This window comes from Ferruginibacter sp. SUN106, assembly GCF_050611765.1.
Lineage (GTDB): Bacteria > Bacteroidota > Bacteroidia > Chitinophagales > Chitinophagaceae > Ferruginibacter.
Map to the genome: position 1 here is coordinate 980,417 of NZ_JBODJC010000003.1, position 57,671 is coordinate 1,038,087.

Here is a 57,671-nt window from a genome sequence, read left to right on the forward strand (position 1 = left end):
CTGGGCACAAAAATGGGCTTGCCGGCATCGGGCCATTTATCCATAAAATATTTGTTGGCCAATGTAATGGTTTTTAAAACATCTTTTTTAGCGGCAAGTTGTTGTGCGGTGGTGCTTTGTACAGCCAGCAAACAAGCGCTGATAACCAGGAAGGCTTTGATACATTTCATATATGCAAGTTAAGGTGCTAATTAATATGCAGTTTAAAGCATTGGGCGGGGAAGAGTGTTATGTGGTATCCTGTAGGGGGAAGTATTTTTTTGAGTTTAGTTATTAAAGATTATTTTTATTTGGAAAATTGTAACATGAAATGGCAATAGCAAAATTTTTGTTCATTTTTTAATTAAGTAACAATTGGTTAGTGAAGAAGAGTTGCGTAAATGCAGGAGTTAATGGCAATACGAAGACAGCCCCTAAAGTATCATAGCAAAAAAAATATGACTCAACCAGAAAGCTCACCAGCTAACAACAATGATAAAATTCTTTCGGCAGAAGAGCTGAGGGCTTTGTTACGCAATCCACCCAAAGAGTTTATTAAGGAAGAGTATGGGAAATCTAGCATTCTCATTTCTGGTTGCACTTTTGAAGATGAATATTTAATATTAGACGATACCGTCACAGTAAATTTGCCACTCAAATTTGAGGGTTGCACTTTTAAGTCCGACAAATTATTTTTCATTGATGGGATGACATGTAATGAATCTTTAACTTTTGAAGGCTGTACAATATCAGACTCTATTTATTTTAGTAGCGGAACTTTTAAAAAAGAAGTCTTGCTGAAGTATGTATATGTTAAATCTGTTCATTTATCCCACTGTACATTTGAAAAAGTTAGCATCTCCGGTTATGAAATCAACGAAGTATGGGTTTCGGGGACAAAATTTGAGAGTTTACATATAGGTGAGTATCTAATTGGTGATAACATAAAAAAACTTGTAATTTTTGCCAAAGAAGATGAAACAGGCGATATTATTGTTAGAGAGCAAAGTTTTGATGAAATATCGCTGCACGGCATAAATAAAGGAAAAAATTTCAGCTTCGCAAAAATTAAATGCAACAACATTTCCATAACAAATTTTAAAAATGAGGGTTCATTAAACTTTTATGGCATTGAACCAAAAGACTTGACCAATGACAAAAGGTATTTCCAGATTACCAATAGCAATTTGGACAAAGTCCAATTCTATAGAGCTTTTTTCTCTCAATATAAAGAGCTTATAATAATAGACAGTTTTATTACTGACGCTCTTTTTATAGGCTGCAAATGGAGTAACAATGTAAGAGCGATAAACGGACCTGGATATGGAATATTTGAAGATTCACTAAAGACTGGACGCAAGACCACCCCTAAGGAAATCGTTGCTATTAAGGAAGCATACAGACAACTTAAAATCTCAATGTCGAAGCATAGTGATAAAATACAAGAACACAAATTCTATTCAGAGGAACTTAACTTTCACAATAAAACACTATCATGGGGAAAGCCATGGAAAAATCAATTTTGGGACAAAATGATTTTACTTTGGAGTAAAACATTCAGTGATTATGGTCAGAGTTTTATAAAGCCGTTAATCTGGTTATTATTTGGTCATTATATTCTTTTTCTAATTGCACTTTTGTTTAACGGATTTAAACCATTGCACATTTCAATTTGCGAGCCAACGGCTGCAGGCTTTCAAGAAGCCTTTGAAAAATTCTTTATTTATATCAACCCATTAAGGAGGTTGGAGACGTCTTTTTCTGGATATTTGATTTTCTTAGACTTGTTAATGCGAATCTGGTCATCGTACATGATATACAATCTTATCAGAGCATCAAGAAGATTTATCTCATGACAAACAAAAGCACATTCCACTAACAAAAGGTTTGCAGCAAAGCTAGCGAACTTGCCGTCGTTGATAACCACTCTTCCCCAAGCAAGTGCCTTTGTTTCGCCGCCGCAGGTACTCCCATCCTCAGAACCCTCCCGCCTGGTCTTCAACCAAACGGATACCACCAGCACACTGCTGCAGGTACAAAAAAGTATTTTTCTACTGTTTGTTGCATTTGCAATTACAAGCTGTTATTGTTACAGTTTTATAATGAGTTATTTCTTAATTTTAAATATGCAAAAACAAACAGTCAAACCTGCTCTTTATTCTAAACAAATTGGCCACGAACTCATCATTCTTACTGACTTTATTACTGATGTTTATAATGAATTCGAAAAACTATCCTGGTCTAATAATTCACAATTTGAAATTGGTTTTTTCGAAAAAGATATGATTACTAAATCCAGCGTATTTTTCGGTATTTGGTATGAACTATGGAATCATTTCGAAATCCCTCTTTCTATTGTTATAAATTACAAAGGAAAAGCACCAGTAGAAAAACATCAAAGTATTAAGCGCTATATCGAAAGTAAAAAAATCAAAGGCATAATATTCAAAGATTATTCAAATTTTGCTGTAATATTATTCGACTATGATTTTTTTAATTATGAAAATGATGTTGAGCGTACAACAAGATTATTTGAAGAGATCACTCAGTTTCTTGGAATTAACAACAGTCTAACTAACACATAAATTTTCGCCCCCGCAAGTCTTCTCCTACTCGGCACGCCCTGCCTTGTCTTCGACCAGCAGGCACCACTTGCCATTGTTGGTAGCCACTCTTCCCTTAGCAAGTGCCTTTGTTGGTATCGAAGCAAGGCCGTAAAGCGCTGACGTACCAACAAAATTGCGCCTACAAATACTGCCGCTGTATTTCCTCCATGTATATCACTAACCATTTATGGAAACTCTTTTGAATTGAATCTTTACAAAGTATGAAATTTACCTTCTGCTTTTTTATAACATTAATTTTATTATCAGCTTGTAGCCCGGATAAAGATCCGATTGACACTATCACATTTGAGGCTGATGCTTGTTTTGGTACATGCCCCATCTTTACCATGACTATTTATGAAAATGGAAAAGCGGAGTATGACGCAGAAAAATACAATACACTTAATGGCGTTTACCATACGGTAATAAAAAATCAATCTTTAGATTCTTTGCATCAATTGATAAATAACGTTAACTGGCCTTCCATACAAGATAATTATACTTCTGACTGGTCAGACCAACCCACTTATACTACCACACTACAGTTTAAAAGTGGAAGAATAAAAACAATAGTTGACTATGGCAATAGTGCTCCGGGTACTGTATTAAACATTTATACGCTTCTTTTTTCTTTACGAAATTCCCAGGCATGGTCACAAAATGTCCGGTAAAAAATATTGATTTCGCCGTCGTTGTTACCCACTCTTCCCTATCCCTTGCCTTTGCAGTCCGGATCGGATGAATAAAGCTGAGCAACAGAATATACCATCAACTACATTAACTTTACTCATCACCAGTTAGGGCTGATGAATTGCAGAATGTCAATACAGCAGAAAGCCCTGGCCGTTGTGTACACAATTTTTATGAGGCCATTCACTTTTTTTGTTTTTGTAGTACTGCTGGCAATTGCTGCATGCAATTCACCATTGACTAACTCACAATATTTCATTTCTAAGGTGCACATGAAACTGGAAATCCCTAAAGAATTAATTATTCTTGATTCATTAACTACTGAAGATTCAACTGAAACCCTCTTACGTATTGAAGGTGGGAAAAACAATTTTCTTTTATTCAGGTATACTCCCTGCACCTCGAATGCAAATGCAAGTTCTTGTGAGTTTGCAGAGCCCCCGCCCATAGCTTTCAGTTACTTTTCTCCAGACGGAGGAAAACCCAAATTCGATACCAGCTCAACTATGGAGTCAATTGGTGCCGTTCCATTTAAAGCATTTAAAACACAGATTACATACGACCAAAATTTATCTGTTGAACATATTGTATATAGCAAATCATTCAGCAACTACTTACTAAGCATTAATCTTTCGTATAGTGAGAAAGAGATGGGGAACAAACTTATACAGGTAATACGCTCGGCAAAATTCATAGATTAAAACAGCATACAACAAAAACATTCTTCACTGTCGTTGGTACCCACTCTTCCCGGTCTGGTGCATTTATTGGTATCCGGGCAAGGCCATAAAGCGCTGGCGTACCAGCAAAATTGCGCCAACAAATACTGCCGCTGCATTTGCAATAAGTGCTGTTATCGTTACTGCCTTACAATCAATACGCCGTTGGCAAAAGCCCCCTCTTTAAAATAATTATTCCATAACATATAATATATTTTTAAAAGTAAATAAAATGTAATATTGCAAACTTTACTTTTTATTAACCCTTATCAACTTATCAAAAAAATGAAAAAACTATTACTTTCCGGAACACTAGCTATTATTTGCCTGGTATTTACTGTACAACTGAAAGCCCAGGTAGGGATTGGTGTTGCAGTTCCAGATGCATCCTCTAAACTGGACATCACCAGCACTGCAGGGGGATTATTGGTACCAAGAATGACGGCGGCACAAAAAAATGCTATTGCCAGCCCGGCAACAGGGCTGATTATCTTTCAGACAGACGCACCTGCAGGATTCTATTATAATGCAGGTACCCCGGCTGTTAAAAACTGGGTTATTCTTTTAAACGGCAGCAGCAGCCTTGCTGCCGGTAATATTACCGGTACAGTTGCAGTAGCTAACGGTGGCACAGGTGCATCTACGCTTGCAGCAAATAATGTTTTACTGGGTAATGGAACCAGTGCATTGCAAACAGTAGCACCAGGTACCAGTGGTAATGTGTTAACATCTAATGGTACTACCTGGGTTTCGCAAGCAACCGCAGGCGTAACTAAACTAACGGGAACCAGTAGTAGTTTTACTTACTCGTCTTTTCCCACAATTGTTACCATTACCGTTACAGGAGCTGCTGTTGGAGATGCGGTGCTTATTACCCCTACTACCCCAAGTAATTCTGCAAGCTCCTTTGTAAATATTGGTTCTGCGCAGGTGTCAGCTGCAAATACAGTAACAGTTTTGGTGTATGATGGAGCAGGAACGCACACCATTAAAGCAACTGTATTCAAATAGGCTATCACATTTTAAACAGACTTCAATGAAAAAAATAATTCTTATCATACTTGTTGCCATCACCACCTCACTTAAAGCCCAGCTTGTGGTAGATGCAGGCGGACTAACGGTGAAGGGTGGAGAGATACTGGTTGTTGATGGTTTATCATTAACTCCTTCATCAAATTATACATTAACTAACACCACGCTGGCAAAAACAGAAGCCTATACTATCACGCCTACACCCACCAACTATTACATCAAACGATATTTCAAGTTTAGTAATACTACCAGCCCTTTTACCGGAACCATTCTTTTTTCGTATGCAGGTGCAGATTTAAACGGATCAAACAGTGTAGCAATTCCGCAAGCAAATCTTAGAATGAATATCACTAACGGTACTACCTGGAGCGCTACTGCAGATGCCCCGGTTACGGCATCATCATATGTAAGCAGTGCAGTTGCAGCAATCTCATTAAACACGATCACTTTAGCTAACCAATCTGCTCCTTTACCTATTACCTGGATAAGTTTTACTGCAGAAAAAAAGAACAATGGCGCTATCCTTAAATGGGCAACTGCAACTGAAGCCAATAGCAAAGACTTTATGGTACAACACAGCTTAAATGGTAGTGATTGGAATACTATTGGCAGTGTAAAAGCTGCAGGAAACAGCAACTCAGTTTCCGCATATAATTTTACGCATACATTTCCTTTACCAGGCACTAACTATTACCGTTTAATACAAAGAGACCTTGACGAAAGATACAGCAATAGTAACGTGATCAGTTTAAATTTTGACAGATCACAGTTATCATTACAAGCATTTCCTAACCCAGTATTGGATGGTAAGTTATCGGTGGTATTACCAGCAAGTGCTGCTGTGCAGATTTTTAACGCTGCCGGCAAGCTGGTGTATCAGCGTCAATTATTGCCAGGATTACAACAACTGGATATCCGCAACCTGGCTTCAGGTACTTACTGGCTTAAAGCTGGTAAAGAGTCTATTCAAATATTTGTTAAGTAAAAAATTATTACACGTTTTTTCAATAATAATTTTTTCAGTAATTCATCATCAGGAAGCCACTTGTTATAAAACAAGTGGCTTCTTTTTCGCCGTCATTGGTAACCCCTCTTCCCCGGGCAAGTGCCTTTGCTGGTATCGAATCAAGGCCATAAAGCGTTGGCGTAACAGCAAAATTGCGCCAACAAATACTGCCGCTGTATTTGCAATAAATGCTTTTATAGTTACTATCTCACCATCACTACGGGATTGAACAAAGCCCAAACGACGCCGAAAGAGATAATTATTATGCAGTTTAAAGCACCGGGCAGAGAAAATGTTATGTGGTATGCTGAAGAGGGAATTATTTTTTTTGAGTTTAGTTATTAAAGATTATTTTTATTTAGAAAAAATAACATGAATCGTCAATTGCAAAATTTTGCCTCTTTTTTAACTAGCTAATAATTAGTTAGTGAAGAAGTGTTGAGTAAATACAGGAATTGACGATGATGTAAATAAAAGCTGCCTGTAAAAGCATGTTACATAAAAAATAAAATAAACCTTAAAACCCATTTAACCAATTTTATGAAATTTTATTTAGTATCCGTATTGTTAGTTATCAGCAATTTAATTTTTGGCCAAACATCTACTTTATTAGTTAGTGATGATAATTTGTACAGGATATCCCTGCCAAATGACTGGACAAAAAGAACAGAATTGGGAGCTGGTGTTCAATTTTCACTCACCGCACCGCAACAGGGCGATAAACAATTTGCACCTTCCTTTCAATTAGAAACCGGGACATTGCAAAATGGGTATCAGAATGCGTCTATTGACGAGATTTCGAGAAAAGAATTGGAAGTGACCAAACAACAGGGTGGAGAAAAACTTGTAATTGTAAGAGATAGCTTTAAAATCATTAATAACAAAAAATGGTGGAATGGTATTTTCCATATCCAGGTCACTAAAAAACTGGCGATGGATTATTTCATTTTAAAAACGATTCATAATAAGATTACCTATACGCTGAATTTTTCTGCACCCTCAGATTATTTTTCAAAAAACCTGGATCAGATGTATGCGTATATGGAAACCATGATGTTCTACAAAACTGATGCAACTGTTTATAATAACACCACTGATAATAAATCATTTGATACTGAACTGAAAAAATTTGAAGGTATTTATTTTCAGCAACATCCCGGGGCAAGCACAAAAATTATTGTTGGAGAAATTGGCAATGGAATATATGGGGCCAAAGAAGTAAGAGAGATTGTTAAAGATGGCAAAACTTTTGTTTTTGAAGCGTTACTTAAGCCGGAAAATATTGCAGGCAATACAATCACATTAAACAGTGATGAAGTTGTGAAAGCTGATTTACCCATTATTTGGAGCAAAGCAACCTATGAGTTAAAAAAATCCGGTAACACTTTACAAGGAACTTTTTTTTCAAATAGTAATAGTTTTAAAGGATATGAAGTTGTATTGGAAAATCAACAGCAGCCTGTAGCCAAAAACAAAACAGTAAGTATTGAAACAAAAACCTCCCCGGTTAATAAAAAACCGGCAGCTGTAAAAACTTTTAAAGAATTAAGCGATACCAACGGTGAGCAGGATAATCTTATCAATTTTGGTAATGGTATGGTGACACGTAATGGAGATAACCTGACATTTCAGTTGAAATCAGGCAATACCAAAGTATTAAAGAATAATAACAACAACAATACTGTTGATTATACATTTATTGGCTATTCAGACGAACTGAATAGTTTTATTGTAGAAAACAAAGGATTTGAATCATCCGATTTTAGTTTTATAAACAGAGACAATGGCGTAACCATAACCGTTCCGGGATTTGACTATGAGGTTTCTCCATCAAAAAATAATGTGGTATTTTATAATAACGGCGGGCTCATCGACCAAACCGATGAAAGTGGAATTTATATTTTTTCAATTTCCAAAGATGGAATGCAAGCCACTTTTAAAAAAATAACTTTTGATGTTTCAAAAAATACCGGCTGGGCTCCTGCTTCGGTTAAATGGGTGAATGATAATTTAATTGAAGTTGATAAGCAGGTTAAAGCCAGCTCAACTAAAGTAAAAGCCGGTGGCAAATGCTGGCTTGTTGCTCAAACTGGAGGTTGGACAATCAGCAATGTATTACCGAAGCAAAATCCAGGCGTTACCGTGGTGCCAACTGCCACAGACCTGGAATATGGCACACAAAATTCAACACCAGGTGCAACATTAGTACCTTCCGTAACAGACCGCAATTATACCGGCGGTAAAACCATGGATGAATTAGGCAGAAAACTCTTAAACGCATTGATAACAAATGATTTTAAAAGTTGGTATAGTTGTGTTTATGAAAGCCCTTCGGATGAGGTGAAAAAGGATTTCGATAAGCTGAGAGAGGGTTTACAACAGGATGGCGTATCAACCTGGAACCTGGCAAAGTTTAGCAGGGTTACTTATACAGATTTTACTTATGGCAAAAAACTACCGGAATTTGCGTATAACAATTTCCGCATAGAGTTTGATTATAAATCTTCCTTTACCGGCAGGTTCCAGTGTTCAAGTGGTGCAACAATATTGATTAAGGGAAAATATCTTCTGTATAGAACATCGAATTTCTGGCATGACCTTAAAAAAAATTAGTTTTTTTTATTTTACCAGCTACCTGCTATATTAATAACCGGTATGGTGCTGCGTAAAAAATTATCGGGCTTTGCAAAGTTTGCAGGCAGTTCAGGATATTTACATGCGCTGTTAATTACGGTAATAGCAATTTTGCCGGTAACACTATTGTGCAATTATTTTTTCATGAAGCTGATCAATCCTTTATTTCACCAGCAGCCATTGTATTTCCCCGGTTAAGCCCTGGCAAAGCCCGGGTTACTCCGTACATGAGCCTTACATGAGCCGTGGCTAAGCCGTAGCAAAGCCGGTAGCACTTGCTGCAACAGACTATGCTATCCTATACAAACATAGTGTTCTCCATCGCCGGTAACCACTCTTCCCATGTAAGTGCTTTTCTTCGTCGCAGGTACTTCCTTCCTCAACACATTCCATTTGCAATGATTGCTATAATGTTTATCGCCTTATCCCTGTTAACTGTTTTGCCATACTATCAATTCTTTGTACTTTCACCATCAGAGTCTGCTTATAATCCGGGCTTTATAAAACATGAAACGTCTGTTATCCTCAGTAGTTATTTTTGCCATTGTAATAATATTCTTTTCGGCCTGTAGTAAAAAACCTTCCACACCTGACCCTGTACCGGTACCACAGAGTTTTAGTACGCAGTTAGCAAAAATCTACCAGGTAGATTCTACATTACCAGCAGGGAAAGACACCATATTCAGCCAGTACTACACTTACGATAATACCAACAGGCTGATCAGCCAGGTTGAATATATTGCAAAACCTAATGGTGATAGTTTTAACGTGGCTACAATAAAATTTGACTACCTCGGTGCAGATACACTTGCATACCGTACCTTCAGAAAAACTACTACTACAGGAAGTTCACCAACTACAAAAACTGACACCAGCTATTATAATTTTTTAAATGGCCGCTATATCAGCGATTCTATTCGTTATGCAGGAGAAGCTTATTCTGTTGCCAGTTTCAGTTACGCTTCGGGTAAAGTTACACGTTACTTTCATAATTTTGTTTATGCCAGTTCGTTTTCTGATACTGAACGTTCAGTTATGTATCAAACTTTACTGAACAATAACATAACCCGCCAGATTGATACTTTGGTAAGTACTACCAATAATCCTACCCCTTTTGCCAATTATGATATGACTGAATTTCTGCAAACCTACCTACCCAACCCCAACCCTTTATTTAAAATCATCACCCCTGTTCATACAGATCATATCGGCAATGTAGGTATTGGAAATTATTCAAACAATAAATTTGCGCCCAAATATCTTATTGCACAACAAACCATTAATTCAAAACACTGGACAACAGCCGGTGGTTCAGGAAACCCCATTACCAGCAGCACCATAAATTATGATTATACTTTCAGGGCTGATGGCTATCCGTTAATGGCAAGAATAACTGAAAATTTCACAGGAACAGTAAAAAAGACAAAGCTGGTTTTTGTTTATCAATAATTTATACAGCAAGAAAAGATGTATAGTCGGGGTGCCGATCAGTGTCTTTATGTATTATTATACGATTAACTTATCAATAGTAAACCTTCGATTTAGTTAGCTGTACACATAAGGAAACTTGGTCTTCTTCGTTTTCGCCCTCAATTTCGGGTTGCTGTCTTTTACCGGGATATTAATGGATGCCATAATGCTTTGTATTTCCTTTAAACAGGCACTGCCCTGCAATCCGTACTCCGCAGAGCATTCAATGCATCTGTACTTTTTTTCGCACTTACAGTAAAAATTTACGCAGTTACTAAGTATGCTTACCCTGCTTTATCTTTTTTCGCTTTCTTGTGCTTGTATACGTTTTACAAATAAATTATTTGCAGGCATACACACGGTTATTTAATTGAACTCATTTTTAAACCAAATCAATTAACATGAAAAATTTTGTATTGCTTCTTATCCTTTGCGCTTGTTTAAACGCAGAAGGCCAGATCAACCTCAACCAGGGTTTAATTGCGTACTACCCTTTCAATGGAAATGCAAATGACGCAAGTGGTAATGGTATTAACGGAATAGTTAATAATGCGATTTTAACCACCGACCGTACCGGGCAACCAAATGCGGCCTATTATTTCAATGGAACATCTGCTTTTATCCAGTTACCTTACTCAACACTTTACAATTTTGCACCGGCAGATTCGTTTTCAATTTCTGTTAGAATTTTACAGGATCAAAATAATACGAACACACCTGCCCAGGCTTTAGTAGTAAAATCACCGTTCAATTCAAACTGGACTTTGTCGAACTGGAACTATGGTATTTATTCCCTGAATTATAAAGCCATGACCGGTTACGCAAACACTACTGTTTTAACTGGTACAACAACTTTTACGGGAATACCTTGCTGGTATAATATTGTAACTACTTATAAAGCTGGTGTATGGCGGCTATACGTAAACGGTGTACTAGAATCCCAGGACCTGTCGGCCACCAGGTTTATTATACAAGATGGGGCTTCGTCACAAATTAATTTTGGCAGAAAGGGTAATTCAAGTGGAGATTGGTTTAAAGGCTCGATGGATGACATCAGGATTTATAACAGGGTTTTAAATGTAAATGAAATAGATGCTTTAACAGATTGCCCTAGCAGTTGTGAAGATAGTTGTAACTGGAGTCTCACAGGAAATAGCAATGTGCAAAGCTGGAATTTTATAGGTCCCAAAAACAATGCTGATTTTAAAATCAAGACCAATAATGTACAACGCATGGTTGTATCAGCTGCTGGTAATGTTGGCATCAATTCAAGTGCACCAGGTAGTAAACTGGAAATTGATGCCACCGGTTTAGCCGGAGCAGTTAACGATTATACTTCGCCGGCACCTTCTACAAGTGGCTTGCGTTTTACTGCTTTAAAAGCAGGAATTACAGCGCCAATAAGAAACCGGTTTGGCGGCGTACTATCTTTAGATGAAGATGGAGATGTAATATGGGTACAAGCCTGTTGTAATATTGCGCAGGCAAAGAGTGAGGAAATGTCGGACATATTGAACAGGCTTGATAAACTGGAAAAGGAAGTTAATCAGGCAAAAACAGAATTAAAGCAGATGGATGTAATGCTGGAAAAAAGCAATATTGTTGTGTTAGGGCAAAATAATCCAAACCCCTTCACGGAAAGAACGCTGATAACTTATAATATACCCAAAGCTTTCAAGTCTGCGTATGTGGTCATCACATCAACAAATGGAGCAGTAGTAAAAAAGATTGAAATAACGAATCCGGGTAAAGGGCAATTAAATGTAATTGCAAACGGAATTAGTGCTGGTCTGTATTCTTATACTTTAATCATTGATGATAAAACTGTGGAGTCAAAAAAAATGATAAAGCAATAGTGTATCATATTATTCAAAACAATGAGCCGGGCAATAAGCACCCGGCTTATTGTTTTTTACACTGCTACTATTTTGCTGTTAATTTCAAGCCTGGTTTTTTTGGTGCTCCGGCGATGGCCTCCTTTACAACCAACACTATTGCAATACATCCCTGGTCAATATTCAGCGTTTTTACTACCTGTACACATAAGGAAACTTGGTCTTCTTCGTTTTCGCCCTCAATTTCGGGTTGCTGTCTTTTACAGGGATATTAATGGATGCCATGATGTTTTGTATTTCCTTTAAGCAGGAATTTCCTGGTGACTGAATAAGTATTATTGCGGTAATGCTGCTATCGCACAAAGTGTAAAAGCCTTCTGTGTCAGCAGAAGTGCCGTTGGGGATTGTTTTAGAAGCGGCAATGCATACCCAGCCATCGCCTTCTGTTCTCACAGGTATTGTAAATTTCTGCAGGTTATTATTGCCGCTCTTTGTTTTTGAAGCCCATAACAGGCCAAACCTTTTTTCTGCAGTAACAATAGTATTCATTTGTTTAAAGAAGGTTATGCTGCAGCCGCTGTTTTCTTCCCCGCTTTTTACCAGCTCCATATCACTGCCCACTGGCCGGGCAATCCAGCCTTCGGGTAAAGTATAACTGATAACGCCAAAACTGGATTGTGCATTTACCAAACCAACAGCAACCAGGCATATAACAGACAGGATTATCTTTTTCATTGTATTATGGGTTTAAAATTACCCTACAAAAATTGTTTTTTACTCTGTAGTACACCATCCCTTAAAACATGTATTTTTAACTGCCACAGCAGCTGCTTTTATTTCATTGACGCAGCTACGATTAGTCAGCAGGCTGACTGGTATAAAGAAGAAGTATTTTTTTTTATTGCCGTGGTTAAAGTTTATTTTTAACCGTACAATTAACCAGGTATTCTGCAAACCAGGATTATTAAAATACAAGAGTTGATGGCAGGTTTTGCAGCTCACCAAAAAATAAATACACTATGATAAAAAACAGGTTTTCCCTGCTGGCAGTTTTTCTGCTTACACAAACACTGGCTGCTTTTGCACAAGACGGCAAAATTGAGATACCCGATTTAAACGACAGCTATACCGGGTATGTAAAGCAACTTGAAAGTGGTACCACCAACATCGACTACGTTGCTTTTAGAAACAGTTTTTTAAACAGTAAACAGTACAGTAAAAAAAGCACCAATTACGATAGCTTAAAAAAACAGGTTTTTGTTGAGGTTAAAAATAAAAACTATAAAGAAATTGTAAGGCTCACCAAAGCCATGTTAAGTATAGATTACACCAGTATGTTTGCCCATAAATATTTACAACAGACTTATAAAATACTGGGCGACACTGTTAACAGGAATAAATACCACGATATTGAATTCGGGCTTTTAAATTCAATTACAAAAAACGGGGATGGCCAAACCTGTGCAACCGGCTGGCATGTAACACAAATTGAAGAAGAATATTTTATTCTCTACATCCTCGGGGCCCAATTGCAAACCCAGAGCATCAGCAGCGGAGGCAAAAACACCTGCGATAAAATGGTAGTGAAAACCGAAGAAGGAGAAACTAAAACCTATTACTTTGAAGCCAACAAAGTATTTGAGATGGAAAGAAAAATGTTTGAGAAATAAAGCGGTCCCTGCAAAAGGATTAGTAATTAAATTAACCAAGGATAGCACTGTTGAATGGAGAAAAATTCATGGAGAATAGTAAAATGCAATCCGCTTTTCTACCTGCCTTTTTTGCAACTCATTTATTAGAACCATGACTGATATGGCCACCCTTCAAAGCACAATCAGCAATCTGCTGAACCGTCAGTTTAAGATTGCTGATATAAAACAGCATTTGCTAAATAATGGCTATACGTTTGAAGAAATTGAAAGTGCCATCAATGCAGCGGTAGCTGCCCGTAATAACAGCAACAAAAAAACTATCAGTTCAAAACAAGCTTCCAGGTCAATTGCATATGTACTCATTGGTGTGGTTATTCTATCCTCCTTTTTGGGCTTCCGCAATAGTGGCACCAGCCCCGGCTTCAACATAGGAAGGGCACTCGTGGGAACATTGATGTTGCTCTATGGATTTTATTTAGCCAACCGGCCTTTAAAGGACTAGCAAAAGGCATATTATTTTTTACTGGCAGGTATTAAATAATATTGCTTAACTTCTGGCAAATAAAACGGCATTATGACAAAGAAAATTTTTACCTCCTGCATTTTCATACCATTGCTGCTGTTCGCCAATAGTATACTGGCGCAGCAAACAAATGCCAAAGAAGATTATTCGGCCTTCCTGCCGGAAGTAAGGGCTTTTAACAAAGAGCTTGCCCGCATGCCCCAGGAAGGCTCCGTTTTAACCAAAGAAGGTTTGGCCGCTGCACGCAATTCTATGGGGGCAGACCCTGCTATCAAAACTCAGTTACAACCTGCCGTAAAATATATTCCGGGGCCTGCAGGAAATATTGCACTCCGGATTTTTACACCCGATACCATACGTGCAGTAGTGCTTGAAATTCATGGCGGCGGATGGTCATTGGGAACAGCAGCAAGCGATGATATTCAAAACGACAACATGGCAAGAACATGTAAAGTAGCGGTGGTAAGTGTAGATTATCGTATAGCGCCAGAGCATGCTTTTCCGGCTTGTATCAACGATTGTAAAGCCGCTGCAAAATGGCTGGTGAATAATGCAATGGCAACATTTGGTACCGACAAATTATTTATTTCAGGTGCTTCAGCCGGCGGGCACCTAAGCGCAGTAACTGCCCTTTACATCAGGGATTCGCTGCACGCTATTGATAAAGTAAGAGGCGTAAATCTTATCTATGGCTGTTATGATCTTTCACGTACTCCATCTTGCAGGATGGCTACAGACAGTACCATTATACTTAATAAAAAATACCTTAATGAAACGTATGAATTGGTATTTCATGGCTGGAGCAAAGAAAAACTGCAGGATCCGCAATACTCACCATTATACGCTGACCTGAAAAATCTCCCTCCTGCATTATTTACCATCGGAACAGCAGACCCATTGATAGATGACACTTATTTCATGGAAGCAAGATGGAAACTGGCCGGCAATAAAACCTTTCTTGCAGTGTATCCCGAAAGTTCGCATGCTTTTAATTTCTTCCCTTCCAGAATGGCAAAAGCAGCCAACGAAAAAATGTTTCAATGGATAATTGCTTTGTGCGAAAAATAATGTTGTTGTTTTAATTTCATACAGCTGTAACATTGTAGGGTACACTTAAATTATGCAGTTATTTAAAAGAGACAAAAATAAATACCTGGCCACCAAATTAAAAAGTTGGTTGGCAACAATTGAATTAACACCAAGAATTTATTGCAATGAATATAGAAATAATTACGGAACCATTAAGTTTACATATTTATGGCTTTGCAGGTATTGCTATACATAAAGACTATGCCGCAACCGCCTTTAAGTTAATGGATAAGATGTGGCAAACAGTTAAGTCAAAAAACTTAGCGAACAAAGGCCTTAATATTTGGGTTTACGAACATGGCGAAAAGGTTTTTGCAGGGGTAGAACTTAACAACATTCCGGATGAAGATACAGGCCTGGAACAAAAAAATATTACCCTAACAAAGTATGCCAGGTACAAACATATTGGCCCCTATCATTTAATAAAGCAGGCAGGGCAAAACATGGTAGCTGAATTAAAGAACAGGGGCTACGAAACTATTTTACCCTATATCGAAATCTATGGGCATTGGACAAATGATGAAACGACACTGGAGACTGAACTGCTGATGTGCTTAAAATAATTTGTAATAAAACTACTTTTATTAAATTTGACTATTCGTTCTGATACATTTACTGATTGCTCTAAAAACTAAATTTATGTTAGCTCCTTACATCGCCTTTAATGGCAATACCGAAGCTGTTTTTGATTTTTACAAAACCGCACTTAATGGCTCCATTACAAACCTGCAAAGATTTGGTGATGGGCCGCAAGGCGCCCAATTACCCGAAGGGGAAAAGAAAAAAATAATGCACATTGCATTAGAAGCACCTGGTGGTATTACACTAATGGGCAACGATTTTATTGATTTTACAGGCCAGCCTTTTACCGCAGGAAATAATTTTTCTTTATCGCTTCACCCCGATAGTGAAGCACTGGCAGATACATTATTCAACAACCTTTCTGCAAATGGCATTATCATTGTGCCTATGGCAAAAGCCCCATGGGGTGATTATTTTGGTATGTTCATTGACCAGTTCGGTATTAAATGGATGATCAATCACCGGCCGGTTTAAAAGCTTAACCGGATTTACTACTGGTATTTTTTCATGATCTTCACCAGCATCTTTGCAATCATTGCATAACCTTTATCTGAAGGATGCAAACCATCATAAGTAATATCGATGGCATCTGCCGGGTAAGGATACTCATCCGTTTGTGGATTGAAGGGAACACCAATATAATCGGGGTACTTGTAATTTTTATACTCCCCTGTTTGAGGATCTTTTAATCTTTTAAATTTAACCAGCTTGTTTACTTCCATGCCTTTTTTATGGTAGAGATCCACCAGTTGTATATGCTCATAAGCGGCGATACTATCTATAGCGATGGCAAACTGCTCTAAACTTTGTCCGTCTTTCTTATTGTACGATCCGTAAGCATTATTTTTCGGATCGTTGATGTACACAAAGTCGGACCGCTGCATGGGTGTTATCAGGATAATTTTTGCCTCCGCATTCAGGCTGCGGAGTTTATTGATGATGATACGGAAAGAACCATACAATGTAGCACTACCCGTACTGTTCTGGTAATCTGTAAATTGCCCCAGCCTTCCTGCATGCCACCAATCGTTGGTGCCAAGAAAAACAGAATACACATCGGCTTTTATCAATCCCAGCTTTTCAATATTATCTGCAATGCGGCTTGCCGTCCAGCCATTATGCCCCTGGTTGGTATACTTAATATGGGGTAATTTTTCAGTTACCCTTGTCATATAACCGCTGCTGATACGGTTGCCGGTTTCATTGGTATGATCATTTAAATAAGTAATGGAATCGCCAATGGCCACCCAGGAAATTGGTCTTTTTTTAAAAGAAAATACCAGGCAGGCAAGGCATAATAACAAAAGTAATTTTTTCATATCGTCATTTTTTAAACCTGGCAGAAAGGTAATGTAATAATAAAAATTGAATGAATAAATTTGTAAACTACGGCCTTACAACGTGAAGAAAACATAGTATGTTCTTAAACAAGTTTTCTTACTTTTATCGCATGAAACTTTTTAACCTTACCTTTTTCTCCGCAATTATTTTTTGCAGCAGCGTTACTACTGTTAATGCCCAGGGCGATACCCTCCAGAAATTCCCCAATGGCAATTTACTACTAAAGAATAAACCGGGCTTTCGTTTACAAACTGCTGCCGGCACTGTGCTTTGCAGTTGGGATGGGGTTTACAATAGCATCTATGGCAGTAAAAATGTATTGCAGATTGTAAAGCAAAGACAGGGCAGTAAAGACAAATTTGGTATTGTCGATCTGAAAGAAGGTGTGGTAATATTACCTGTATTGTATGATGGTATTGGCAAAAACAACAGAAATATCAACAGCCATATAATGGTTGTAAGACAAGACAAATTAATAGGCCTTTTTTCAGTTGCTAACAATGCGGCCACACCATTGCAGTTTACCAACGTTGCCGATGCGCCTGCAGGCAACCTTGTTTTATTTAAAGACAGCTCTGCTTATTTATACGACAAGCTGCTGCAATTTAAAGACAGTATTAAAGGTATGTACTGGCATAAAGGTTTCACATCATATACCGGATCTGAATATTTAAACACCTACCTGATTGCCCGGCTGAAAAATGGCGAAGGGCTGCTTGATGAGCGGAATCATTTAATATTTAAAAAAGGCTGGTTGGAAATTATTCAGCTGAAGGGAGCGTATTTACTGGTAAAAACAAAAGACGGTATTGGAGTATACAATATTAAAACTGGCAAACAGGAAGAGCCTTATACCTACGATGCCTGTATTGCCGATGGCGGGGCTTTATTTTTTCTGCAAAAAAAGCAACAATGGAAAATGATGGACACACTGGGCAACAAATTAGCCCGTTTTGAAGCATCCTCATTTATACATTCCACAAGCTGGGAAGCCTTCTTTTTTAAACAGGGAGAACGATGGGGCATGATGAACCGGAATGGGAAAATAATACAAACCCCATTATGGGCCTCCATCGACCGTTTTGAAGATTATAATTTTTTCAGAGCCACTTTGCCCAACGGCAAGATTAAATATTATGATTACGAGTTTACTGGTAAAAGAGAAAGTCGAATGCTCACTGGTTTTGCAGAAGGTAATCATGAAGAAGATCAGGGTAAACCTCAAATAATGTTACAGGAAGGTTCTGTAAACGTAGCGCCGGTGGAAGAATTCCGTGCTGCTGTAGTGGAGATGCCTCATCCTGAGAATGATACCACGATCTTTATACGAATGGAGATTGATCCCACCTGCAGACAGGGAAGTAAAATGGATTCCACCGTAATACAAGAAAAGATACTTGCAGCAAAAAAAGAAAAACATATTACTGCCCATGGCACGGTGACCATTAGAGTAGTGATAGAAAAAGACGGAAAAATGTCACGTACAGAAATACTGGAAACAGACAATGAAAAATTAAACACTCCCTCAATTGAAATTGTACAGCAATTGAATAACTGGCAACCAGGCATCCAAAATGGCAGGAATATAAGGGGCTATAAAAAAATCGTGTTACGATGGTAGCAGCACAGATGATTATAATTTTAAAAAATGCCGCCATTGGCCCGCAGGCAATAGCGGCGATAGCCTCTTATTATTAATTTACGGATACACCGTACCGGTATTCATTACCTCCCATTCTCCAAAGGCATTTTTATATACCCAGGCCGTCATTATGCGGCGTGTATGTTGCGTTTCGCCGGTATAAAAAATGTTTTGTGTAAAATCAATTTTGGCCATTGTAACCAAAGCTCCTTTAGGTACTCCTTCCAGTTCCTGTGCGTAATTAGCTTTTGACGAAGTACCCATTTTAATCTCGTTAATGGTAACCGTTTTTTGAGGTTCTAAACTGCTGGCCGCTTTTTCCCAGGTAGACTTGATGGCTTTGGTGATATTTTCTTTGGTGGGTTTCTGTGCATCGGCCGAACAGGAAATTAGTAGTAAAAGAAAGGGAACAAAAAGTAAATGTTTCATATTATGTAGTTTTAGTGAAAATAAAATGCCTTAACAAAAAACAACGGCTGTTTTTTATTGCAGTATACCGAACTGACTTATTAATAAGAAAACTGAAAACAGATGTACAAATAGTAAAATGGATAATAAAGAAACCTGGCAGTAATTAAATACATTGTTACTGCCTCTTCGTCAAATGTAACGTGTTTGTATATTGAATCGTATACCCACTACAGGGTATATAATACGGGTAATTTATTCTGCCAATAGTTTTATTTATTACCGCCAGATAAATTCAACACCAACATATTTTTTTCAGGCAATATTCTAAACACGGTACTATCACCAGGTTTATTAAAACTACCGGTAGTGGTTGTTACCGAATACTGCATGTTTTCAAAACTGCAATCAATTTGTTTTGTTTGTATATTTTTAAACGGCAGGCTTGCTGCAGGTGCAGTAGTAAGATCGAGAAACCAGTTAATTGATGATGCACCTGTAATTTTCATTTTTATTTGTCGTTCATCAATATCCATGATCAGTGTTTGATTAAACGTTTTTAATGGCCAGGCTATATGCAATGTACCGGGCACAGGATTAGTTACCACAGGATCTTTACCTTCTAACAATATTTCTTTACCCTTAACAAGCGCTTTAAAACGCAGGCCTGCAAATACCCCTGGCGAACTCCATATAAAACCATCCACAAATGGCAATGTAAAAAACGTACACTCGTTGGAGGTAGCTTTACCTTCGGTATACACAGACGGAAATTTTTCATCGAATAGATGAATATCCCGGAAACGTAAATTACCATTTTCCCACAATAAATTAATGCGGTAGAACCTGCTGTTGAACCAAACTGTTTTACGGTCACTGCCTGCTATATCTTTATTGATGGTAACAGAGGTGGCCGGCGTTACCTTATATTGTTTACGAAACCAGGCACCTGATGCAGCCAGTGTTTCTACTTTTATTTTCTGAGCATCTCTTAATTTTGCTATCAATGGCAACTGAATTTCAAATCCTTTTTGCATAGCGTCCCAGGTAAAAGAGTTTTCCTGCCCGGCCTGTGTATAAGCATATTCCATTGCATTGCCTGCAACAAACTGGTTGAAGTACCAGTTTACCCATGCTGAATCACCGCCACCAAATTTATACACGGGCTCCAGTGTAATTACGCCCTGCCGGTTGGTGCCAAGCCCTTCATCATATTGCCGCACAGGATCGCTCCCCAGCATCCTGAAAATGGGAACCGGTAGCTGGTTCTCTTCATTTTGTGCCGGCATGTACGAATTTATTTTGCTGGGATAATAAGCCTGGTTCCAGTAACCACCCCATAAGGTATACCCATCGGTACCATACTGATCTTTACAATTACCGGATGCCACAATTTTATATTTCTGATACAGGTAGTTTAAGGTATGTGCATCAATAAACCAGGAGCACACCGACTTTGGATAATACCCGAATATCTTTTTAAAATCATTCATGTATACATCAGCCAGTTTTTCTCTTTCGTCGGGAGAATAACCGGTTGAAAACCCCACATTGGCATACCAGTCCCAGGGATAACGGCCCCGCCATACCAGGCCAGCCTTTTCCACCATGGGCTGGGGAATTTCCCACCAGGCACCGATCTCGAAAGCATTACGTGGCAGGGCTTTTAAAAGCTGCTGGTATTTGGGATCGATCAATGCATCGTACTGTAATAAAAAAGTGCCGCCTAGTTTGTACTTTTTCATCAATGCAACCTGTTTCACTACGGTTTCATACAATACTTCTTTGGTAATAGCAGCATCCCGGGGTTCCAGCAAGCGTATAAAATTTACAATATTTACGATTTTGGGTTGCTGTTTTACTTTATCACGTAATGATGTATTCGTTTGGCCGTTTGAAGAAAGCAGGCATATGCAAAACATAACAAGGCATATATTAAACGGCATTATTCTTTTGATCGTTTTTTTCATTGCATAAATATTTCTTTTGTACGCCCCTTACTAAATGTCTCAAGTTCGGATATTATGCAATGCTGCGTAAAAAATTACACTACTATTTTATCGCTGGTATTATAATGCATAATATCTTCGTAAATACAATTGTAAAATATGACGCAACATTTTGTAAAACAAATTCAATTTGAACTTTGGGCCAACCAGAAAACAGCAGAAGCTATTGAAGTTGCAGTTGAGCCCGATGAAAGAACATTTTTTCTTTTTACGCATATACTGAATGCCAATAGCATCTGGCTAAGCAGGTTACAGAATACGCCTGTAACCACTACCCTTTTCCAGGAAAGAAGTTTTGAAGATAGTAAAGCCCTGATGAAAGAGGTGGCTGAAAAATGGACTACTTACATTGCAACCCTTGGTGAAAAAGAACTTGGCAGATCAGTACATTTTATTTTTCCTTTTGATGGCTCTAAGAAAAAAATACTGATCGCTGATGCCATAACTCATGTATTTGGCCATTCTGCTTATCACCGGGGTCAAATCATAGCCAGGCTTAAAGGAAAGCTGGAACCTTTGCCTTTGCTGGCTTATGTAGTGTTTGCCAGCGAAGCTGATAACTGACCATTTAAATTTATAGCCTGAATATTTACTACGAGGCTCACTATAAATTGTACTGACCCAACATTGTAATCTGCAGTAAAACTGAAGAGATAAATGTGTGAATCTTACAACAAATTCGATTAATGATATAACAATTTATATTTTTTATAGCAGCATTTTTGTGTGGCAACAATTTTGTTACCCACTAAAACGATGCGACATGAAAAATATTGGTACGGATTACTTTACGCAGCTGAGAAGCGATTTTATTCCAAAGAAAAAAGACCAGTACGATCATTCCAGGCGCCCATTCAACCCTGCTGATCCTGCTGAAGCTGAAGGCATGCCTGCTACAATATTGTCCATCACAGATAAAAACAATACAATACCAGCACAGGATGAGATTTACCAAGGTGATAATTACGGTGCACCTTCGGAGAACAATTCCAATACATCAAATAGATAGATCAGTCCAGATACATCAGGCAAAATGAACAACCGATTCTTAATTTTCAAAAATATAATATGAAAATATCAAACCTTGTAAAATCATTTTTATTACTATTCGCTATCTTTCTGCTCAGTTCATGCCAGGCCATTGCCGACATATTTAAAGCAGGTATGGGATTTGGCATTTTTATCGCTGTTGTTGTGGTAGCAGTTATCGTATTTATCATTATAAAGATTACGGGTGGCAATAAAGGTTCATAGATTCTATACAATAAAACATCTTACTAAATAACAGCAATGAATAATATTTTCAGGGGATTAATAGCAGGCTACGGTGCAAAAAAATTAGGCGGTGGTTGTTTAAGTACCATTGTGATTTTTGTAGTGATATGGGTGCTACTAAAAAATTGCTAGCACTAATCTTTTAGTTTCTTCTTTATTGTTGATAGAAAAATTCTCAATGCTTAATGTTCAATGAAAACACACTTGTATTTTATATTGAGCATTGGAAATTGATCATTGAACATTTTTTTTAACCAGGTTACCCGGAATAACAATCTCCTCCTACTGCACTGTATATTTTTTCTCCGCTACAATAACATTTCCTTTATTGGTTACACCCTGCACATCAATACGCACCGTAGTTTTAGGATCGGCATTATAAAAACTAATGGTAGCTTTTCCATTTTCATTGGTGCTAATTAATGGTGCCCAATGGATGGTAGTACGTTCATCAGGCACGGCTTTATCAACGCTGTAGTTGGGTGCATAAAAAACTTTGGCTTCGTAATAGCCGGTAACTTCAGTAATTATTTTGGCAGGATCGTTATTATAAGCTCCGGGCTTTAATACCAGGGACACTATAAAAATATCTGTTGGAGAGGCACCAAGGTCACGTACCGTTCCATCCTCTCTTTCTGTTCTTTCAAAACTAGGCCTGCCCACCAGGTGGCGCACCGTAACACTACTTACCTGCTGCATCGGCAGCGAATAGTAATCTATTCTGTCAAACACATCTTCTCTCTTATCCACTACAAAGCGGGGACGTATCTTTTTTCCGTTGGCCATAAAATATATGGCATCGTTTTCCATATCGTAATAGGCCCCGGGAACTTTTTTTCCTAAAAAATTTCTCAGGTCATCATATTTATAATCTGCAGCAGTAATATCAAAATTATCTACAGGATAACCAAAGCTCATGTAGGCACCATCTCTCAAAAACTCTGTTTTCTTTTTGGAATCTACAGTTACACCAGGCAATATCGTAAACCACTTATTATTTTTTTCAGTGGCATATCTTTTACCTGCATCCTGCGCAAAACCCATAAAAGCTGTAGTATCATAACCAATAAATTTATTGGGGGATACGGGTAATTTATTACTGAATAAAGAATCCATAAACAACTCCCCTCCTTTTTCAGCTTTATCATTTTTGGAGCTGAGCTTGAGGGTTTGTACTCCGTATAAAGGAATGCCGTCTAAAAAATAATTACCCTGTGCATCACTACGGGTGGTAAACCATTTATCGCCTTTTGCATTAGGCGCCTGCAAAGTAATATTCATGCCAGGCAAAGGCTTTTGAGAAAATTTTTGTTTTACATTTCCCGAGATACTAATACCTTGTTCCGGCATAAAATGTATAGCGATAGTGGTGTCGGCCATCTTGCGCCACAAAAAATCCCGCCAGCCCTGTGTTCTTAATAACAGATCCAGCTGCTGCAAACGCAATGGATTATTAACATCAAAATAGGCAGCTGCATTTTCTATCTTTCCTTTTACTTCTGTTTGTAGTAATAAATAAGTAGCCATATTTTCCGGCACTGCTTTTTCAACATTATCATCAACAGCTGCCAACGATAAATTGGCTTTTACAGGTTGCAAATCTTTATTGGTTACCGAAATATTTACAGTAACTTTTTCTTTTTCTGCGTAAGTATTTTTATTAGTGGTAACATTTACTATTAAAGGATTTTTGTCCTGTACATAGATCAGCCTTTCGCAATTGGGATGCAGGCTATCATCATAAACCGTTATACTGCAAATGCCGGTTGGAAAATTTGTGGTAGCAATATTCAGTGCCGCCTGGTTGTCTTTCAGGGTTAGTTTTTCTTTGTACAATATTCTGCCACCATATTTTGCAGCAATAGTAATTTCGCCGGAAGGATGTAATAAAGTTGTAGCGGCATTGGCGAATACATGTACCTGTGCCATATCCGTTCCCATATCAGTAACCTGCATTGTATAACCATCTTTTGCAGCTACGGCAAAAGATGCAGGCAACAAACCTCCATGTTGATATGTAACGAGAGCTTTGTATTGCATACCTGGCACCGGGGCAAAATTAAAACTTCCCATACCAGCATATTCCGTTTTAAAATGCGCTACTGTATCTCCACCAGCTGATATAATGGCACCACTGGCATCCACACCATTACCACTGGCATCTGTTGCTTTAAACGATACTAATGAAGCAATGCCTTCTACCATCGATCCACCTTCGGGAAAAAATTGTATGCTGTAACCTGGTGTGGAAAATGTGCTTGCCGTGTGGTCCTTATTTTTTTGTGGCAGTTCATTTTTTTTATTTACACCCGGAATATTTTTTATCATTACCTGTTTTTCAAAAATAAAATGGTTGCCAAAATTTCTCATCCAATTGGTATAGGCCCTGATGCGGTAGCTGCCGCCTGCAATAGAATCATCCAGTTTAAAATCACCCACCCCATAGCCGCTATCCATACGTATTACCTGCCTGGCTATGATGATATCAGCAGGATTAATAAGCTCGGTATATAAAGTATTACTGGTGCTTACCGGGTAATTGCTCTGCCCGTTTACCAGGTAGGCCTTAAACCAGATATCATCTCCACCGGCATAAAAATTCCTGTCCGTATGCAGGTATACTTTTTCAAAAAATAGTTTTATACCAGCTCCGTTTTGTTGCGCAAAGCTGCCGGAAGCAATAAATAACAGCATGAAAAACACCGGAAACAATCGTACTTTTTTTAAACACATAGCATTCATTTTCTGAGAACCTAAATTTATCGGGTTACGCCTGGCTAACTGTTATGGGGTGGCAGGTAATTTTGGTAAACAAATGTTATTGCGCTTTCCGGTTATTGCCAGGTTCCGGAAAAATCATTTAACATTTACTTTAAACAATCGGTATTATTTTCATTGCCTTATCCAAAACATGGTTTATAACTGATGCGTATAAGAAATCTGCTTTTTTTACTGCCGCTGCTATTTTTGTTTTCCGCCTGCGAAAAAACGAAAGACTTTGATGTGAACCAGCTGTATGGCACCTGGAATATAAAAAAGATAGTACCCCTCAATGGCAATACCAATACCTCGGGATTAGACTTTGTGTATGGTAAATTTACTTTTAATACTGCTGATAATTTTCAATTTATAAATTACACAAGAGAAGTGTTTACCGGTACCTGGTTATTGCAACAGGAACAAGTGGAAGTAAATTGCACCACAGCTACTGACGGCACCCGATCATGTAATCATGACTGGAATGTGAGTATACGGTTGGATGCTACCGGACAGGTAGCCGGGCAACCCGGAAAGAATGCCTATTTTGAATATCTTTCTTTTACAGACGCCGATCATTTTACAGGCAAGCTAACCAGCAGTGGCAACATTGCAACACATGAGTATACCTTTGAGCGAATTAAATAACAACAATTTACTTCTGAATCACCTGTAGTTTTAAAGCCCCTGTACTAACACCAATGTTGTTGTATATTTACTCCGCAATAAATTATTCCACTTTTACATTTTACATATAATGGCAACTTTTACCCTACCGCATTTTGGACCTATAGATCCTGCTGAGCTGGATGAATATTACGATGTAACAATTCCCTTTAATAACGGCACCATTGAAGTGGACCTGAATTTTGAAAGCAAAACTATTGCTGTTGAAAAATTAGCCACTGTAAAACATTTTATTGAAAACATAAGGATCTACGATATCAATAACAAAGGTTACATCGCTAAAGATTATAATGATGAAGAGGGTGATACCGTACAATTTTATTTGCAACACCACCTGGAAGAATTAGGCACTGCAGAATTAGCTAGTTTGTTGCCCGCAGGAAGCAAATCTGCTGATCATGAAAAATTATTATTACAAAAATTGCACCTGGTAAGAGTTGGTATTTATCCTCACAATACTGATTACTTTGCTGTTTTTGATTATACGCTCGGGCAAGATATAACCGATCAGTTAATTGTGATTATTACAGATGAAAATGGCAACCTGGATTATATGACAATAGAGAGTTAAGCTAAAAAAGATGGCATTACTATCCATACAATCCAGGCAAATCAGTATCAGTAAATACCTTATCTACTTTATACTGATGGGCTTTCTTTTAAAACCAATGTGCACAAAATTGTGGTATGCTATTACCTATACCAAAACAAAAGGCGTAGTAAAATACTTTACGTTTAATAAGCCCTCCAGAACTACCTATTATTATCCTGTGGTAGCTTTTGTAGTTAACCAGGATACTTTAACCTGCACAGGCAGCTCCTTTCAACACGATGCAATCAATGTGCATGATTCTGTTGATATAATTTATGGGGCCGGAGATTCACCAAAAGCTTTTGTGTATACTTTTCTTGGCTTTTGGGCACCTCCATTAACATACATTGTTCCTGGTGCCTTACTACTCACTTTAATCTTTTTGGGCGTAACTACTATTCCTAAAAACTTTGTGATCAAAATATAATATTCAATAAATAAATACACATGAAAAATTCTGACGAAATTGCTATTCCTCCCTTATTTTTTTCCGCTGAGGGCGAAATAATTATTACCCCCTCTCCCACTTCTTCAAAAAGTGATTTTGATTTTTTTGAAGGCAAGTGGAAACTGCATAATAAAAAACTAAAAGCAAGATTATGCAGCTGCACCGAGTGGATAGAATTTGAATCCACACAGGAAATGTACCGTGTATTAAACGGCATTGGCAATATTGATAATTTTTTAGCCAGTTTTGACGGAGTGCCTTTTGAAGGCATGACGGTTCGCTTATTCAATCCTGAAACAAAACTCTGGAGTATTTATTGGGCCGATTCCAATACCGGTGTTTTAGACCCACCGGTACTAGGTTCTTTTGAAAATAATATAGGCCATTTTTTTACTAAAGATATTTTTAATGGCAAAAATGTGATCATGGTATTTCGCTGGGATGCCCGTGATAAAAACAACCCGATATGGAGCCAGGCCATGAGCGATGACAATGGTGCTACATGGGAATGGAACTGGTATATGTACATGAGCAGGTTGCAATAAAAAAATAATCAATGCTCAACATACAATATTCAATGACATTCAAAATCCGGCATACTATGCGTTTTCCTTAGAACCTGGGAATTGAATATTTTTTAACGCAATACAAAAATCACCCCTCTTACCTACTCAATAAAAATTAAAAGCCACTATACGCTGCTTCTCTATTACCCTCTTTTCAATTTACCGTTTAAACTTATCGCTGCAGCCTTCAATACAAATAGGATCAAGCGGAGATAAATACAATTCTCTTTCTGCAGTCTTTACATGATAATTCATTAAAGTATAACCTGAAGGCTTTGCGGAGGGTAAAAATTTAATGGTCGTACTATCCACTATTACAAAATGCGTGGCTTCTTTTAAAAAAGATGCTGTGCCGGTAAAACTACCATCAGCTTTAAATTCAATAGTTTGATTGGCAGGTGTTACGGCATACCATTGACCGGGAGCCCCGGTACTGTAAAAATATTCAGTGTGTGTCCATATGCCGGTAACTGTATTTTCAATGGGTTCTTTATCAGCAACTGTGGCTTTGCTGCATGCCGCAAACAATAGCACCACCAATAAGCCTGTCATGAATTTTCTTTTCATAAACTTTGTTTTCTTGCTGACAATGCAATTTGTAGCACCGTTGCGTTGACAGAAAAATTATTACGTAAAAAACATTGCAAAAATAATACCTCATTGATAGAAATACATTCAATTCACCAGGCTTGTTCATCATAATATGCTTTCACATTTTTTTCACAGTAACCAGCTTTACCTGCATGCTTTTTGCACGTATATATGTGTATTAGTTTAACTCATTAAAAACAATTAGTTATGACAATTCAATCAATAAAAAGCGGTGCATTTGCCGTTGTGGCAGGCATTTTTATGGCTGGTTGTGGCAGTACTGCCCATGTAGAAAAAGCAAAGAATGCAAACATGGGTGAATATAAAACCTATAGCTGGATAGCGCCGGAAAAAGCCAGGGGTGCTAAACCTAACCGGCGCAACGATATTGCGTTACAAAATATTCGTAGTGCAGTAAACGATGAGTTGCAGAAGAAAGGCTGGCAGGAAGTAAAGAATGATCCGGATGTGTTAGTAAGTTCCGAATTGCTGGTTGAAAAAAGCCAGAAGGAACAAAGCGATCCGGTATATTCTAACTCTTATGTTCGCTCTTACTACAACCCACGTACCGGACGGTATAATAATTTTTACTACCCTTCCAGGTTTATGGGTTACAACAGTTATTCCACCACTGTTAAAGAAGGTACTATTACCATTATGCTAATAGACACTAAAACAGACAGAACAGTATGGCAGGGATGGTCTACTGATGAGTTGAATACTGCACAGATCACCGACAGGGAGATCAATAAAAATGTGAGATCGATTTTTAAGAAATTTGATGTTGCTAAATAAAAAATATCCTGCAAAAGCCCGCTAGCACAGCGGGCTTTTTTATCCTCTGCTTTTTATCACAGAAATTATTCCCGCTCATTCATTTGAAATAAAACTGTAGCAGGGCTTTCGCTTTTAAACAATATGCAGTAACTTTAAAAGCATGAAAAAACTTATACTGCTTATTGTTATTGTATGCAGCGCCATTACTGCAACTGCACAAGCCCCCAAAACAGAATTGTATGATCTTGTAAAAAAATTACTTAGCGACAGTACCGGGTACGAGAACGTTGGAGACTGGTCTGTTGGTGCCCCTAAAAAATTTCCCATTAAATGGAAAGCCGACAGGCTGGAAATGAGTGATGATACCAGTATTAATTTTTTCAGAATGGGGACTGTAGATATTACACTTAAAGGCAAGTCTTTTACACAGGATAAGCTGCCGGTGAAATGGAATATTATGTTGAAAGGCCCACGTTCGGGCTATACTTCTTTTAGTATTGTAAGCGCTCCGCTATGCAGCGACATGCAACCGAAATACACATTGGATAGTGTATTTGGCAAAAAACCTTTTAAAGCAACCTTACTTAAAAGCTGCGATACAAAAACACTTGCCGGCTATTATTATTATGAATTAAAATTGCCTAAAAAAGATATAGCTTATTTAAAACTGAGCTGGGTATCTGTTAATGGCAATACTGCAGTAAGAGTGGACTGCTATGACGTTTATAGTAAATATGCTGCAAAACTTGATTGCGCCAAATAGAATAAAACCTAGTGCTGCTTTTTCGTAATTGGTTTTTCGTCTCCGGTATTTGTTTTAGGCTCCGGCAATTTTCCTCGCTTATAAATTATTAAGCCATTTAAAAAATTGCGCAGTATCTGGTCGCCTGCTTCTTCGTACCCGGGATGATCAGCATTCCTGAACAGGTCACCTAAAGCACCTTTAGATATTTTAAAATCCACCAATGCCAGTATTTCTATAATATCTTCATTGCGCAATGAAAGTGCTACTCTTAATTTTTTCAGTATATCATTATTACTTAACATGGTGTTTATTTACTTTTATATAGAAAGAAGTAAAAGTAATACAAATAACAGCATCCTGCTATTCTCCAGGATAGTTTACGGCAGGATTATAGTACATTTATCAGCCACTATTGCTAGATAATGATACGTAAAATAAAATGAAAAATTTTTTCTCTGCATGGTTATTATTTTGCCTGTGCAATGCCACTGCACAAAATAATACAGTAAAAGACATTTTACTATTTGAAGATAATTTTTCTTCTGCATTAAACGCCTCCAACTGGTTAGTAGAAAAACAACCGGCAGACAGTGAACTTGTAGCTGCAAAAAACGGCAAACTTTTAATTGATACCTATGGAGGAGCCACTATCTGGTACAAAAAGGAATTGAAAGGCAATATTAAAATAACCTACACCAGAAAAGTAATTGTAAACGGAGGAAAGAATGATCGCTTAAGTGACCTTAATCAATTCTGGATGGCAACAGACCCCAATGGAAAAATGTTTAGCCGCCATGGTGGATTTGCTGAATACGATTCCCTGAACATGTATTACGCAGGCATGGGCGGCAACTACAATAAAACCACCCGTTTCAGAAAATATAATAATGGCGATAAAAAGATTGTTGCTGAATATAGCGACAGCCTGCATTTACTACAAGCCAATAAAGAATATTTAATTGAAATAACGGTACTTAATGGCCTTGTAACATTCGCAGTTGATGGCATAGTTTATTTTACCTGGAAAGATGAACAACCATTTACCCATGGTTATTTCGGCATCCGTTCTACAAGAAGCCGCCAGGAAATAGATGACCTTAAGATCTACCAATTGAAATAGCTGACTGGCTTATCATTTTTCTATCTAAGGCCCTTTTTACATAATCAGCGCTTTATTGAAACCCTTTACTGCATTGAATTGTCCACAATATTAAACAAACTAAAGCTTTATTGCATTTGTAAGTAGCTGATTAGATTGACCCGGAAGCAGCTATTTAAATTTCTTAGTAAAATTACTGTCATATACGTAAAATCACCATTGCCATCCGGGTTTTCTACTATACTTTCGCACTGCTTAATACCTTTAACATGAGAAAAAAAATGCTTTTTGCAGGCCTTTGCGCATTACTCACATTTTGTACTTCCATTGCCGGCTATGCCCAGGTGAGTGTAACTTCCTCTAACGGTTATACCGTTCATATTACTGTACAACCCGTATCAATTGTACCTTCCTCTGCAAGTTGCCCGTTTGGATATAATTACAATGTAAATCTTCACTACATAGTTACTTTTACCGGCAGTAATATCCCTGCATCGTTATATACCTTGCAAGGCACGTTGGGTTGTGGTGCAAACAGTCATTTTTACGATCTACCTAATAATGGTGGCACCGGAAATGTTACCAGCGTATCTAATGTATGGAATCCAAATTCTGATTGTGCTACGGCTACGCCTGCTTCGTTACTTTGCAATACTGCATCTGTACAAATTGAAGGATTAGGCATTACAGCACAAACGCTGAATTTCTCTATTACCTCCGGCGGCCCGTTGGCCATTAGTTTAGCTGATTTTACTGCGGAAGCAATAAAAGAAAAAGTAAAATTAAACTGGTCTACTGTTTCAGAGATCAATAACGATTATTTTTCTGTAGAGAGATCAACAGATGGCTCATCATGGACGGTGTTAAAAACAATTAAAGGAACTGCTAATTCTTCCACCTTAGTTAACTACGAATGGATGGATGAAAAACCTGTTGTTGGAAATTTATACTATCGCTTAAAACAGACCGATCTTGATGGAAAATTCAGTTACAGTGTTACAAGGCTGATAAAATATACAGCCGGAGATAACATTTACGCATACCCTGTTCCAAATACAGGCAATACGGTAAATTTTAAAGGTATTGTACACCCTGAAAATATACAACTGTCATTGCTTAATGCTGCAGGGGCATTAACGTATCGCACTACTCTTACAACTAATGCTGCTGAATTACCGTTGATTAAACCCGGTATATACACCATTTCTCTTTTCAACAAGTTAAGCGGCGAAACAACCAACCTGCGGTATGTAAAATTATAAACTGCTGATAAAATATTACAAAAGCCGTCCCTTACTTGTTAGGGACGGCTTTTGTTTTGATCTTTCTTTATGAGCAAATTAACGGAATCATATCACAACATTTTTTTCAGGCCCTCCCATCTCACTTTCCATTTACCATCTTTTGGTATGCCGGGATTGGGAATGGTGCTTCCATCATAACCGGCGCACATCATAGCAATGGCAGTAAGTAATCCGCCATTACCGGGAAGATAGATCGTTAACCTTCCATCCTGGTAATTATGCCCGTTGTTTAAATACGTGTTAGTGGTTATGTTCATTAACAATGCGTCTATAGCTTTTTCCGGGTGGCCCAAACGTGTTGCTGTCATTGCCGTCATTGGAAAATCCCAGCCCCAGGTTTTATCCCAGTTCCAGTTATCCCATATCCAGTTAAAAGTATTTTGCATTATTTTTTTATCAATCATCGGTGTTTCAGGTGCCATGCCCAATGCTCCCAATACAGAAGGATGATCTGTTTTAAATTCAGGATTGGTATAAGAATCAGTAGCACTTTCTGTAAATAAATATTTATCACCTTGTATGGGCAATGGCGATAAATTACTAATTACATCATCCCATTTTTTATCTCTTGGTAAATGCAACCGCTCTCTCCATTGTTGTGCGGTACTTAATGCCCAATGCCAGTAAGCCAGCTCATACGTGGGATTAAAAGTTTGCTCGGCTTTAAATCTTTCCTGGGCTGCGATAACGCCTTTGCCTAAAACATATTTATGTGTTGCAGAATCGTAACGTGCAAAGGATGCCATAAAACTGGCTGTTGCAAAAACCAGGTCTTTATACTTATTTAATGTTTGCAAATTTGTTTTTTGCCTGTACACCAACTCTGTAAAATAAATATAATGGGGCTGCTGCCATATTAAAAATGCACCAATAGAAGAAGGTACTTCTCTCCCTTCATTATCAGTTACTTTTTGCCAACGCACCCCTTCATAACCCTGGCGCTCTGCAATTCCTTTCGCTATTTCTGCTGCTCTGTTATACCAGCTTAAACTTTTTTCCAGCAGATCTACTCTTCCCCATAATGCGAAATGTACGCCATGCCACCAATGCATTTCAATATGCGGTTTGCCATACCAACTGTTGTAGGTTAAACCGGTTTCCTGTGGCGGATTGCTGTTGGCACATTGTATTTTAGTAAGGTATTGAGAGAGAACAATTCTTCTTTCTAACTCATTTGCTCTTGTGTCAATGCTACCACTAAAATCTACTGCTGCACCACGCTGCCAGAATTGTTGCCATTGTAACCTGCTGTTGTTTTGTATTTGCGTATAGAAATATTCATTTAACCTGGTATCATCCTTCATTGAAAATTTGCAGGTAAATTCAAAGCTATTACCGCCGAGACCGGTTGGTGCCAATAAAAAATAATGCTTCTGCTTTTCGGTGATGTATGCTGTACTTCTCCAATTTAAACTGATTCTGTATGAAGTAGTATCCAATCGGTGCTTTATTAAGGCAGATCCAAAAGAGGGTTGTACAAGCGTGGACTCATGTTTATCATCATCCGTAAAATTATTCCCCATATCTGCCCAGCCTCCTGTTGGATAAGGCAATCTTATTCTGATTTTTATTTTTCCCTGTCTTAGTAATACTGAATTTATTTTTACGCCAATCGCATCATCCTGCTGATGGCAAAAAGTAATTACTTCCACAGGCACATCGTCTACAGTAAACTTAGAATGAATTTCACCCGTCCACATGTTTAATGTCTGGTTGATATTTTTTACATCTTCGATTTTAAAAATACTGCCGTCTTTCCTGGATATCTCCAATCCTATATTCGCCAGTTGCAAGCGGTGCAGGTTGGCACGATAATAATTGGAGGCTTCTTTATTTTGTTCGGGGCTATTCCATTGCACAGCGTACTTTACATCTCTTCCATTAAGATGATAGGTCTTTAGAAACTCTTCTTCTTTATAATTTTTTGTATTGGGAAAGCTATGCCACCCCCATTCGCTTTGTGTACCCAGCGGAACGCCTTTTGCATAAGCATCAGGAAAAGATTGCAAGCCTGTTGCATCAACAGTGAATGCAAATTTACCATTGCCTACGGATAGTGATGATAAGGTATCCATTGTTTTGTTTACAATGGTATGTCTTTCAACAAGGGCTTTGCGGTTGATGGGTTGTGCAGTTGTTTGCATGTTGCAAAACATGAAAACAAGAAAGAGATTTATTATAGTTGTTTTTTTCATTTGTTGAATATCTAAATTTTATGTCTTTTTAATTGCACCGTCCCTTTAGGGCGGTGATAAAAAGAACTCTATTAAGCGGGGCTTTAGCCCATTTTGTCAAAAATTGATTTTCCTTTTTTGTTATCTCTTTTAGTGCTGTTGCCTTCGCCTCCATCCCGAATGCTTTCGGGACGTACCTGCGCCGGCGCTACTTTTATGTTTTAACTATTATACACTGTAATAACAATATACTACACAAACTAAAAACATTATCCATTATCCATTATTAATTATTCATTGCTTAACGCATCAGCGTTACACTCATTAGCCCAACCACTACTTCATTTGCAAGCGTTACCAATTGCATACTCTTTAATTCTTTATCTTTTTGCAAATACATTTCCACTACCGTTGCAGCGCCGCCATCAATGGCACGGTTGGTAACACCTTTTATGGAAGTATATTTAGTTCCCGTTTTGGTAAACTCACCTGTCTTTAACAGCAGCCTGTAAGGTTTTCGTGCCCCTGTAGTAAATGCAAAACCATCATCATAATAATCCTGTTCTATTGGCCACCAGTTACTGGGATTTACCAATGGCAATTCATCTGTTGTACCATCTGTATAGGTTACAATAATTTTTGCATTGGTAAACTGGCTTTGCTGGTGATTGGTACTGCCCGCCATTAACAGGTAGGCCATTGCTGCTTTTCCATTTAATGGTATGGTTGCAGCTTTAGGATAATTATCCCACTGCGATGTATAGATGATATTCTTTGCCTCCAATGCTGATGGTGTGGCAAAAGGAACATTCACCAGGTGGAGGATATTGCCATTGCCCGCTTTAACCCTTGTACCACTGTCATTAATATTGGCATCCGCCAACGGATAGCACCAGTTACCAATACCCTGCCATGGAATTTGTAAAGTGGGTGACTGCGGACGCGGAGATAAATATTTGTTCTTAAATATTTGTGTCACTTTATCGTTGAAGTAAGGTTGCAGGCTTACTGTATCATAAATGCCGGGGCATTCAGGAGAACAATGCAGCCTGACTGTTTCAACAGGGGCTGTAATTTCATAGTGTACTGGCTCAAACCAGATTGCATCGCCCTGCTTCAATTGAATGAAAGCAGTATGTTTATCAACATTACCATTTACTTCAGCATAAACATAACTTTTCTTTATAGAGGATGCTTTAAAAATATGCTGCGGATCATCAATGGCAAGAACCGTTGCTTTTGCAAAATTAACAAACCATTTTTCATAGGACCGGCCATTCATGAAAGGCAGATCATCAAAATTATTTCCTGCCCAGCTAATTTTTATTATGGCCTGTTTTATTTTACCTGCTTCAATTGTAATCATTGGCTGACCAACCGCATTTTGCATCCAACTCCATTTTGCAGGTTTACCATTTACTGTTACAGCAACTACTTTATCTTTTACTGCTTTAAGCTGCAGGGTAAGATTCAATAATTTGTTATAAGATTGATTGATACTATAAGTAGAAATATTTTTATCCTGTTTAAAATCAAAACTGATATCAGGCACAGTAAGCTTTGCAAATTGCCATGCAGTTGGAAAGCCCGGTTTAATGATTAATTTATTATTCAGTGCATCTGGCGTAATACCAAACAATCCTTCTGTTAAACTTCTTGCCGTCATGCCAATACCATCTGCAAAATCACGGTACAATTCGCCACGTATAGCATCGTAAAAAGAAAGTTGCTGAAAGCCGCCCGGGCTGGCACTGGCATACATACTTTCTGCCAACGTACTTTTAAATAATTTGTACGCATTATCATTTTCGCCACTCTGCCAGTAAGCTAAGGCAGTATGCAGATTTTCGCCCAATGCAACGTTGTTGATACTCCAGGTGTAAGGCTGCCAATTAGTAGTGGACAACAAATAATATCCTTCGTCTTTCAATCCATTTATTTTTACCGGAATATGCGGAATATAAGTATCTACATAACGCATCATCTGGTATTGCTGTTTAGCATCCGCCACATTTTCATCAATAGCATGGTATACTGTCCAGAGCGCAGCTGAAGGATGCACCAGTTGCAATCCCATCAGGTCCTTATTTTCTGCAAACCAGCCTTTACCTGGTAACCATAAATCTTTATTCATGGCTGCGAAAATCTTTTTGGCTTCTGCTTCATATACACTGCCATCTTCACCAATCAATTTAGCCAGCATGGCGGCAGTTTTATTGGCATGGTAATTATAAGCAGAAGAATGGGTAACCCCTCCGCCGCTGTATTGCAAGGCATCACTGGCCCATATTGCAGCATAGGCATCGTACAAACCATCGCCATCTGCATCAAAATTTCTTTTCTCCCATTCTAAATGTAATTTAATGGTGGGCCACATTTTTTTTACATACTCAATATCGCCGGTATAATTAAAATGATTGAGCAATTCATCTATATACACCAGGTTCATATCGTAATGGTGTGGACGAATATCGCCACCGGGATTGCGGCTGATATAACCATTGCTAAACATTGCAGTACCCATTTTTTCCTGTTGCCTTGCTATGTGTAAAACAGTATCAAACACTACAGGCCCTGCAGGAATTTTTGTTACCTGTGATAAAGCATAACTGCTGAAGTGTGTTCGTGCCCTGTCGTGCCAGCCTAAAGGATCGGCCACATAAGGCCCACGCCATGCCGGCAAACGCATGCGCCATGCAACAGCGCCGTGCATATATGAGGGCTCTTCCCAAATAGCATCTGCAGCAATTGCTAATGCATTGCCCAAAGGATTGATATATGCATCAGGCGTTTGCAACACTACACGATCAGCTATTTTTTTTCTTGCCGTCTCAGCTTTTGAAAATATAGTTGCGGCTTCACTGTTAGCAAATGATGCTGGTGCTTTTTGTATTATAAAATAATTGACCCCTTTTTTATTCAGCATTACCTCTGCTGTAATCACGGGTAATTTTAAATTAGCCGGTGATGCCAGTAGTTCAGCCGGGGTATTTTGTTTTTCTGCATCTGCAATTTGTATAGTTGCACTATCCGGAAAAATACCAATTAATTGTTTTGGTTTTTCTTTTGCTGTTGTATCTGCTGCTTTATTATTGTATTGAATTTCGTAACGTTCTTCTTCGCTTAATGGTTTTGATAAACCATAAGAGAGTTGAAAAGTATTTTTAAAAATAGTATACCGGTTGTCTTTACAATATGCAGGTTGCAAATAAAAAGAGGATTCAGGATCGGCACCGATATCGCCATCACGGCTGAATTTTTTTCCTGTTGCGCCGCCATATACAATTGTTAGTGAAGTATTGGCGGGTGTATTTTCATTTTCAATTTTAATGATCATGCCTTCTTCATCTGCCAATGCCAGCACCGCAATTTTCAGCATGCCCCTGCCAAGTATACTATCTTTTATTTCATATAACATGGAGCCGGCACGATAAATTGTTTTTATATTATTGGCTGCAGTAATCCATTTACTTTTTCCATTTACGGCAATTCCGATCTTGCAATTGCCTCCCATGCCCGGCATGTATAATGCAAATTCAGGGAGATCACCTGCCTCTACCCTGAAAGCAGTGTTAGTGCCATACAATGCCCTGTTGAATTTTCTCGTGCCTTTGTACAAAACAAAATCATTGCCTTGTGGTTGATAATGCATGGTTCGTTCTATACCGTGCCATAGTTCAGTATTGTTTTGTGCAGAAGTTTTACAACTAATGAAAAGTAAAAAAATGAAAACACACTTATTGATGTAGCATGATCTACGCTTAGATAAAAGCTCAATAGAATTACTCCTGTACAAGAGTGCGACGCCACTGAAGCCTGGTAGCATTCCAACTGCCCGGTCTATAAGACTATTTTTCTTCATACTACTGTGCAATCGTTTTTGGTTTTAATTCATCAGGTGCAGCTTTGGTAAATGCGTCCCACACCAGTTTTGATGGCATGGAAGTTAATTCTCTTATCAAATTTATATCAATTGACTGAGTTGGTGCAAATGCATTACTGAGCATATAGCTTTGTAAGCTATAAAATAATTGTGTGGCTGCCGGCTTGCCTGGCATTGATGGTGATAAATTTGCACTGCTTACAATGATCTTTCCGTTGCCGCACCTGGCTTCAAACAGCATGGCCAGCCTGCGGTTCATAAACCAGGTATCAATGCTGCGAATCAATGGCTGAAATGTTTTTGGGAAATTTTCTAAATGCATTACCTGTGCCCTGTTCACTATTTCCCACCATTGCAGGTTGCTGTAATAGCTGGTGGGGAATGATGCAAATGCAGGACTTTTTTCATCCACCAAAATGCCTAATGTATGCGGTGGCCTCATTTTAAACCAGGAAGTATTCCAGAACACCGGTGTAAAATATTGCACCACTTCTTTTCCTTTTACAATTTTGCCAGCAAGATTTAAAAATACTTTGCCGCCTTTATCTAATACAGCAACTGCTTTTGCATCTAATGTATCGGTATAATAAATGGAAGCGTTATCCAATGCCGGCAATGTTTTTGGATACACCCAAAAATTCCAGTTGTTCTCAATATTTGTATTCTCAATGGTTACTTGCAATGACAATTGTTGTGCATTTATAATTTTCGCCAATGGAATTGTGATGGTGTTGATAGTTGTATTTTTTCCAGTTGGAATATTTTGCGCTGCAAATTTTCCCTTTGCAAACACTGCGCCGTTAGTGTTTACCAATTTCCAGTTTACTACCGCATTATTAATATCTGCTTTTCCGTAATGATAAATTTCTACTGCAGCCTGCAATGTTTCGTCATTAGTATACACAAATTTTGAAGTGCGTATCAACGGTACCGTGACATTGCAGAATTGTTTAAACTGCTGTGGTGTGGTATAACCTTTCTCCTTCCAAAAAGCATTTAGTGTACCTACAATAGCCGAACCCTGGCCGGGAAAATCCTGCAGGCCCAACAGCTGAAAACCTCCAAGGCCGGGAGTACGCAATGATTTCTCTGTTTCAAATTTGTAACATAATGATTGCAATTTGCCTGAAGCCATCAAAAATTTTTCTGCAAGGTCGCCCATGCCATTTTCTGCAAGGTCTTGTTGAAACATTTCAAAATTCTTGGCACGGTAATTACCGGTGTATTGTTTGATCTCTTTAAAATCGGGGAATACACACCACTGCCCCTGCTCGTGTGTTACATAAGGCATGGCGAATGGTGTAATAAAACGATGATAATCCGAATCGTTTTCAGGCATACGGTTATTCCAGTCCAGTCCCCTTGCTCCTGATTTTATCATGTATTCATTTTCGGGCACCAGCGGCCAGCTCATGGCCACAGATGCGCCAGTGTATAAATGTCGGTTATCAATACTTTTAAAATGCAGAATAAATTCTTTTAAATATTTAGCCTGGTTTCTTCCTGCAGGTTCATTGCCGGCGGCAAGCATGGCAAATGACGGATGATTGCCATAACGCTGCAGCATTTTTTCAGCTTCTTCATAAATGTATTTGTCGATAAATCTGCCATCGCCCAATGATGTCCCATGATTGGGCCATGAATCCACTTCAGGTTGCAGGTAAAAGCCTTCCCTGTCTGCTGCATCAAAAGCGGCTTCGGGTGGGCACCACGAATGAAAGCGCATATGGTTCAACCCATGTGCTTTTGCAATGGCAAATAATCTTTGCCATGCTGCAACATCTGTTGGTGGAAAACCCGTTAAGGGGAATTCACAATTATTTACAGTGCCGCGTAAAAAAGTTTTTTGCCCGTTGATGGTAAACTGTGTGCCTTCAATACCAAAAGATCGCATACCAAATTCTGTATAGGTTTTGCTTATGCCATTTGTTGAAGAAAAAACCGTAGCCATAAGATTATACAACGCCGGATCAAACTCACTCCACAATAACATTTTATTGGTCATTGGTAAAAGTAACTCCAGTATGGTATCCCCTTTTGCAATAGTAACAGTTTTTGTAAGCACTACATTGTGCTTTGCTTTGGTGTTAAATGAATTTGCTATAAGTGCAATATCAACAGGTGCGTTATCATTTGTTGTGTTGGCTATTGCAAGTAATACTTTTGCTGTTTTATTTTTTACATCAGGATATACCTGCACATTTTTAATATACACTTTCCGCTCCACCCTTAATTCCATTTTACCAATGATACCATTCCAGTTACCTTGTGTATGATCGGTCACACTGTGTGAATCGGGGCCCACATTCATGTCCTTAATACGGTTATCCAGTCTTATAGTGATGGTGTGTTTACCGGGTGTTATAAATGCAGTACAATCGTATTCATGTGCTGTGGCCAAACTATTTTGTGTGCCAATTTCTTTTCCATCAATCCATACGGTTGAAATGGTGTGCACCCTTTCTAAAAATAAATGCACATTTTGTTTATCCCAGTTTGTGGGAAAAACAAATTCTTTACTGTACCAGGCGGGGCCAATATAATATTTATTAGGAGTTAACCAAAATGGAAAATGTAAATTGCCGGGCTCACGATATTTGGCAAGCCGTGGCATAAAATACCAGCTGCTATCATAAATACTACCTGTAAATTTAGTATCGATAGTAAGATCATTGCCTTTGTTATTGCTTAACATAGACCCAGGCAATAAAACCGTTTCACTAAATTTTTGATTGAACCATTGTTCTTTAATACCTACATCATTACTATCAATCTTAAAACGCCACTGGCCTGCAAGCGAAATCGTTTGTGCATTGGCATTATAAATCTGAAAGACCACTGCAATAGCAATGGTCATTTTCATAAAAATATTTTTCACCTTTCTTCTTTCCATCAAAATAATTTTTCGTACCCTTCTTACTTTATATACTTTATAAACCTTATTTACTTTAAATACTTCACCAACTCACATTTCGGTAATTCCTTAATCCCTTTTACAATTGAGGCTGCATTAATGGCAGCACCTTCTCTTGAAGTATGCGTATGTTCATTAGGGAATAATGGCTTCACAGCTTCCTCACCCATCGCATCGTAAGTATCTGCAGTGATCGAATTCAGGTCAATAAAAAAAGCACCTGTTGATGCTGCGGTTTGCTTTGCCCATAAACCATAACCAGTACCGTTATACCGAACCACCTTACCGTCTTTCCAATCATTGCGGGGAATAGGCGAACAAATAAAAACAATAGCTCCCTTTGCTTTGGCATCAGTCACAAATTTTGCCAGGTACCAACCGTAGGTATGCACTACTTCCTGCTGTTTGGTAATGGGGTTATAAATTTCCCTTGCAGAATCTCCTACTCCTTTTATTGTGCCTCTTGCCCTTGCAGTATCATCCAGCGGACTGCTATCATTATGACCGAACTGCATAATTACATAATCGCCTTTCTGAATTTTTGCCACTACTTTATCCCATAACCCTTTGGTAAAAAAAGTACGGCTGCTGGTGCCACCTAATGCATCGTTCTCTAATTTTATTTTTGTAGTATCAAACAAAGGTGCCATCAAATCGCCCCAGCCCCACATATTGCCGCTGCCATCGCCTTTGCCATTTTTAACAGTACTATCGCCAACAAAAAATAAAGTTGGTTTTTTATCTGCCCTTTTTAAAACAATAAAAGAAGACAATAAAATAATTACAATTACTAAAAGGAAATTAATTTTTTTATTGGTGAACATGAGTTTAATTTTTTTGCAGTAAATAATTATTTAGCTCAAGTGATTTTAATAAACGAATACCTTCAGTAACAGATGCGGCATTGATAGTAGCCCCGGCTTCGTTGGTATGTGTATGGTCGCCGGGAAAAAGTTCTTTTACCTTGTCTGGCCCCATAGCATCATATTTATCTGCAGTGATCGCATTCAGGTCAATAAAAGCTACCCCTTCACTTGCCGCTACTTCCCTGGCCCATTTGCCATAATCATTATCGGCACGCTTTACTTTTCCGTCTTTCCAATCATTTCTCGGGATCATTGATGCTACTGCCGGAATAGCTCCTTTTGATTTTGCATCAGTAATAAATTTACGGATGTACCAGCCATAAGTATGCACTATTTCTTTGGTACTGTCAGGCCATATCAATTCAACGGTTTCTTCACCTGTTCCTTTTAATACGCCGCGGTAACCTGCCCTGCCGGTATCAGGTTTACTACCTTCGTTATGTCCGAATTGCATAATAAGGTAATCGCCTTTTTTTATAGTGCTCATCACTTTATCCCAGCGTTTTTCTTTGATAAATGTTCTTGTACTTCTTCCTGCCATTGCCTGGTTAGAAATGCTGAGCTGTGTGGTATCAAAAAAGTCAGCGATCTTTTCGCCCCAGCCACATTGCGGACGATTGGTGTTTCTTACTGTGGAATCACCAATGATGTACAAGGTTGGTTTTTCTTTTTGCAGTAAAAGAAAGGAGCTTAATACAGCAAGGGCAGTTAACAGCAATATTGTTCTTGTTTTAAAAAATGATTTTATCATACTTTACTTTTATACCTTATAAATTAGTTGCAATTTATCTAACCGCTTACGGCGTTATAGTCACTTTTTAATAATGACAATATTTTGTTTTGGCGGTGGTTGCATACCATCTCCTAAAAAATAATCTACATACGGTGGCTGGTTGTATCCAACATTCTGCCATGCAATGCTCAACCTGTATTGCGGATTTTGCATCAACGTGTACAAGCGATGATCTGTAGGAATTGTTGTGGAGAAGATACGCAACTCTTTACTGTCTGCTGTTCTAAAAATTACTTCTTCACGCCAGTCGCCAAACAGGTCGGCGCTTAATGCCGGTGTGGCCTTACTACCATTGTTGGATAAACAATTAAAATTCTTTGCATCAAATAAATTATCCAGCTTACCATTCTGATAATCCCATTTATCAATATGTGTACCATCTAATAATTCACTTAGCAGATCGCCATCCCACCATATCCTGAAATTTACACTACGTGGACTAACACCAATGCTTTCGCCTTTGGCAGATTTTAATCCTTCGCTTCCACCCCAGCACTCATAGCCCGGGTAACGTGGATCAATATCCGCACTCATGCCACGACCTACATCTTTATCCTGGTCGCCGCTCCATAAAATTTTTCCGGTAGCCGCATCATACATTACTGTGCCGGGGCCTTTAGTACCATCTTCTATTTCATGAATGCCAAAAACCTCCATGCCCGGGCGTGATGGATCCATATCTGTTACATGCACCGCATCGCCGTGGCGCAAGCCTGTTGTGTATAAGCCTTTGCCATTATCATCCACACACATACTACCATACACAATTTCATCTTTACCATCACCATCCACATCTGCTACAAATAAATTATGGTTACCCATTCCTGAATAAGGATTGGCAGCATCTTTAGAATCAAATACCCAGCGTGAACTTAATTTTTTATTACGCCAGTCCCATGCTGCCAAAACTGTTCTGCCATAATATCCACGGCACATTACTACGCTTGGATGCACACCATCGAGGTATGCAACGCAGGCAAGAAAACGATCAACACGGTTACCATATTTATCATTGCCACCATTACCACCTCTTCCACCCCATGCACCAATATCACCTCTTGCCACCAAATAATCTGTTGTTGCTAAAGCTGCACCGGTCAATCCGTCAAAAATGGTAAAGTATTCAGGGCCATCCAGTATGCGGCCATCCATTTGTTTATCCCCTTTATTGTAACGGTAATCTTTTGTACTATCTCCAATCACTTTGCCTTTGCCATCAATAGTGCCATCAGCAGTTTTCATAGCTATCTCCGCTTTACCATCACCATCTAAATCGTACACCATAAACTGTGTGTAGTGTGCTCCTTCCCTTATATTTTTTCCTAAATTAATTTCCCATAAAAAACTGCCGTCCATTTTATAACATTGAAAGATGGGAGGATCAGTAATGCCGCCTTGCGAATTATCTCTCCCTCTCCCGGTTTGATGCACAATAATTTCATACTCACCATCGCCATCTACGTCACCAACACTTACATCATTGGGCGTATAGCCAGGAGGAGTTTTTAAGGGAATTGATAAATATGGATTTGCGTCAGACCTAAGTACAGCAGAAGAAAATGTTTTTTGCTCCTTTCCTTTGATTACCGGAAACACTGCGTAAGAATTTGTTTCTCCGGGGTAATAACTATTAATAGCAATTATGTTGGTGGATTTAGTTATTGGAGTTTCATTTAGTTTTATTGATTTCAAAATATCTTCCCCCTTGCTTAAATCAGCATTGATCAGGTATACATTAAAACCAATATCTGCCGGATCATCTGCTAACAAGCGCCAGCTTACAAATACTTTTCCGCTATCTATTCTTTGTACATGCACACCACGGCTTAAATATTCCATTTGCCTTTGTGCCATACAACTCCCAAAAGCAAACAATAAAAAAACAGCTATACTTATTTTATCTAAAAACTTCATTACTTAATTTTTAACATTGATGGTTACTTCAGCACTCTTTAATTCTTCTGAAGTTGCCGTTATTTTTATCACTCCCAAATCAGCATTGGCTTTAATGATGGCAATACATTTCCCTTTAAATGCCCATCTTTCCTTGCTGAGATAATTTTCTGAACTGGCAAGGTCTGCATTATCTACCGCCGCAATTACGCCGGCGCCTGCAGCGGTGAATTTTATTTTATTGATGGCGTTAATACAAGGTAATCCATTTTCATCTGTTACTGTTGCGGTAACATACACAACATCATCCCAATTATCAGCAATAGTATTTCTTTCTGTAGTCAATACAATTTTTGCTGGATTACCTGTGGTGGTGAGTTCCTGTTCTGCCACTACTTTGCCCCCATTTTTTGCTACCGCTTTTAATGTGCCTTTATGAAAAGTGATCGACCAGTTTCTTGGCGATGCATTATCTGACGGCCTCGGTTGTACGCCAACAGATGTGCCGTTTAAAAACAATTCCACTTCATCGCAATTGCTGAACACCTGTATTTTTGCTTCATCGTAAGTATCAATATCGGTAGGGCTCCAATCGCTTACCCAGGCACCTGCACCTGCGTTAGCTTCCTTGCGCATTACATACAACACCGGATCATTGCTCCACCAGCTTTTTCTTTGATAAGCCAAATCTCTTGCACCACCGGTTTTGTCCAGCAGGCCTGAACCATGTGCTACTTCAGGCCAATCGGATTCGCCTAAATAATCTATGCCTGTCCATAAAAACTGTCCAGACATATAATTCTTATCTCTTAACGGAATCCACGCTGCTTGCTCAAGCCTGTTCTCTGTACCAATCACTTTCCAATCCGGGTTTTTATCATGTGCTGCTACCAACTCATTCTCCCTGTAATTCTGTCCCACTATATCCATTGTTTTTGCAAAACCATTTTCATATACTTTGGATAAAGCCGGACGAAATAATGCCATCGTAACCGGCCTTGTAGGATCTAATGAGTGTACGAGGTCCTGTTGCATTTTATATTTCCTGAATCCTGCAGAGTCATTTAAATTATCGTGCACTTCATTGCCAACACTGTAAATAACAACAGCAGGATGATTGCGGTCACGCAGTACAATATCTCTTGTATCTGCTTCCCACCAATCAGTAAAATATAAATTATAACCTTTTTCTGCATGGCTCTTCGCTGCGTTCCAGGTATCAAAGGTTTCATCCATTACTAAAAAGCCCATTTTATCACAAAGGTCTAAAAACTCTGGTGCCACTGCATTATGACTTGTACGGATACCGTTTACTCCAAGGTCTTTTAAAGCCTGTAAACGCCTTACCCAGGCTTGTAATGGAACAGCTGCTCCCAATGCACCTGCATCATGATGAAGGCAAACACCTTTTATTTTTACTTGTTTCCCATTGAGCAAAAAACCGGTACTGGCATCAAATTTTATATCCCGTATGCCGAATGACGTAGTGACTTCGTCCACTACTTTTTTATCAATGATAATTTTGGTAACAGCAGTATATAACTGCGGGTGCTCCACATCCCATAATGCAGGTTTGTCTACAGTAATATGCTGCGTCAATACCGGGATTGCATTACGCTCAAGCCCCAGTTTTGTTTCTGCTTTGCCAACAACTTTTCCATCTGGTGCTACAATATTTATTTGCACCAGTATATTTTGTTTTGCGGCAGTCTGATTAATAATTTTTGTCTGCACAGCTATAATTGCTTTTGCAACACTTATATTATCTGCAGTAGCAAAATTTTCCCAGTGCATTACATGTACAGGATTGGTTACACTCATACGCACATGCCTGTAAATACCTGCGCCGGTATAATAGCGTGATGCCGGCTGAATAGTATTATCGGCTCTTACTGCAATTACATTTTTCTTTCCATCGAAATTCAAATGACCTGTTAGTTCATATTCAAAACTTGCATAACCATTGGGACGTTTACCTAAATGAAATCCATTGATCCATACATCACTGTTGGCCATCACACCATCAAACTCTATAAAAGCCAATTGTTTGGCATCAGTTTCATTTACCATAAATGTTTTGCGGTACCAGCCTATACCACCCGGCAAATAACCTCCGCCTCTTCCTGTAGGATTGTTCCTGTCGTAAGGGCCTTCAATACTCCAGTCGTGCGGCACATTTAATGAACGCCATGCGGCATCATTAAAATCAGTTTGCTCTGCGCCTTTTACATCTTCACGAATAAATTTCCAGTCGCTATCAAAAGAAATTATTTTTCTTGATGGCTGGGCATTAGCTACCAGCAATAAAAAACAACTTGCAATAGCCAAACAAATCCGATGAATATTTTTTCTACTTTGTATCATTTTCTTAATTGTATTTGTATTTCTTAAATGCCCTCTACGCCTCTATGGTTTAATAACTTCCCATTCAGGCATTTAAGGCATATAGAACATTTAGATTTTTTTATTGAATTCATTTCTTTTTTATAATTACAATGTTCGGCTTTGGTGGTTGCGGCATATCCTGTCCCATAAAGAAACTGGTATGCGGCGGTTGGTTATACGCCACGTTCTGCCACACAATACTCAACCGGTATTGAGGATCCTGCATCAGTGTATAAAATTTTTTCTCCGTAGGAATTGTGGTTGTAAAAATGCGTAACTCTTTACTGTCTCTTGTTCTGCAGATCAATTCCTCTCTCCAGTCACCAAACAAATCTGCTGATAAACATGGATTTGATTTGGTGCCGTTATTACTTACACAATCAAAATTTCTACCATCAAATAAAGTTTGTGTTTTGCTGCTGTCGTAGATCCACTTGCTGATGTTCACGCCATTCAATACTTCGCTCAGCGCATCCCCATCCCAGAAAATACCCATATTGCAAGCTGGTGTTTTTTCTGAAATGGTATTACCCTTGTTATCAAACATACCAGTGATACCGGCACCCGCCACCCAACATTCAAAACCGGGATAACGTGGGTCTACATCCAATGCCAATGCCCTGCCCGGACCTTCTCCATCACCACCAGCTTTTACCGAAGCTTTTTTCCAGATCACTTCGCCGGTTCTGGCATCACGAAAGTTGGCGCCGGCATCATCAAAACGTTCCTGTATACTAAATACTTCCAGGCCCGGGCGTGAAGGATCGAGATCACTCACATGTAACGCATCCGCATGCCCGATACCAGTACTGTATAGCCCTTTACCATTGTCATCAATTGTCATTTGGCCGTATACAATTTCGTCTTTGCCGTCACCATCTACATCAGCAACAGTTAAGTTGTGATTGCCCTGCCCTGCAAATTTTTTATTGCCTTCATCATTGCTGTCAAACACCCAACGCTTTTTTAATTTACCATCTGCAAGATCCCATGCAGCTAAAATGGTACGGGTATAATACCCTCGACACATTACCAAACTCGGGTGCACGCCATCTAAATATGCCACGCAGGCTAAAAAGCGATCCATACGATTACCATAGCCGTCGCCCCATACTGCTTTCAACTCATCAGTGGTAGGATTTAATTTTGCATGACGTGGTGGTGTATAATCAGTTGTGTTAATGATCTCACCTGTTAATCCGTTGAATACCGTTAAATATTCAGGGCCGGATAAAATATAGCCTCTGTCGTTGCGCCAGTCTTTGGTAGAATCACCAATTACATTGCCTTTGCCATCGATACTGCCATCAGCTGTCTTCATCGCAATCTCTGCTTTGCCATCACCATCTAAATCGTACACCATAAATTGTGTGTAGTGAGCACCTTCCCTGATATTTTTTCCTAAATTAATCTGCCATAAAAAAGTACCATTCAATTTATACGCCTGGAATATTGGCGGATCAGTTGGCCCGGCCTGTGAATTATCGTGTGCCCGTCCTGTTAAGTGAATGATAATTTCATATTCACCATCACCGTCAAGGTCTCCCACTGAAGCGTCGTTGGCTGAATAGCCCTCTGGTGTACGCAAGGGAATAGATAAATAGGGTTTTGCCAATGCAGGTACCGTAAATTTTTCTGAAGCCACCAATTCTTTTCCTTTCACCACCGGTGTTACAAAATAAGTGTAAGATTTAGTGCTGTCCGTTTTTTCATCCGTATAATGCGTAAATGCATCAACTGGTTTTTTATTCAGCCGGGTAAGTTTCTCATTAGTTGCAGTGCGGTACACATTAAATCCAACATTGTCGTCATCGGTTACCAGTAATCTCCAGCTGATAAAAATATTGCCCTTGCCATCGGGCACTGCCACCACACCACGGTTTAAATATTCCATTTGCCTTTGTGCAACAGCAGAAAGGCAACAAAAAACTGCAATGATTACTACAAGTGATTTTCTTTTCATACATTTTTTTTGAAACTACTGCGTAGTTTTTTGTTGCCACAGATTGCACAAATTTCACAGATAAGAATGCATTTAATTTGTGTAATCCGGGCAATCTGTGGCTAAACCATTTACTGCGTAGCAGCAAATCCTCTATTACCAACTTCCTGTTTTATCGTTATCATTTACTAAGAAAATATTCTTCGTCAAACCGATCCGTTCTAAATGGCACAGCCGGTAATCCTTCGCTGTTCACTAAATTCGGCTGCGCCGTTTCGTTCCATGCAAAGCGAACGTACTTTGGTTTCTTCAATCCATCTGCATACACAATTACAATATCACCATCTGTAGTGGCTTTTGCAGGAACAAACTTCCCATCCCTGCCCGCAATTTCAAAACAGCTTAATGTATCGCTGCCATTATTGCTCATCAGTTTTGTTCCATGATGACTGAAGCTGATAAAAATGCTTTCCCTGTTTTTTCTCATACCGGCATACACAGGCCCCGAAATTTCTTTCTGTTCAATATGATAATCTTTTTCCAAAGCCCATAAGGCCAACCTTCTGCCAACCGTCCATTTGTAAGATGGATGGATATTGCTTAACTCGTCTACCAGGTCTGTGGTAACCACCATACCGGTATTCTTTATGCTTAAACATTTTGTTTGTGCTTCCCAAAACTCAGGCAATAATGTTGCACTGTGTTTTTTAGCATCTTTTCTTGATGTGTATAAATGCGGCGCAACCTGTACATAATAAAAAGGCAGGTCGTTATCTTTAAATAATTTGCGCCAGGTATTTACAAACAATTCAAATTTTGCAGGATAAGTTTTCTGGTCTTCCACCATCGCATTGCTTTCGCCCTGGTACCACAATACACCTTTAATAGTAAACGGAATCAAGGGCTCTATCAATCCCCTGTACATTTGTCCGGGGTGCATACCATCAATTTTAAAATTGGGTGTGATGGCTGAATCTTTAAATATTTCTGATTGGGCATAACTCCAGTCGGGTTGCCATTGTTCTATTCTTGTACCACCCCAACTGGAAGAGATGATGCCAATGGGTACTTTTGTTTTTTCGTAAATGTCTTTGGCAAAAAAGTAGCCGATAGCAGAAATATATCTTACCAGGGTATCATTGCCATCCGTCCAGCCTTTGGTAGGTAACACCGGAATTTTATTCAGGTTCTTCTCCACATACAAATACCTTATCCCATCGGGCTTTGGTGTTGTCAATTCCTGTTCGGCTTCGTCAATACCTTTTTTAGGAGCGGTATATTTTTTTAATTTCCTGTCGAGGGGATATTCCATATTGCTTTGCCCGCTGCAGAGCCACACATCGCCAACTAAAATATTTTTGAGTGTAAGCGTGCTGGTACTTTGTACTGTTAAATTTTGTGGTGTTGAAGAAGCCTGCAAGGGCGCTAATACCACCTCCCATTTACCGGCAACATCTGCCACCGTTGTTTTTTGCTGACCTGCAAACTGAACCATTATAGTTTGCCCTGCTGCTGCCCTGCCCCAGATGGTTACCGGTTTTTCCCTTTGCAACACCATATTATCAGAAAATGCTTCGGCAATTTTTAATGTATCCTGAAGTTTTGCAAAAGAAGTACTTCCACCCTGCTCCAAAACCGGTAAATGAGGCGGCTTCGCCAGCACATCAATGCCGCTATTCACACACAATACAGCAGCAACAAAAAATTTTGTAAGAATAGATAAGTTCATGCAGGACAATCGTTTTGCACCCACAATTTAGCTTATATAACACCGGTTGCATCCTGTTGCATCCTGAGGATAAAATGATGTTTTGCACCGACGGATTTTTTTGAGGATGGCGTTATGGTATATTTTCCGCAGCAGGACATTTGGCTGTTGATAAAAATGCGATAACATAGTACACATAACCAGTACCAGTTTCGGCCCGGGTTGAATGAATAAATCTCAGCAAAAGAATATAACTTCAACAGCAGTAATTTTATCAGGCTTTTGTTACCAGTGATGGAATACAGCATATCGGCGCAGCAGAAAGCCCGGATGTAAAGTATCACAGCAAACGACACTCAATCAATGAAAACCTTTTTCACTTTATTAGCAACCATTATCTTTAGCTCTGCCAGGGCAGACTATGGCTACATGAAGTTACCTGAGTTAGTTTGTAATGCCGATTATGGTGCAGTTGGAACAATTGTAAAAATTGACAAAAACTATTTTTATTTAAAAGTTGACGAGTACGTTTTGAACCGTCTTGATTCTGACACTTTACCTATTTCAAAATTTGAAGACTGGCCTTGTGGCAAAAGATTTGACAAATACAAAGTTGGTCAAAAGGAAATGGTCTTTTTCAGAAAAAGTAATTATGTGATCGACGATTATGAACTTTTGGGCTATGGCGGTGGTGACGAATTTGAACTTCCTATTTTTAGAGACACCATAAAATACCAAAGTAATTACGGCAAACTTGAAAGCTACAGGCTTAGCGAATTTTTAATAGCCATTAAAGATTATGCAACATTAGCCGCAGGTGTTAAAGGCACTTCCAAGCCATTAAATAAATCTGAACAAATTGAATTTGCTAAAAAGTCGGCTTTACATAAACTCCTTATTGAATGGAAAACATACAGTAAGCAAAAAGATTTTGAAATTCCTGGCAGTGGTATGTTGGTTAATTTAGAACGTAACTATATTTATGAGGATTACGAAAATAAAATATTAATTAGTACGCAAAATAAAGACAGTGTTTATTTGTCAGTTGAAGACGCAGATGTCTGGAAACAAGACAATTACTTTATTGTTAAGCCCAAAAGTGGCTGGACAAGCAGATGGTTAAATGTTTATGCTATTAATGCCAGGGACGAGCAAGATGTTTTACTCAATCAGCTTTTTGAAGTAATTGAATTGCCTGAACCAAGTATATATTTCGGAAGTTCAATTAAAGACACCATATTCTACTCATATTACGATGATGCAATACCAACTGTGGGTTATTATTTAGACGAACTGCACAAGGACGAAAACCTGAGCTATGAATTGTTAAGCTATGACTACCAAATAATCTCAGGAAAAAGCAAAGAAAAATTCAGCATAAAATCAGCATACGGAACAAAAGAATTCCAGGACAGATTGCAAAAACTTAAAACAGGCGACAAAATTATAATGAGTAATATTTTTGTGCTTTATCCTAACAACAAAGTGAAGCAGTTAAAACCTAAAACCGTAATTATTAAAATGGAGTGATAGCCACATACCTGTACGTTGTGGAATGACTTTAGGAAGGGTGCAGACTTTTAATTAATGCAAGAAGCTAACGAAGTAAATTAAAGAGGTTGCTGAAAACCGATCATGCAAGTACAAATAAATTTTATATGAATATACAAGAACAAATCAAAAAGTATATTGCCAGCCAGCCTGAGCAAAAACGTATCGACATGCAGGCGTTGCACCATATAATAACGAAAATAAAGCCTGCGTGTAAATTATGGTTCCTGGATGGCAAAAACAGTGAAAATAAAACTGTAACTAATCCTAATATAGGATATGGCTCTCACACCATTGAATATGCAGATGGAAAAAACAGGGAGTTTTATCAGATTGGTATCAGTGCAAATACAACCGGCATCTCGGTATATATCCTTGGTATTGAAGATAAAAAATACTTAGCCCAGGCATATGGAAAAAAAATCGGCAAGGCGAGTGTGACCGGGTATTGCATTAAGTTTAAAACGCTGAAAGATATAAACATTGATATACTTGAAGCGGCCATCCGGTATGGGTTTGAGGCGTCGTAGTAACAATTGCTTCAACAGTATACAATAAAAATATAATTTTCTTTTAAAGACGACCGCCCACTCACCGCTGTTTTTATGTACTCCCCTTATGCCCATATTTTTTTGCAGTACAAAATAACCGTTGGCAAAATATTTTCTGAAAAAATTTGCGAAACCGAATAGTTGCGCATATATTTGCAACCGATTAGCTGCGCAAGTAAAAATTAAAACAACATGAGACGAGACATTTTCCAGGCAATAGCAGACCCCACAAGGCGGGCAATAATTACCTTAATTGCATTACAGGCAATGACACCGAACGCCATTGCCGACAACTTCAACACTACCCGTCAATCTGTTTCTAAACACCTTAGGATATTAACAGAATGCAGGTTGGTGAAACAGGAGCAACAAGGCAGGGAAATTTATTATTCACTTGAAATTGAGAAAATGAAAGAGATCGATAAATGGATTGACCAATTCAGAAAAATCTGGGAAACAAGGTTCAATCAACTTGACCATGTATTAGCAACACTAAAAAAACAAAAAAAATGACAAACAATTTGCTATTTGATTTTACTGTTGACAAATCAACAAAAACAGTGTTTATAACCAGGGAATTTGATGCTGAACTTTCATTGGTATGGGATGCTTTTACCAAGGCAGAATTGATAGACCAATGGATTGCGCCAAAGCCCATGATCGCCAAAACAAAATACCAGGATTTTAAAGTGGGTGGTAAAAGGTTTTATGCCATGATAAGTCCCGATGGTAATGAGCGCTGGGCATTACAAGAATATACTTCCATTACCCCGAAGACGAATTTTAAAATGAAAAATGCCTTTGCAGACAAGGACGAAAACCCTGAATTGCATGGTTCTGAATGGGATCATACTTTCAGCGAACAAAACGGGACTACCAAAGTGAACATTTCTATTTATAATGAATCTCTTGAAAGATTAGAAAGGATACTGGATGGCTTTACACAAGGAATGAAAATGTCGTTGAGCAACCTGGAAAATCTATTGGCAACTTTATCGAAAAAATGATCTTCGTTTTCAAAACATCTGTTAAAACTAAAATGCAAATGCAGCAGCTCAGGCTACATATTGACAACATGCTTCCAAACGCAAAATGGAATTTTGACCTGGAAGACATTGATAAAATTTTGCGTATTGACAGCGAAGAAAATATCGTTTTAAAAATAACCAGTTTATTAACGCAGCACAACTACCATTGCGAAGAATTAGAATAAAAAATAAAAATTTTAATCATCTAAAAAATAAAACTATGGCACTTATCAATCCACACATCAACTTTAACGGAAATGCCGAAGAAGCATTTACCTTTTACAAATCCGTATTTGGCGGAGAGTTTGCAAAGATCATTCGTTTCAAAGATATTGCAAGCGCTGAATTCCCGGTTGCAGAAAAAGAAGAAAATAAAATTATGCATATTGCTTTACCTATCGGTAAAAGTAATATGTTGATGGCAAATGATGTTCCGGAAATTATGGGAAAAACGAACGAAAATGAGAACAGAAGTAAAATTGTAATTAGTACAGAAAGTAAAGAAGAAGCGGACAAACTATTTAATGGGCTTTCGGTGGGAGGACAAATAGAAGGGCCAATTGGGGATAGTCCATGGGGTTCCTATTTTGGTTGTTTCAGAGATAAATACGGTATTGAATGGATTGTGGAATTTGACCCAAACAATACCTTACAATAAAGCAGCATTTACATTAACAGAGAGCAGTGTTACATCAACCGGAGTTAACATTGGCATTTACAAGCGAGCTGGAAAAGTAAAGACAGGAATAAGTGAGGCTTCGGGCATCTGTTGATAAGCCACCTGCCTGTGCATGCCTGCCAACAGATGCCCGAAGCCCATTGCAGCTATGTTCTGAAGGCGGTTTTATTTTTATTGCTGGTCTTAGTTGAAGAGGTTATTATTACGCCAACGCTCATTAACTTTGCTAAAATTTCAACCCACTATCCCGACCGGAATAAAAATAGCTAACACTAAAAGTGAAAACTACAAAATGACAAAAAATATTCATTCCGTTCCTGCAGTATTGCTTTCAATAACACTCATTTTGTTATCAGCAAATCTTTTTGCACAGCAACCTGCTTTATATAAATTTATAGAACCGAATATCTCCGTTTCTTACGACAGTAATAATTTCCAAATCACCAATCGTTATTCAAACGCTACTTACGAAACAGAGTCATATGACTTTGAATATAAGGTTGACACCATTAACAGGGTAAGGATAAGTATCAACGCCAACCACCCGATTCCATTTCCACCTAAGAAAACACAGGATAGTATTATGCTTCTTGGCCTTGAAGAAATAAAGGCCACAGAAAATGATTCCTTTGCTATTGTCAGCTATGACAAGCAGGTAAAAAATATCAATGGATTTTCCTGTATTGGCTTTGTTGGTTACGACAAAATAAATAAACAGTATGCAACAGTTATCAGTTGTTATCATTTTTCGGCCGATGATTATACAGAAATAAAACTCTTATCCACCAATAAAAACAACCTGAGTGCAGATTATGAACTGTTGCAAGGTTTTCTCAACAGTTTTAAAGCTTATTCCAAAGCAGCTATTGCAAAGGAAGAAAAACTGATAACAAGCAAATACACTGTTACTGTATCGCCTGTTAAAACAGTTATTGAAGATTTCCAATATCGTAAAAAGACATTCGTGGGTATGGTTAAGATCAAAGGGAAAATGGAGCACACTATTAAAGAATGTCAATTGATAAACGATTTTGGGAAAGAAATATTTATACCTGCGCCTGATGGCAGTATATTAATTATGTGCAATGACAAGAAAAAAGGAACAGTAATAAAAAAAGGAGCGCTTGTTTTACTGAACTCATTTGGTAAAACTGTAAAAGTACCTTTTACTTTTTCGTATGTTAACACAGGCGCAAGGTGACAAAAGATTTTATGCTCCAATTAATATAAGGGCAATTAACGAAAGTAGAATTATACAATGACAGTGAATATTGAAAACGGGCAAGACATTATTGACATACTTAGCGATGGATTTGTTACCTGTTTAAAAATACAAAAGCCTGTTGCTGCCGATTGGTACGATTGCGCAGGCTCGGCAGGTAAATACTATTCACTTACCACCGATTTTGAACCAGTCACCAAAAAATTTAACGAGGTTTTGATAAAAGGCGATGACACTGCAATACTTGATACAATGGCTGAATTTTTAAAATTATTCAATTCAGGTGAATATACTATTGTGATAAGCAGGGATAAAAGAACAGACTATGAATTGCATTACGAATATGGCACGGCAGGCAATTCAAAACAATTTACCTACGGCTATTACAATCCCGGTGGAGAAAATTTAATGTTTACACAATTGCATTCTGCTATCAATAAAAAGAGAGTAAAAGAATATGAAGAGAGTATCTTTTATGGAGGAAGGCCAAAAGCTGTTGTATTTCAGGCTTATTTTAATGAGCGTGGTACGTATGCCGATGGCTCTACCTGGATGAATACTGTTGACAGCCCTATGTTTATTTTAGATGGCCACCATAAATTATTAGCCTACCAAAACCTTAATATAGATCCTGAATTGGTGATTATTACCAAAGAGCGAATGGCTAAAGCTGAATTTGCAAAATATAAAGAAGAACTGTTTTTTGAATACGAATATTTTCTGACAGATCATTGTAAGCAACATATCATCAGTCATATTCCGAAATTGCTGATAGACAATACTACTTCCACTAAAAATTATAACCTTCAACTGGATAAGTATTTAAGTTCGCCGGGAAGAATTGAAACAAATGTGCTTGAACTTTTAAAAACAGCCAGTACAAGTAATGAAAAATCCAGCCGAAACTGGTTTATTGAAAGACTTGATGCCATTAAAGGTAAAAATTTTGAAAAAGAAAACCTGTGGTTACAATACTTTGAACACACGAATGAGTACCCTAAGGGTATATGGAAAGGAATGCCCATAAAATCACAGGCTGACATTGCTGACTGGGTAATAAAAATGTTTGGCAAAAGTATTGACGAAATAAAAAACAACCTGTAGCCTTAAAATTATCAACCACTTATTTTTGATACATGAAATACCTGATTACATTTTTACTCCTTTCCTTTTCACTACCCTCCTTTCAAACCAACAGGCAAATTTTCGATGACTTCCATCGTGTATTTGAACAATCGGATTTTGAAAAAATGGATCTACTGTTAACAGAAGATTTCAGCCTGGTACAGGATGGCAAGGTGAGCAGTAATAAAATAGAGTACCTGAAATATATGATGAACTGGAATAAGGCATTTAATACTAAATGGAATGTAGTTTCGGTAGAAGAAGCCGGGCAACAGATAAAAAGTATAGAATATGATTCCGACATTTTCAATGATTATTTTTACGGAGATAAAATGAAATTTAAATACACATATTCCTTTGATAAAACCAAACTAAAAAGCATTACCATTGATACTTTACCCGGCACAGCAAAGCTGAGAGCCACATTTGATGAAAGGTTCCGTAAATTTTATAACTGGGTATATTTTAATTTTCCTGATAAATTACAATATTTAAACCAGGCCGATAAACAAGCTGTACTTAAAGAAAAAGAACTGCTGGAAAAATACCTGGTATCTTTAAAATAATACCCGTCTTTTTCCAGATCCGCAAGAAACGGGTTTTAAATATTGCTCAGTCATTTGAACTTTATTCAAAAAAATGGGCCTATTTAAAGCCTCGTTACAAAACAAACAGCAACCCGGATGTGAAGTACATAAAACGCAGATTTCCAGGATTGACATTCAACTGGCGCTACTATTAATTTGCACCTGTTCCTTTTTTCAACATTCTTACGCACAAAAAAATAAGTTAGCAGGTACCTGGCAGCTGATCAGTTTTTCTGATTTTGACCCGGCCACCAATACATGGGTACAACCTTATGGCGAACATCCGCTCGGGTATTTTACCTATACAAAAAG

53 protein-coding genes (2 of these 53 running past the window's edge) are annotated in these 57,671 nt (G+C 38.3%); 36 read left to right on the forward strand and 17 right to left on the reverse strand.

Annotated features, from left to right (window positions below):
- Positions 1-170: the beginning of a glycoside hydrolase family 88/105 protein gene (locus ACQ334_RS15615; RefSeq protein ID WP_430989175.1), read on the reverse strand. Its footprint begins 973 nt before the window's first position; only the first 170 of its 1,143 coding nucleotides appear in the window; its start codon is at positions 168-170; the stop codon falls past the left edge of the window.
- Between the two features lie 267 nt (positions 171-437).
- On the opposite strand from ACQ334_RS15615, the gene ACQ334_RS15620 reads away from it, so the two are divergent.
- The 9 genes from ACQ334_RS15620 (at position 438) to ACQ334_RS15660 (ending at position 11,992) form a co-directional block, all read left to right on the forward strand.
- On the forward strand, positions 438-1,835 hold the full coding sequence (locus tag ACQ334_RS15620) for a hypothetical protein (protein WP_430989176.1): 1,398 nt from the start codon (positions 438-440) through the stop codon (positions 1,833-1,835).
- 60 nt (positions 1,836-1,895) lie between these two features.
- On the forward strand, positions 1,896-2,564 hold the full coding sequence (locus ACQ334_RS15625; RefSeq protein ID WP_430989177.1) for a hypothetical protein: 669 nt from the start codon (positions 1,896-1,898) through the stop codon (positions 2,562-2,564).
- Positions 2,565-2,806: 242 nt separating this feature from the next.
- Positions 2,807-3,256: a DUF6438 domain-containing protein gene (locus ACQ334_RS15630; protein ID WP_430989178.1), complete on the forward strand. Its 450-nt coding sequence runs from the start codon at positions 2,807-2,809 to the stop codon at positions 3,254-3,256.
- Between the two features lie 291 nt (positions 3,257-3,547).
- Positions 3,548-3,976, forward strand: coding sequence for a hypothetical protein (locus ACQ334_RS15635; protein WP_430989179.1), 429 nt, complete (start codon positions 3,548-3,550; stop codon positions 3,974-3,976).
- A gap of 303 nt (positions 3,977-4,279) precedes the next feature.
- A complete protein-coding gene (locus ACQ334_RS15640) occupies positions 4,280-5,005 on the forward strand; it encodes a hypothetical protein (RefSeq protein WP_430989180.1) in 726 nt (241 codons plus the stop codon).
- A 25-nt stretch (positions 5,006-5,030) separates the two neighbouring features.
- A complete protein-coding gene (locus tag ACQ334_RS15645; protein ID WP_430989181.1) occupies positions 5,031-6,011 on the forward strand; it encodes a T9SS type A sorting domain-containing protein in 981 nt (326 codons plus the stop codon).
- Between the two features lie 561 nt (positions 6,012-6,572).
- Entirely contained in the window at positions 6,573-8,645 is a 2,073-nt protein-coding gene (locus ACQ334_RS15650; protein ID WP_430989182.1) for a hypothetical protein, read from the forward strand.
- 528 nt (positions 8,646-9,173) lie between these two features.
- Positions 9,174-10,115, forward strand: coding sequence for a hypothetical protein (locus ACQ334_RS15655; RefSeq protein WP_430989183.1), 942 nt, complete (start codon positions 9,174-9,176; stop codon positions 10,113-10,115).
- Positions 10,116-10,537: 422 nt separating this feature from the next.
- On the forward strand, positions 10,538-11,992 hold the full coding sequence (locus ACQ334_RS15660) for a LamG-like jellyroll fold domain-containing protein (protein WP_430989184.1): 1,455 nt from the start codon (positions 10,538-10,540) through the stop codon (positions 11,990-11,992).
- Between the two features lie 174 nt (positions 11,993-12,166).
- Here ACQ334_RS15660 and ACQ334_RS15665 read toward each other — a convergent pair whose 3' ends face one another.
- A complete protein-coding gene (locus ACQ334_RS15665; protein WP_430989185.1) occupies positions 12,167-12,706 on the reverse strand; it encodes a hypothetical protein in 540 nt (179 codons plus the stop codon).
- Between the two features lie 284 nt (positions 12,707-12,990).
- Between ACQ334_RS15665 and ACQ334_RS15670 the strand changes: the two genes are divergently transcribed.
- The 5 genes from ACQ334_RS15670 to ACQ334_RS15690 all read left to right on the forward strand — a co-directional run bounded on the left by ACQ334_RS15670 (position 12,991) and on the right by ACQ334_RS15690 (position 16,291).
- On the forward strand, positions 12,991-13,641 hold the full coding sequence (locus ACQ334_RS15670) for a DUF4919 domain-containing protein (RefSeq protein ID WP_430989186.1): 651 nt from the start codon (positions 12,991-12,993) through the stop codon (positions 13,639-13,641).
- A 142-nt stretch (positions 13,642-13,783) separates the two neighbouring features.
- Entirely contained in the window at positions 13,784-14,125 is a 342-nt protein-coding gene (locus ACQ334_RS15675) for a hypothetical protein (RefSeq protein WP_430989187.1), read from the forward strand.
- 72 nt (positions 14,126-14,197) lie between these two features.
- Positions 14,198-15,214 (forward strand): alpha/beta hydrolase, encoded by a 1,017-nt coding sequence (locus ACQ334_RS15680; RefSeq protein ID WP_430989188.1) that lies wholly within the window; start codon positions 14,198-14,200, stop codon positions 15,212-15,214.
- Positions 15,215-15,360: 146 nt separating this feature from the next.
- Entirely contained in the window at positions 15,361-15,798 is a 438-nt protein-coding gene (locus tag ACQ334_RS15685) for a GyrI-like domain-containing protein (RefSeq protein WP_430989189.1), read from the forward strand.
- Positions 15,799-15,874: 76 nt separating this feature from the next.
- Positions 15,875-16,291 (forward strand): VOC family protein, encoded by a 417-nt coding sequence (locus ACQ334_RS15690; RefSeq protein ID WP_430989190.1) that lies wholly within the window; start codon positions 15,875-15,877, stop codon positions 16,289-16,291.
- A 17-nt stretch (positions 16,292-16,308) separates the two neighbouring features.
- Here ACQ334_RS15690 and ACQ334_RS15695 read toward each other — a convergent pair whose 3' ends face one another.
- Positions 16,309-17,136: an SGNH/GDSL hydrolase family protein gene (locus ACQ334_RS15695; protein ID WP_430989191.1), complete on the reverse strand. Its 828-nt coding sequence runs from the start codon at positions 17,134-17,136 to the stop codon at positions 16,309-16,311.
- Between the two features lie 131 nt (positions 17,137-17,267).
- Here ACQ334_RS15695 and ACQ334_RS15700 point away from each other — a divergent pair, with 131 nt between their 5' ends.
- Positions 17,268-18,779: an energy transducer TonB gene (locus tag ACQ334_RS15700; RefSeq protein ID WP_430989192.1), complete on the forward strand. Its 1,512-nt coding sequence runs from the start codon at positions 17,268-17,270 to the stop codon at positions 18,777-18,779.
- A gap of 78 nt (positions 18,780-18,857) precedes the next feature.
- Here ACQ334_RS15700 and ACQ334_RS15705 read toward each other — a convergent pair whose 3' ends face one another.
- Positions 18,858-19,229, reverse strand: coding sequence for a hypothetical protein (locus ACQ334_RS15705; protein ID WP_430989193.1), 372 nt, complete (start codon positions 19,227-19,229; stop codon positions 18,858-18,860).
- Positions 19,230-19,480: 251 nt separating this feature from the next.
- Complete coding sequence (locus ACQ334_RS15710) at positions 19,481-21,178, reverse strand: hypothetical protein (RefSeq protein ID WP_430989194.1); 1,698 nt, start codon at positions 21,176-21,178, stop codon at positions 19,481-19,483.
- 138 nt (positions 21,179-21,316) lie between these two features.
- On the opposite strand from ACQ334_RS15710, the gene ACQ334_RS15715 reads away from it, so the two are divergent.
- The 3 genes from ACQ334_RS15715 (at position 21,317) to ACQ334_RS15725 (ending at position 22,471) form a co-directional block, all read left to right on the forward strand.
- Complete coding sequence (locus ACQ334_RS15715; protein WP_430989195.1) at positions 21,317-21,781, forward strand: DinB family protein; 465 nt, start codon at positions 21,317-21,319, stop codon at positions 21,779-21,781.
- Between the two features lie 199 nt (positions 21,782-21,980).
- Positions 21,981-22,226: a hypothetical protein gene (locus ACQ334_RS15720; RefSeq protein ID WP_430989196.1), complete on the forward strand. Its 246-nt coding sequence runs from the start codon at positions 21,981-21,983 to the stop codon at positions 22,224-22,226.
- Positions 22,227-22,285: 59 nt separating this feature from the next.
- Positions 22,286-22,471, forward strand: coding sequence for a hypothetical protein (locus ACQ334_RS15725; RefSeq protein WP_430989197.1), 186 nt, complete (start codon positions 22,286-22,288; stop codon positions 22,469-22,471).
- A 303-nt stretch (positions 22,472-22,774) separates the two neighbouring features.
- Here the strand turns inward: ACQ334_RS15725 and ACQ334_RS15730 are convergent, their stop codons facing one another.
- Positions 22,775-25,225, reverse strand: coding sequence for a hypothetical protein (locus tag ACQ334_RS15730; RefSeq protein ID WP_430989198.1), 2,451 nt, complete (start codon positions 25,223-25,225; stop codon positions 22,775-22,777).
- Positions 25,226-25,417: 192 nt separating this feature from the next.
- On the opposite strand from ACQ334_RS15730, the gene ACQ334_RS15735 reads away from it, so the two are divergent.
- The 4 genes from ACQ334_RS15735 to ACQ334_RS15750 all read left to right on the forward strand — a co-directional run bounded on the left by ACQ334_RS15735 (position 25,418) and on the right by ACQ334_RS15750 (position 27,521).
- A complete protein-coding gene (locus ACQ334_RS15735; RefSeq protein WP_430989199.1) occupies positions 25,418-25,897 on the forward strand; it encodes a hypothetical protein in 480 nt (159 codons plus the stop codon).
- Between the two features lie 109 nt (positions 25,898-26,006).
- Complete coding sequence (locus ACQ334_RS15740; RefSeq protein WP_430989200.1) at positions 26,007-26,507, forward strand: DUF2004 domain-containing protein; 501 nt, start codon at positions 26,007-26,009, stop codon at positions 26,505-26,507.
- Between the two features lie 10 nt (positions 26,508-26,517).
- Positions 26,518-26,955 carry a hypothetical protein gene (locus tag ACQ334_RS15745; protein WP_430989201.1) on the forward strand — a complete coding sequence of 146 codons (438 nt, stop codon included), beginning with the start codon at positions 26,518-26,520 and terminating at the stop codon, positions 26,953-26,955.
- A gap of 20 nt (positions 26,956-26,975) precedes the next feature.
- The gene (locus ACQ334_RS15750; RefSeq protein WP_430989202.1) at positions 26,976-27,521 is read left to right on the forward strand and encodes a hypothetical protein; all 546 of its coding nucleotides are present in this window, start codon (positions 26,976-26,978) and stop codon (positions 27,519-27,521) included.
- A 180-nt stretch (positions 27,522-27,701) separates the two neighbouring features.
- Here ACQ334_RS15750 and ACQ334_RS15755 read toward each other — a convergent pair whose 3' ends face one another.
- Positions 27,702-28,109: a hypothetical protein gene (locus ACQ334_RS15755; protein WP_430989203.1), complete on the reverse strand. Its 408-nt coding sequence runs from the start codon at positions 28,107-28,109 to the stop codon at positions 27,702-27,704.
- A 231-nt stretch (positions 28,110-28,340) separates the two neighbouring features.
- Here ACQ334_RS15755 and ACQ334_RS15760 point away from each other — a divergent pair, with 231 nt between their 5' ends.
- Positions 28,341-28,928, forward strand: a complete 588-nt coding sequence (locus ACQ334_RS15760) for a DUF4136 domain-containing protein (RefSeq protein WP_430989204.1) — start codon at positions 28,341-28,343, stop codon at positions 28,926-28,928.
- Positions 28,929-29,070: 142 nt separating this feature from the next.
- Positions 29,071-29,673, forward strand: coding sequence for a hypothetical protein (locus ACQ334_RS15765; protein WP_430989205.1), 603 nt, complete (start codon positions 29,071-29,073; stop codon positions 29,671-29,673).
- Between the two features lie 8 nt (positions 29,674-29,681).
- Here the strand turns inward: ACQ334_RS15765 and ACQ334_RS15770 are convergent, their stop codons facing one another.
- Complete coding sequence (locus ACQ334_RS15770; protein ID WP_430989206.1) at positions 29,682-29,957, reverse strand: DUF1456 family protein; 276 nt, start codon at positions 29,955-29,957, stop codon at positions 29,682-29,684.
- Positions 29,958-30,094: 137 nt separating this feature from the next.
- On the opposite strand from ACQ334_RS15770, the gene ACQ334_RS15775 reads away from it, so the two are divergent.
- Both ACQ334_RS15775 and ACQ334_RS15780 read left to right on the forward strand, forming a co-directional pair.
- On the forward strand, positions 30,095-30,775 hold the full coding sequence (locus ACQ334_RS15775; RefSeq protein ID WP_430989207.1) for a DUF6250 domain-containing protein: 681 nt from the start codon (positions 30,095-30,097) through the stop codon (positions 30,773-30,775).
- Between the two features lie 248 nt (positions 30,776-31,023).
- Positions 31,024-32,016 (forward strand): hypothetical protein, encoded by a 993-nt coding sequence (locus ACQ334_RS15780; RefSeq protein WP_430989208.1) that lies wholly within the window; start codon positions 31,024-31,026, stop codon positions 32,014-32,016.
- A 92-nt stretch (positions 32,017-32,108) separates the two neighbouring features.
- On the opposite strand, the gene ACQ334_RS15785 is transcribed toward ACQ334_RS15780, so the two are convergent.
- From ACQ334_RS15785 to ACQ334_RS15825, 9 genes are all read right to left on the reverse strand, one after another.
- Entirely contained in the window at positions 32,109-34,253 is a 2,145-nt protein-coding gene (locus ACQ334_RS15785; RefSeq protein ID WP_430989209.1) for a hypothetical protein, read from the reverse strand.
- A gap of 280 nt (positions 34,254-34,533) precedes the next feature.
- Entirely contained in the window at positions 34,534-37,884 is a 3,351-nt protein-coding gene (locus tag ACQ334_RS15790; protein ID WP_430989210.1) for a DUF4450 domain-containing protein, read from the reverse strand.
- A 211-nt stretch (positions 37,885-38,095) separates the two neighbouring features.
- Positions 38,096-41,008: an exo-beta-1,4-galactosidase gene (locus ACQ334_RS15795; RefSeq protein WP_430989211.1), complete on the reverse strand. Its 2,913-nt coding sequence runs from the start codon at positions 41,006-41,008 to the stop codon at positions 38,096-38,098.
- A gap of 50 nt (positions 41,009-41,058) precedes the next feature.
- Positions 41,059-41,853 (reverse strand): rhamnogalacturonan acetylesterase, encoded by a 795-nt coding sequence (locus ACQ334_RS15800; protein WP_430989212.1) that lies wholly within the window; start codon positions 41,851-41,853, stop codon positions 41,059-41,061.
- A 4-nt stretch (positions 41,854-41,857) separates the two neighbouring features.
- Entirely contained in the window at positions 41,858-42,646 is a 789-nt protein-coding gene (locus ACQ334_RS15805; RefSeq protein WP_430989213.1) for a rhamnogalacturonan acetylesterase, read from the reverse strand.
- 60 nt (positions 42,647-42,706) lie between these two features.
- Positions 42,707-44,602 carry a rhamnogalacturonan lyase gene (locus ACQ334_RS15810; protein ID WP_430989214.1) on the reverse strand — a complete coding sequence of 632 codons (1,896 nt, stop codon included), beginning with the start codon at positions 44,600-44,602 and terminating at the stop codon, positions 42,707-42,709.
- Between the two features lie 3 nt (positions 44,603-44,605).
- Positions 44,606-46,945 (reverse strand): glycoside hydrolase family 2 protein, encoded by a 2,340-nt coding sequence (locus tag ACQ334_RS15815; protein ID WP_430989215.1) that lies wholly within the window; start codon positions 46,943-46,945, stop codon positions 44,606-44,608.
- 109 nt (positions 46,946-47,054) lie between these two features.
- A complete protein-coding gene (locus ACQ334_RS15820) occupies positions 47,055-48,929 on the reverse strand; it encodes a rhamnogalacturonan lyase (protein WP_430989216.1) in 1,875 nt (624 codons plus the stop codon).
- A 160-nt stretch (positions 48,930-49,089) separates the two neighbouring features.
- The gene (locus tag ACQ334_RS15825) at positions 49,090-50,637 is read right to left on the reverse strand and encodes a sialate O-acetylesterase (protein ID WP_430989217.1); all 1,548 of its coding nucleotides are present in this window, start codon (positions 50,635-50,637) and stop codon (positions 49,090-49,092) included.
- 342 nt (positions 50,638-50,979) lie between these two features.
- Here ACQ334_RS15825 and ACQ334_RS15830 point away from each other — a divergent pair, with 342 nt between their 5' ends.
- The 10 genes from ACQ334_RS15830 to ACQ334_RS15875 all read left to right on the forward strand — a co-directional run.
- Positions 50,980-52,146, forward strand: coding sequence for a hypothetical protein (locus ACQ334_RS15830; RefSeq protein ID WP_430989218.1), 1,167 nt, complete (start codon positions 50,980-50,982; stop codon positions 52,144-52,146).
- Positions 52,147-52,274: 128 nt separating this feature from the next.
- On the forward strand, positions 52,275-52,697 hold the full coding sequence (locus ACQ334_RS15835) for a DUF1801 domain-containing protein (protein ID WP_430989219.1): 423 nt from the start codon (positions 52,275-52,277) through the stop codon (positions 52,695-52,697).
- A gap of 213 nt (positions 52,698-52,910) precedes the next feature.
- Positions 52,911-53,231 carry an ArsR/SmtB family transcription factor gene (locus ACQ334_RS15840; RefSeq protein ID WP_430989220.1) on the forward strand — a complete coding sequence of 107 codons (321 nt, stop codon included), beginning with the start codon at positions 52,911-52,913 and terminating at the stop codon, positions 53,229-53,231.
- Positions 53,228-53,725: an SRPBCC family protein gene (locus ACQ334_RS15845; RefSeq protein WP_430989221.1), complete on the forward strand. Its 498-nt coding sequence runs from the start codon at positions 53,228-53,230 to the stop codon at positions 53,723-53,725. Before ACQ334_RS15840 ends, ACQ334_RS15845 begins: the two co-directional genes overlap by 4 nt.
- A 68-nt stretch (positions 53,726-53,793) precedes the next feature.
- The gene (locus ACQ334_RS15850; RefSeq protein WP_430989222.1) at positions 53,794-53,931 is read left to right on the forward strand and encodes a hypothetical protein; all 138 of its coding nucleotides are present in this window, start codon (positions 53,794-53,796) and stop codon (positions 53,929-53,931) included.
- Between the two features lie 35 nt (positions 53,932-53,966).
- Positions 53,967-54,404, forward strand: a complete 438-nt coding sequence (locus ACQ334_RS15855; RefSeq protein ID WP_430989223.1) for a VOC family protein — start codon at positions 53,967-53,969, stop codon at positions 54,402-54,404.
- A gap of 313 nt (positions 54,405-54,717) precedes the next feature.
- Positions 54,718-55,626 (forward strand): hypothetical protein, encoded by a 909-nt coding sequence (locus ACQ334_RS15860; protein WP_430989224.1) that lies wholly within the window; start codon positions 54,718-54,720, stop codon positions 55,624-55,626.
- 57 nt (positions 55,627-55,683) lie between these two features.
- A complete protein-coding gene (locus ACQ334_RS15865) occupies positions 55,684-56,751 on the forward strand; it encodes a hypothetical protein (protein ID WP_430989225.1) in 1,068 nt (355 codons plus the stop codon).
- A 32-nt stretch (positions 56,752-56,783) separates the two neighbouring features.
- Positions 56,784-57,338, forward strand: coding sequence for a hypothetical protein (locus ACQ334_RS15870; protein WP_430989226.1), 555 nt, complete (start codon positions 56,784-56,786; stop codon positions 57,336-57,338).
- A gap of 73 nt (positions 57,339-57,411) precedes the next feature.
- On the forward strand, positions 57,412-57,671 hold the 5' end (the start) of the coding sequence (locus tag ACQ334_RS15875; RefSeq protein WP_430989227.1) for a lipocalin-like domain-containing protein. The gene runs 295 nt beyond the window's last position; only the first 260 of its 555 coding nucleotides appear in the window; it begins with the start codon at positions 57,412-57,414; its stop codon lies off the right edge, out of view.

Bases quoted from the DNA above. Each gene is read 5' to 3' on its own strand.
- ACQ334_RS15620 (WP_430989176.1), top strand. From the start codon at position 438: ATGACTCAACCAGAAAGCTCACCAGCTAACAACAATGATAAAATTCTT.
- ACQ334_RS15630 (WP_430989178.1), top strand. From the start codon at position 2,807: ATGAAATTTACCTTCTGCTTTTTTATAACATTAATTTTATTATCAGCT.
- ACQ334_RS15635 (WP_430989179.1), top strand. From the start codon at position 3,548: ATGAAACTGGAAATCCCTAAAGAATTAATTATTCTTGATTCATTAACT.
- ACQ334_RS15640 (WP_430989180.1), top strand. From the start codon at position 4,280: ATGAAAAAACTATTACTTTCCGGAACACTAGCTATTATTTGCCTGGTA.
- ACQ334_RS15645 (WP_430989181.1), top strand. From the start codon at position 5,031: ATGAAAAAAATAATTCTTATCATACTTGTTGCCATCACCACCTCACTT.
- ACQ334_RS15650 (WP_430989182.1), top strand. From the start codon at position 6,573: ATGAAATTTTATTTAGTATCCGTATTGTTAGTTATCAGCAATTTAATT.
- ACQ334_RS15655 (WP_430989183.1), top strand. From the start codon at position 9,174: ATGAAACGTCTGTTATCCTCAGTAGTTATTTTTGCCATTGTAATAATA.
- ACQ334_RS15660 (WP_430989184.1), top strand. From the start codon at position 10,538: ATGAAAAATTTTGTATTGCTTCTTATCCTTTGCGCTTGTTTAAACGCA.
- ACQ334_RS15665 (WP_430989185.1), bottom strand. From the start codon at position 12,706: ATGAAAAAGATAATCCTGTCTGTTATATGCCTGGTTGCTGTTGGTTTG.
- ACQ334_RS15670 (WP_430989186.1), top strand. From the start codon at position 12,991: ATGATAAAAAACAGGTTTTCCCTGCTGGCAGTTTTTCTGCTTACACAA.
- ACQ334_RS15675 (WP_430989187.1), top strand. From the start codon at position 13,784: ATGGCCACCCTTCAAAGCACAATCAGCAATCTGCTGAACCGTCAGTTT.
- ACQ334_RS15680 (WP_430989188.1), top strand. From the start codon at position 14,198: ATGACAAAGAAAATTTTTACCTCCTGCATTTTCATACCATTGCTGCTG.
- ACQ334_RS15685 (WP_430989189.1), top strand. From the start codon at position 15,361: ATGAATATAGAAATAATTACGGAACCATTAAGTTTACATATTTATGGC.
- ACQ334_RS15690 (WP_430989190.1), top strand. From the start codon at position 15,875: ATGTTAGCTCCTTACATCGCCTTTAATGGCAATACCGAAGCTGTTTTT.
- ACQ334_RS15695 (WP_430989191.1), bottom strand. From the start codon at position 17,136: ATGAAAAAATTACTTTTGTTATTATGCCTTGCCTGCCTGGTATTTTCT.
- ACQ334_RS15700 (WP_430989192.1), top strand. From the start codon at position 17,268: ATGAAACTTTTTAACCTTACCTTTTTCTCCGCAATTATTTTTTGCAGC.
- ACQ334_RS15705 (WP_430989193.1), bottom strand. From the start codon at position 19,229: ATGAAACATTTACTTTTTGTTCCCTTTCTTTTACTACTAATTTCCTGT.
- ACQ334_RS15710 (WP_430989194.1), bottom strand. From the start codon at position 21,178: ATGAAAAAAACGATCAAAAGAATAATGCCGTTTAATATATGCCTTGTT.
- ACQ334_RS15715 (WP_430989195.1), top strand. From the start codon at position 21,317: ATGACGCAACATTTTGTAAAACAAATTCAATTTGAACTTTGGGCCAAC.
- ACQ334_RS15720 (WP_430989196.1), top strand. From the start codon at position 21,981: ATGAAAAATATTGGTACGGATTACTTTACGCAGCTGAGAAGCGATTTT.
- ACQ334_RS15725 (WP_430989197.1), top strand. From the start codon at position 22,286: ATGAAAATATCAAACCTTGTAAAATCATTTTTATTACTATTCGCTATC.
- ACQ334_RS15730 (WP_430989198.1), bottom strand. From the start codon at position 25,225: ATGTGTTTAAAAAAAGTACGATTGTTTCCGGTGTTTTTCATGCTGTTA.
- ACQ334_RS15735 (WP_430989199.1), top strand. From the start codon at position 25,418: ATGCGTATAAGAAATCTGCTTTTTTTACTGCCGCTGCTATTTTTGTTT.
- ACQ334_RS15740 (WP_430989200.1), top strand. From the start codon at position 26,007: ATGGCAACTTTTACCCTACCGCATTTTGGACCTATAGATCCTGCTGAG.
- ACQ334_RS15745 (WP_430989201.1), top strand. From the start codon at position 26,518: ATGGCATTACTATCCATACAATCCAGGCAAATCAGTATCAGTAAATAC.
- ACQ334_RS15750 (WP_430989202.1), top strand. From the start codon at position 26,976: ATGAAAAATTCTGACGAAATTGCTATTCCTCCCTTATTTTTTTCCGCT.
- ACQ334_RS15755 (WP_430989203.1), bottom strand. From the start codon at position 28,109: ATGAAAAGAAAATTCATGACAGGCTTATTGGTGGTGCTATTGTTTGCG.
- ACQ334_RS15760 (WP_430989204.1), top strand. From the start codon at position 28,341: ATGACAATTCAATCAATAAAAAGCGGTGCATTTGCCGTTGTGGCAGGC.
- ACQ334_RS15765 (WP_430989205.1), top strand. From the start codon at position 29,071: ATGAAAAAACTTATACTGCTTATTGTTATTGTATGCAGCGCCATTACT.
- ACQ334_RS15770 (WP_430989206.1), bottom strand. From the start codon at position 29,957: ATGTTAAGTAATAATGATATACTGAAAAAATTAAGAGTAGCACTTTCA.
- ACQ334_RS15775 (WP_430989207.1), top strand. From the start codon at position 30,095: ATGAAAAATTTTTTCTCTGCATGGTTATTATTTTGCCTGTGCAATGCC.
- ACQ334_RS15780 (WP_430989208.1), top strand. From the start codon at position 31,024: ATGAGAAAAAAAATGCTTTTTGCAGGCCTTTGCGCATTACTCACATTT.
- ACQ334_RS15785 (WP_430989209.1), bottom strand. From the start codon at position 34,253: ATGAAAAAAACAACTATAATAAATCTCTTTCTTGTTTTCATGTTTTGC.
- ACQ334_RS15790 (WP_430989210.1), bottom strand. From the start codon at position 37,884: ATGCATTATCAACCACAAGGCAATGATTTTGTTTTGTACAAAGGCACG.
- ACQ334_RS15795 (WP_430989211.1), bottom strand. From the start codon at position 41,008: ATGGAAAGAAGAAAGGTGAAAAATATTTTTATGAAAATGACCATTGCT.
- ACQ334_RS15800 (WP_430989212.1), bottom strand. From the start codon at position 41,853: ATGTTCACCAATAAAAAAATTAATTTCCTTTTAGTAATTGTAATTATT.
- ACQ334_RS15805 (WP_430989213.1), bottom strand. From the start codon at position 42,646: ATGATAAAATCATTTTTTAAAACAAGAACAATATTGCTGTTAACTGCC.
- ACQ334_RS15810 (WP_430989214.1), bottom strand. From the start codon at position 44,602: ATGAAGTTTTTAGATAAAATAAGTATAGCTGTTTTTTTATTGTTTGCT.
- ACQ334_RS15815 (WP_430989215.1), bottom strand. From the start codon at position 46,945: ATGATACAAAGTAGAAAAAATATTCATCGGATTTGTTTGGCTATTGCA.
- ACQ334_RS15820 (WP_430989216.1), bottom strand. From the start codon at position 48,929: ATGAAAAGAAAATCACTTGTAGTAATCATTGCAGTTTTTTGTTGCCTT.
- ACQ334_RS15825 (WP_430989217.1), bottom strand. From the start codon at position 50,637: ATGAACTTATCTATTCTTACAAAATTTTTTGTTGCTGCTGTATTGTGT.
- ACQ334_RS15830 (WP_430989218.1), top strand. From the start codon at position 50,980: ATGAAAACCTTTTTCACTTTATTAGCAACCATTATCTTTAGCTCTGCC.
- ACQ334_RS15835 (WP_430989219.1), top strand. From the start codon at position 52,275: ATGAATATACAAGAACAAATCAAAAAGTATATTGCCAGCCAGCCTGAG.
- ACQ334_RS15840 (WP_430989220.1), top strand. From the start codon at position 52,911: ATGAGACGAGACATTTTCCAGGCAATAGCAGACCCCACAAGGCGGGCA.
- ACQ334_RS15845 (WP_430989221.1), top strand. From the start codon at position 53,228: ATGACAAACAATTTGCTATTTGATTTTACTGTTGACAAATCAACAAAA.
- ACQ334_RS15850 (WP_430989222.1), top strand. From the start codon at position 53,794: ATGCTTCCAAACGCAAAATGGAATTTTGACCTGGAAGACATTGATAAA.
- ACQ334_RS15855 (WP_430989223.1), top strand. From the start codon at position 53,967: ATGGCACTTATCAATCCACACATCAACTTTAACGGAAATGCCGAAGAA.
- ACQ334_RS15860 (WP_430989224.1), top strand. From the start codon at position 54,718: ATGACAAAAAATATTCATTCCGTTCCTGCAGTATTGCTTTCAATAACA.
- ACQ334_RS15865 (WP_430989225.1), top strand. From the start codon at position 55,684: ATGACAGTGAATATTGAAAACGGGCAAGACATTATTGACATACTTAGC.
- ACQ334_RS15870 (WP_430989226.1), top strand. From the start codon at position 56,784: ATGAAATACCTGATTACATTTTTACTCCTTTCCTTTTCACTACCCTCC.